Raw genomic sequence first — 46,500 nt, forward strand, 5'->3', positions numbered from 1 at the left:
GAGCTCGACCGCCTTGGCTTCATCCACCGACAGGTTGCCATCGCCAATCGCCGCCAGGTCGATGCTCGGCAGGTCAGTATCCACTTCATAACCTTCGCTGTCGGTCGCGGTGGCGCTGTTGCCCGCCACGTCGGTGCTGGTCACGCTGGCATCGATGGTGCGGTCGCCATCGGCCGCCAGGTCGCTGCCCGCCACCAAGATGGTGAAGCGGCCATCGGCATCCACCGGACCGGTAAACGGTTTGCCGTTGACGGTCAGGGTGACGGTGTCCCCTGCCTTGAACTCGCCGCTCACGGTGCCGCTGACCGGGATCTGCTGACCCGCTTCGGCGGCGTTGATGACGTCGTCGGCGGTGATGTCGGCATCCAGGGTGATGGCCAGGTCAGGGGCCTTGCTATCAACACTGCCATCGTCGGTAGCGGTACCTGTGTTGCCAGCCGGATCGGTGATGCTGGCCGTCACCTCATAGCTGCCTTCGGCCAGCGGAGTAGTGACATCTACGCTGTAGCTGCCACCAGGTTGTACCGTGGCGGTCAATTTTTGCTGGTTACCATTGGCATCGGTCACGACCAGAGTGACCGTGCTGCCAGCAGGTGCATCCGTAGTACCCGTGATGGTCGGGGTGGTGTCATTGGTATTGTCAGGTGCATCAACAGTAATCACTGGAGCGGTTACATCCACACTGCCATCATCAGTTGCACTGCCGGTATTCCCCGCAGGATCGGTCACTGTGGCGGTGACGGTATAAGAACCCTCGGCCAGTGGGGTAACCACATCCACGGTGAAGGTGCCATTAGGTGTGACAATAGCGGTCAGGGTCTGCTGATTGCCGTTGACATCGGTCACCACCAGGGTCACCGTGCTGCCTGCAGGCGCATCCGTGGTTCCGGTCAGGGTCGGAGTGGTGTCATTGGTATTGTCTGGCGCTACCACGGAGATGGTTGGAGGCGTAAGGTCAAATACCTCATCTTCTCCAGCCGCATCCAGCGGTGGCTCGCCATTGGCGTTGTAGATAGTATCGAAGGTGGCTTCAGCAATGGTTGCGGAACCGGTACGGTCGATGGTGACAAAACCGCCGTTGCCACTGGCTCCGGCGACACCACCAACACCACCACCACCGGCAGCAGGTGCACCGCCTGCGGCGGAGGCTTCAAAGGCCTGGGTCGGGTCAGCGCCACCCAAAATGGCTTCTTGCAGGGCACTGATATCATCGGGTGTGCCTGCGGCACTGTTTTGCGCCAGCTGGGGAGCATCTTCCTCTTCGGCAGGCTCACTCTGCTCGCTGGCAGGTTGCACATTGAAAGACTGTCCGCCGCCCATGAAACTGGCGCCATCCGGCGACATGATCACCGCCCCTTTCGGCAGCACATCCCCTTCCACCAGCAACTTGCGGCTACCATCTGCAGCCACCTGATAAACTTGACCTTTGAGCTGGGTGACGGTTACGCCCTGTTCCAGAGTAACGGAATTGGTAATCATGTTCTCTCCTGAATCCTGATTTGCATGCAAAAAGCCACAGCCTACTCTGCACAGAGAGAGAGCAAATAACCAGTTCGAAAATTCGAAAGAATAGACTGATTTGAGGCTGGACCGTTCAGCCAGACAGAAGGGTGACGAGGGGATTACCGAAAAATAAAAACTAAAATTATCAATACATTACATTATCATGACAGGAGCATGACAAGGCATGCTCCTGTCAGAATTAACCCTATGCACCGGCCCAGAGGATGATGGCCAGCAGTTGCGGCGAGATGATCCGCAAGAACATCACCAGCGGGTAGACAGTGGCATAGGAGAGCGCACTGGCACCACTGGTCGGGTGCATGGCGTTGGCAAAGGCCAATGCGGGAGGATCCGTCATGGAGCCAGCCAGCAAGCCACAGAGGGTGAGATAGTTCATCTTGCCATAGAGACGCGCCAGCACCCCGACCACCAGCAAGGGGATCAGGGTAATCGCTGCCCCATATAGCATCCAGGAGGGGCCATCACCGTTGATCAGGGTATCAACAAAGCCGGCCCCTGACTTGAAGCCAACCACCGCCAGAAACAGCACGATCCCGATCTCCCGCAACGCCAGGTTGGCGCTGGGGGGCATGAACCAGTAGAGCTTGCCGATGCTGCCGATCCGCGACAGGATCAGCGCCACCACCAGCGGCCCCCCCGCCAGACCCAATTTGAGAGCGGCCGGGAATCCGGGCAGGTAGAAGGGGATGGAGCCGAGCAATACGCCGAGGCCAATCCCGATAAATACCGGCAACATCTGCACCTGTTGCAGTTTTTGCTGCACGTTGCCGACCACATTGGTCACGGCCTCGATGGCATCGAGACGACCTACTAGGTTGAGGATGTCACCAAACTGCAGACTGGTCTGGCTGGTCGGTACCAGCTCGATACCGGCCCGGTTGAGGCGCGAGATCACCACGTCATAGCGCTGTTTGATGTCAAGATCGCGGATCTTCTTGCCCAGCACCTGCTCGTTGGTCACCACGACCCGCTCCACCCTCAGGTCGGTACCGCGAGTCGATAGGGAGGTGTCGACCTCTTCACCCAGCACCAGCAACACCTTGTGCAGTGCATGGCGCTCACCAACCAGGTGCAGCAGGTCGCCCAGCTCGATACGGGAATCAGGGCGCGGCACCATCAGCTCGTCGCCACGCTTGAGGCGTGAGCAGATGACATCAGACTCGTCGAGACTCGGGATCTCGCTCAGCATCAAGCCATGCATGTTGGGGTTGCGTACCGCGATGTTGATGGTCTGCAAGCTCTCCTTGGTTTTACCTGTCTGCAACTCGAACTGGGCGGCTTCATCGTCGATCTTGATGCGAAAGAAGACCCTGACCAGCCACATGGTGAGCAAAATGCCGCAGATGCCGAATGGATAGGCCACTGCGTATCCCATCCCCATCAGCCCGGTTGAACCATGGGGAGCTCCCAGCTCCGCCAGGATCTGCTGACCCGCACCAAGAGATGGGGTATTGGTCACGGCACCGGAGAAGACCCCGAGGATCACCGGTAGCGGCACATCAAACAGTTGATGAAGTGCCGCCGCAACGATGCACCCCAGGATAACCAGCAAAGCAGCAAAGGCATTGAGCTTGAGTCCGGAGCTGCGCAATGACGAGAAAAAACCGGGGCCGACCTGAATGCCGATGGTATAGACAAACAGGATCAGGCCAAACTCTTGAATAAAATGGAGTGTTTGCTCATCGAGCGCCAGCTCTGACACCCCGGCAAAGTGACCCACTATGATGCCGCCGAACAGCACCCCACCGATCCCTAACCCAACGCCATAGACTCGCCAGTTTCCAAGCCAGAGTCCCAGCACTGCCACCAGCGACAACATGCTGATGGAAAGCGCGATTTCACTCATTTCGTGCATCCTTTGCGAATTGAACTGGCCCTAGCTTGTCAGCAAACGCTGATGCCAACTGTGTGATACCGCACGAATTTATCCTTTTACGCGCTAAAAATACCAATTAAGGGCTAGTTGCAAGACGTTAGGCGACGTAGCCGTAAATGGCCATAAAGTGACAAACGCTGCCACCCAGCACAAAGAGATGCCAGATGGCGTGGTTATAGGGGATCTGCTTGGCCACATAGAAGATGACCCCGAGGCTGTAGATAAGGCCGCCAAGCCCGAGCAGCAGCAGCCCCTCACCGGCCAGATGGATATAGAGCTGGTAGATGACCACCAGCGACAACCAGCCCAACATCAGGTAGGTAAAGAGCGACAACTTCTTGAAGCGGTTGATAAATACCAACTTGAACACCACGCCAGCCAGCGCCAGGGCCCAGATCACCACCATCAACCCCTTTGCCAGCGGCGTGTCGAGTGCAACCAGCAGGAAGGGAGTATAAGTACCGGCAATCAGCAGATAGATGGCACAGTGATCAAACACCTTGCACCAGCGTCTGGCCCGCCCTTCCGCCATGCTGTGGTAGAGGGTCGAGGCAAGATAGAGTAGCACCAGACTGCCGCCATAAAGGCTGTAGCTCACCAGCGCCTGCGTACCCTGCCCCCATCCCTTGATGAGCAACAGCACCAGCCCGACAATCCCCAGCAACAATCCCGCACCGTGACTCAGCCGGTTTGCCAGCTCCTCCCGGGGGGAGTAATCCATCACACCACTCATAACATCGACTCCACAATAACTGTGGCTCACTCTACCCAGCGCCATTTCGGAGTACAAGTGTTCGCTTAAAAAATGGAGTGGCTGTCACCCGCCCCCCTTTGGTGTATGCTCTGCCGCCGATGCCCGACAGAAGCGGCATAGACACCAACACCGGTGACCTGGTCTGGAGAACCTGATGACGTTGACTGAGCTGTTTACACAAGCGGATCCCGCCTTTGGCGAGGCGATGAACACCTTGCTGGAGAGCTTCCACCACTCCGACGACAGTCAGGCTATCTACCAGCGCGACCAGTTCACCCACCAGCTCGCTCAATCCCGAATGCCTGCGGTCGGTCTCTCCATCGATGAGTATCTGGCGCGGCTGGCCACCCTGGTACCCGGCGCATCCCATCTCACCTCGCCACGCTACATGGGTCATATGACAGCACCATTGCCGGCCTTCACTGCCGAGCTGTCGCGCCTGCTGGTGATGCTCAACCAGAATCCGATGAAGATGGAGTCCTCCCGACTGCTCAGCTTTCTGGAGCGGGAGGTGCTGGCCAAGCTGCACCGCCTCATCTATGGCAGGGACGATGCTTTCTACGGCGAGCAGATGCATGCCAAGGATGCCGCCCTCGGCGTCATGACCAGCGGCGGCACCATCGCCAACGTCACGGCGCTGTGGCTAGCCCGCAACCGTGCCTGCGGCGACAACCTGTTCGCCCTCTATGAGCAGGGCTATCGCGGCGCCGTCATTCTGGGCTCCCGGCTGATGCACTACTCCTTCGACAAGGGGATGGATCTGTTGGGACTGGGCGCCCGCAGCGTCTGGCGCCTCGAGACCGACGAACAGAACCGGCTCAGTCTGGCCGCGCTGGAGCAGGCGCTGATCCAGAGCAAAGAGCAAAAATTGAAAGTACTGGCGCTGGTCGGCGTGGCGGGCAGCACAGACTTTGGCTCCATCGATCCCCTGCCGGAGCTGGCGGCCATCGCCGAACGCGAGCAGATCCACTTCCACGTGGATGCTGCCTGGGGTGGCCCGACCCTCTTCTCCCCCCGCTATCAAACCCTGCTGGCCGGGATCGAGCGAGCCGATACCGTCACCCTGGATGGCCACAAACAACTGCTGGTGCCGCTCGGTACCGGCATGCTGCTTTGCCGCCAGCCAGACCTGATGATGGCGGTCAAGCGGGAGGCCCCTTACGCCATCCGTGCCACCTCGTTCGATCAGGGTCGCTTTACCCTGGAGGGCACCCGCCCGGCCAACGCCCTCTATCTGGATGCCGCCTTCCAGCTGTTCGGCCAGCAGGGCTATGCCGACCTGCTCGAGGCCAACTACGACCGAGCCAGACTGATGGCCGAGCTTATCACCAGCAATCCGGCCTTCGAGTTGATGTCTGCTCCGGTGATGAACCTGCTCTCCTACCGCTGCATCCCGCCCCATCTACAGGGCAAGCTGCTGGACGAGACGGCCAACGAACAGATCAATGCCTTCAACGTGGCGCTGCAAAAAGCCCAGCGCGCCGAAGGGCACAGCTTTGTCTCCCGTACCCAGCGGGCGGTGGTACGCTACGGTGCCCAACCGCTCACCCTGCTGCGCGCCGTGCTGCTCAACCCGCTTATCGAAGAGCGCCATATCCGCGACCTGCTGGCCGATCAGCAGCGACTGGGGATCTCGATTGCACGCCAACTGTTTGGCGACAGCGCGGAACCGGCGTAAAAATGAGCGGTCTTATTCATTTGCCGTTGTCTGCTGTACAGGTAGACTGGGCGAAATTTGCAGGCCATCTTTGAGGACTAGGCGCCAACAATGAAGCAATTTATTGAATTTATTCCACTTATCGTTTTCTTTGCGGTCTACAAGTTCTACGACATCTATATGGCCACCGGCGCACTGGTGGTGGTCACCGGTCTGCAGCTCGCCTATAGCTGGATCCGCTATCGCAAAGTCGAGAAGATGCAGCTATTCACCTTCCTGCTGGTTGGCTTCTTCGGCGGCCTCACTGTCTTCTTCCACGATGACACCTTTATCAAGTGGAAAGTGACCGTCATCAACGTGCTGTTCGCACTGGGCCTGCTCATCAGCCGCTACGGCTTTGGCAAGAATCTGATCAAACAGATGTTGGCCAAGGAGCTGCAAGCCCCCGATGCAGTCTGGGACAAGGTCAATCTCGGCTGGGTCGGCTTCTTTACCGTCTGTGGCCTGCTCAACCTCTACGTGGCGTTCAACCTGCCGCAAGAGATGTGGGTCAACTTCAAGGTATTCGGCCTGCTGGGGATGACGCTGGTCTTTACCCTGCTGAGCGGCGTCTATCTCTATCGCCATATCCCTGCCGAGCAGTTGTCCCAGCAAAAAGACGAACCCAAAAAGTAACCCTCATCAGAAAAGGATTGTCTCATGTGGTATCTCATCTACTCCGAAGATGTCCCCGATAGCCTGCCACTGCGCAAGCAAGTTCGCCCTGCCCATCTGGCTCGCCTGCAAGCCCTGCAGGATGAAGGGCGCCTGCTGACCGCCGGCCCCAACCCGGCTATCGATGCAGAGGATCCGGCCGATGCAGGCTTTACCGGCAGCACCGTCATCGCCGAGTTTGCCTCGCTGGCTGACGCCAAAGACTGGGCCGATGCCGATCCCTATGTGGCAGCTGGCGTCTATGCCAAAGTGACCATCAAGCCGTTCAAGAAAGTCTTTTAAAACTGCGTCAAATACAAAGAGGCCGGAACGGATGTACAACCCGCTCCGGCCTCTTTTTATTGCGCGATGCTCAGCGCACCAACAAGGTCACGCTCTGGCGACAAACCAGGGATTGAGGATATCGGGGTTGTTGTAGGCAAGGGGTGAGCCATCGAGCTGGGTGACGCTGCCACCCGCCCCCTCCAGCACCGCCTGTGCAGCGCCGGTATCCCACTCGCAGGTAGGTGCGAGGCGCGGATAGAGCTCGGCGCCCCCCTCGGCAATGATGCAGAACTTCAGCGAACTGCCCATGGAAACCAGCTCGATCTCGCCAAAAGGAGCCAAGAAATCGAGGGTTTCCTGCGACAGGTGGTTGCGACTGCCCACCACTCGCCACGCCTCGCCTTCACGATGAGGCCGGGTCTGGATAGGCTCGCGCTTGCCATCGGCGATGCGCCAGGCACCGAGACCCTTTCCGCCATACCAGAGCTTGTCCAGCACAGGGGCATAGACCAGCCCCCAGCGCGGCGCCCCCCCTTCAATCAGCGCGATATTGACGGTGAACTCGCCGTTGCGGGAGACAAACTCCTTGGTGCCGTCGAGGGGATCCACCAGCCAGTAGCGGGACCAGCCGTGGCGTGCAGCCATCACCTCGGGCCCTGACTCCTCCGACAATACGGGAATATCCGGAGTCAGCCGCGCCAACCCCTGAACGATCACCTCATGAGCACCCTTGTCGGCCGCGGTCAGCGGACTCTCGTCGCTCTTGTACTCCACCGCGAAGGGCTGGCTGTAGATAGCCATGATGGCCGCTCCCGCCGCGCGAGCGACAGGTTCAAGTTCGGTGATATCGGGGTGGTACAGGGGGTGATCCATAACAATCTCGTCCAATTCACAGGGTCAACCAGTGTAACCCTTTTGACATCAACTGCTTATAGCCGATTGTGCTGGGTTATTACAGCTCTATAGCCGCCAACCCATTGCCCTTGCTTGAACAGGGCCAGAAATAATAAAGGACGCCGTGGCGTCCCTTGTTATTTTTGGCAGACTTCATCAGGCCGCCTGTCTGGTGGGTCAGATCCCCTGACGGGCTTCCTGCATCAGCAGGCGCATATCGCTCACAGCCTTGGCCAGACCATCAAAGGCGGCGCGGCCGATGATGGCGTGGCCGATGTTGAGCTCATAGAGCTCGGGGATGGCGGCGATGGCCTTGACGTTGTGATAGTGCAGACCGTGGCCGGCATTGACCTTCAAGCCCTTGCCTGCGGCATAGGAGGCGCCGGCGGCGATACGCTTGAACTCGGCGTTGCGCTCGGCATCTGTGGTGGCATCGGCGTAACGGCCGGTATGGATCTCGATAAAGGGGGCACCACTCTCGGCAGCCGCATCGATCTGGATGGGATCGGCGTCGATAAAGAGGGATACCTGGGCACCCACAGCAGAGAGGCGGGCAACGGCGTCAATCACCTTGTCCAGCTGACCGGCCACGTCCAGACCGCCCTCGGTGGTCACCTCGGTGCGCTTCTCCGGCACCAGACAGACGAAGTGGGGCTTGATGCGGCAGGCGATGCCGATCATCTCTTCGGTCACCGCCATTTCCAGATTCATTCTGGTCTGGATAGTCTGACGCAGGATCTCCACATCGCGGTCGGTGATGTGGCGGCGATCTTCTCGCAGATGCACGGTAATGCCATCGGCCCCGGCCTGTTCGGCCACAAAGGCGGCCTGTACCGGATCCGGGTACTGGGTGCCACGGGCGTTGCGCAGAGTCGCGATATGGTCGATGTTCACACCCAGATAGATTTCACTCATTGAGAACTCCTTGAAAGGCTTCATCTGTTGACTGCGCGGTCAGCGAATCACACCGCGCCAATATCCGTATGTCTGTAATCTGTGTCAGCCTTGGATGCTGGCTTTGCGTTTTAAAAACAGCTCCCGGCTCTTTAACTGGCGTTTGCCCAGATAGGGTTGCAGTGCCAATCGGCTGAAACGTTTGGCCGCCTGCAGCAAGGGAGGGGTATCGAAACGTCCCTCGGCAAAGGCAAGCAGGTGGGCACCGAGAAACAGGGTACGGGGATCCGGCGCCCGCTCGCAAGCAACAAAGCCCAATTCACGCTCGAAGCCATAGAGCAAGGTCGGCTCGATGGGCGACTCGTCGTCCGCCGTGTATTCGAAATCGACCGCATAGCCGAGCGCCTGCAACAGCAGGAACTCAAAGCGACGCAGCGGCAGCTCCGGCGTCTCGCCATCGGCCAGCGCCATGATGGCACGGGCATAGGCGTCGAATACTTCGGGGAACGGGGTGTGCGCTTCCAGCAGGTAGTAAACCAGCTCGTTGAGATAGAGGCCGTAGAAGAGGCGATCGCCGCCGAGACGCAGGGAGTGATCCGGGCATTCGACCTGGGTGAGGTTCTTGAGATCCCCCTTGCCGCGCCAGGCGATGGTGAGCAGGGTAAAGGGTTGCAGCAGCCCCTTGAGAGGGGAGCGTGGCCCGCGAGAACCGCGAGCCACCAGAGTAAATCGGCCACTATCCTGGGTGAAGACCTCGACCAGCTGGCTGGTCTCCCGATAGGGCCGACTGTGGATGACGAAAGCCGGGGTCAGCAATCAGTCGTCGCCATACCCGAGGCTGCGCAGGGCGCGCTCATCATCAGCCCAGCCCGACTTGACCTTGACCCACAGCTCGAGGTGCACCTTGTTCTGGAACAGCCGCTCCATATCGAGGCGTGCTTCGGTGCCGATGGTCTTGATCTTCTCGCCCTTGTTGCCGATGACCATCTTCTTCTGGCCATCGCGCTCGACCAGGATCAGGCCGTGGATGTGGTAGAGGCCGTTCTCTTCCACCTTGAAGCGCTCGATCTCCACCGTCACCGAGTAGGGCAGCTCCTCACCGGTGAAGCGCATCAGCTTCTCGCGGATGATTTCGGAAGCCATAAAACGGGAGGAGCGGTCGGTCACGTAATCTTCCGGGAAGAAATGGACGTTTTCCGGCAGCAGATCCTTGGCCCACTCGCGGATCTTCTCCACGTTGGTGCCCTTTTCGGCACTGATGGGCAGAATATGGGCAAAGTTCATCTGTTGGCCCAGCCACTCGAGGTGGGGCAGCAGATCTTCTTTCTCTTTGACGTTGTCGATCTTGTTGACCGCCAGCACCACCGGGCACTTGAGATTGCGCAGCTTGCCCAGCACCATCTCGTCGTCTTTGGTCCAGTGGGTACCGTCGACCATGAACACCACCATGGCCACATCCCCCAGCGAACTGGTGGCGGCACGGTTCATCAGACGGTTGATGGCCCGTTTCTCTTCAATGTGCAGACCCGGGGTATCCACATAGATGGTCTGGTAGTTATCCTCGGTGTCGATCCCCAAAATCCGGTGACGGGTGGTCTGGGGCTTCTTCGAGGTGATGCTGACCTTCTGGCCAAGCAGCTTGTTAAGCAGGGTGGACTTGCCCACATTCGGGCGGCCCACGATGGCGACAAAGCCGCAGTAGGTGGTATCTGTCATGACAGTTTTTCCAATGCTTGCTGCGCCGCGGCCTGTTCGGCCTTGCGACGGCTGGTGCCGACCCCGACGAGGGGACCATCCAGACCTTCCACGTCACACTGGACGGTGAACTCCTGGTTGTGGGCCTCGCCCTTGACGTTGGTCACGGTGTAGGTCGGCAGGGATTTGCGGCTTCCCTGCAAAATTTCTTGCAGACGGGTCTTGGGATCTTTCTGCTCGATGCCCGGCTTGATCTCTTCCAGGCGGCTGGCATACCAGCTCAGCAACAGTGTCCGCACCGTCTCAAGATTGGTATCCAGATAGACGGCACCGATCACCGCCTCGACCGTGTCGGCCAGAATGGATTCGCGGCGAAAACCGCCGCTCTTGAGTTCGCCGGGACCGAGGATCAGGTGATCCCCGAGGTCAAACTCCCGGCCCAGTTCGGCCAGGGTCTTCTCGCGCACCAGGGTGGCGCGCATCCGGCTGAGATCCCCTTCCGCCGCTTGCGGGAAGCGGTGGAACAGATCGTCGGCAATCACCAGACTCAAAATCGAGTCACCCAGAAATTCCAGTCGTTCATTGTGACGAGAGCCGGCGCTGCGGTGAGTCAGCGCCCGGGTCAGCAGTTCCAGATCCGCAAAGACATGCCCGAGACGGGACTGCAGTCTGTTCATCTTGATATTCATTTACTTGATTCCGCCAATGCGGTTGAAGCGCACACCTGTCGGTACCCAACTTGGCAGCAGGGAGCCTTCTTCGCGCTCGAATTCAAAACTTATCCAGATAGCGACCGCCTTGCCGACCAGATTCTGCTCGGGCACAAAGCCCCAGAAGCGGCTGTCGGTGCTGTTGTCGCGGTTGTCGCCCATCACGAAATACTGGCCTTCCGGTACCACCCATTCGTCGGGGTAGGTGCCGGGCTGGCGATAGTAACGGCCAACCATGTCGGGCATCAGCGGATTGCGCAGGGTCTCGTGGGAGACATCGCCCAACTGCTCGGTATAGCGATCAAGGGGGATCCCCATCTGGGTAAATTCGCCTCTTTGTTCAAACTTGACGTCGAGCTTCTTGAAGCCCGGGCACGTTTTCCCTTCCTGCTCTTCGCACTTGGGCCGGATCATCAGCTCCTTGTTGCGATAGATGACCCGATCACCCGGCATGCCGACCACCCGCTTGATGTAGTCAACGCGCGGTTCAAGGGGATACTTGAACACCACCACGTCGCCACGCTTGGGCTCGCCAGTCTCGAGGAACTTGGTGTTGGTCACCGGGTCCCGCAGACCATAGGCAAATTTTTCCACCAGGATGAAGTCGCCCACCAGCAGGGTGGGCATCATGGAACCTGACGGGATCTGGAACGGTTCAAAAATGAACGAACGCAGGATCAGCACAAAGGTGATGACCGGGAACACCCCGGCGGTCTGCTCAATCCAGACCGGCACGGGGGCGACCTTGGCCAGGGTCTTCTCATCCAGGTGGGCACCGCCATGGGCACGAGCCACAGCAATCTTGGCGGCGCGCTGCTTGGACCAAATCATCTTGTCCAGACACCAGATAACACCGGTGATCGCGCAGACCACCACCAGGATCAGGGAAAACGTGCTTGCCATCTATTAATCCTTTCCGACGTGGAGAATCGCGAGGAAGGCTTCCTGCGGCACGTCGACACGGCCGAGAGACTTCATCCGCTTCTTACCTTCTTTCTGCTTGTTCAGCAGTTTCTTCTTACGACTCACGTCACCACCGTAACACTTGGCGGTTACGTCTTTACGCAGTGCCTTGACGGTGCTGCGTGCGATGATCTGGTTGCCGATGGCCGCCTGAATGGCGATATCGAACATCTGGCGCGGGATCAGCTCGCGCATCTTCTCCACCACCTGACGACCGCGATACTGGGCGTTGTCCTTGTGGGTGATGATGGCCAGGGCATCGACGCGCTCACCGTTGATCATGATGTCCAGACGGACCATGTCGGAGGTTTCGAAACGCTTGAAGCCGTAATCCAGCGAGGCGTAACCGCGACTGGTGGATTTCAGACGATCGAAGAAGTCGAGCACCACTTCCGCCATCGGGATTTCATAGGTCAGCGCCACCTGCTTGCCGTGGTAGACCATGTTGGTCTGCACGCCACGCTTCTCGATACAGAGGGTGATCACGTTGCCCATGTACTCCTGCGGCAGCAAGATATGACACTCGGCGATCGGCTCGCGCATCTCCTTGATGCTGGTGATGGCGGGCATCTGGGCCGGGCTGTCGATGTGGATGGTGGAGCCGTCGGTCAGCTCGATCTCGTACACTACGGTCGGCGCCGTAGTGATCAGATCCAGATCGTATTCACGCTCCAGACGCTCCTGAATGATCTCCATGTGCAGCATGCCGAGGAAGCCACAACGGAAGCCGAAGCCCAGCGCCGTGGAGCTCTCCGGTTCGAAGAACAGGGAGGCATCGTTCAGGGAGAGCTTGTCGAGGGCGTCACGGAACGACTCGTAGTCATCGCTGGAGATGGGGAACAGACCCGCATAAACCTGCGGCTTCACCTTCTTGAAGCCAGCCAGCGCCTTGTCGGCACCATTCTTGGCCTGAGTCAGGGTATCGCCCACCGGCGCGCCGTGGATGTCCTTGATACCGCAGACAACCCAACCTACCTCGCCGCAACCCAGACCCTGGGTATCCACCTGCTTGGGCGTGAAGATACCGATACGATCGACACCCCACACCTGACCGGTGCTCATCACCTTGATCTTGTCGTTCTTCTTCAGGGAACCGTTCTTGATCCGCACCAAAGAGACAACGCCCAAATAGGAGTCGAACCAGGAGTCGATGATCAGCGCCTGCAGCGGGGCATCCGGGTCACCTTCCGGTGCCGGGATCTTGGCGACGATCTCTTCCAGCACCAGATCAACACCCAGACCGGTCTTGGCGGAGCAGCGCACCGCATCGACTGCGTCGATACCGACGATGTCTTCGATCTCCTCGGCAACCCGCTCGGGTTCTGCGGCCGGCAGGTCAATCTTGTTCAGCACCGGCACCACTTCCAGATCCATTTCCATGGCGGTGTAGCAGTTGGCCAGAGTCTGTGCCTCAACCCCCTGGCCGGCATCCACCACCAGCAGCGCCCCTTCACAGGCCGCCAAAGAGCGGGAGACCTCGTAGGAGAAATCCACGTGGCCTGGGGTGTCGATAAAGTTCAGCTGGTAGGTGTTACCGTCTTGTGCCTGGTAGTTCAGGGTCACACTCTGTGCTTTGATGGTAATGCCGCGCTCGCGCTCCAGATCCATGGAGTCAAGCACCTGAGCCTGCATCTCGCGGTCGGACAAGCCACCGCAAGTCTGGATCAGACGGTCCGACAGGGTCGATTTACCGTGGTCGATGTGCGCAATAATCGAAAAGTTACGAATGTGTTTCATCGAGCAAGAGTCACTCAAAATTAGTTAAGGTCAGTTATGGAGGCGCGATTTTACTGGATAACCCGGCTGACGGCCATTCTTTAGTCGCCAGCGCCAGTGAAATAGCGCCTGTTCGGTCAGGGGAGGATGCGGACAGGGACGACAACGCCGAGCATCTGCGGGCCGTAACGCCCCTGATCCAGGCGGTTGGAAAAGTAACGAACCAGTAAAAAGCCCAGCACGCCCCCCAGCAGGCAGCAGAGAATGGTAATCCCCTCCCCGCCCGAGAGCAGCGGCGCCAGCCAGAGCTGCCCCAGCAAGGCGCCGGCCAACAGACAGAAAAGCGGCAGCACATAGACCAGCGCAGCCCCGCGCAGCAGACTCTCCTGCGGGATACCGAGCCTCACTTGCTGGCCAACCCGCACCTCGGCGGTCAGCCTGACTCGCAAGCGGGGGGCTTTCAGGGGAAACGCCTTGGCCACAGTGCCGGTACCGCAGTTGGATTGCTGCTGACAACCACTGCAGGCGGAGCGACGCTCGCACTCCACCCAGGCATGGTCACCCTCAATGGCCACCACGGTCGCCAGCTCTTCACTCATCTCATTCACGGCAACACCTCGTGCTCATGCAATGGCAGGATCTGAACACGACTCACAGCCAACGGCAAGCCGCACACTACTGTGAACCCAGAACATGGACTCACTGCACCGCTTCGTTGCGAGCCAGCGGCTGCACCGACTCGGCGATGCGTTTGGCTGTCTCGGCAGGCACTTCCCCAACCACGGTGATCTCGACCCCCACCTCGTTGACGTAGCTCACCAGCGAGGTCGCCCCCTGGCGGATCAGCTGCTGGCGCACCGCCTGCTTGGGATCGACCCGAGAGACGTAGACCGAGAGATCCACCAGGCCATCGGAGAGCATCATGTAATCCACCGGTACACTGGTGGTCACCAGCTGGTGCCGGTCTTGCGACAGCACCTTGAAGCCATCGGGCAACCAGGTGATCTGCCAGTTCAACTGCTGTTGCGGTGCAGGATAGGCATCCTCCAGCGCCAGCGCCGAGGGCTGCTTGCTGTTGGCCAGCTTTACCAGCCATGGGGACGGTTTTTGTTGCAATTGCAGATCCACCCCCAGCATCTGCTCCACCAGATTGCCCTCCCGCTCCACCATGTCGACTCGCAGCAACAGGTGACTACGTTCGTCAATCCAGAGCACAAAGCCATATTTGTCAGCTTCCTTGGGAACCAACCTGACGACTTGAGCGACCTCGCCGGCCACCCGACTACGGCCAGCAAGCACAGGATCATAACTCTCCAGCACCTGTGCCAACGGCATCTTCACCAGGGTCGACCAGATACCGGGAAAGCGGGCATCCTTCAGGGTGTAGGGATCATGGCTGTTTTCAAAGAAGGTGTACTCGTTCTGACGCTGGAGATACTCGATCGCCTTGCCATCGAGATAGCTGAGATGGGCTACCTCCTTGCCATCGATCACGGCATGGCTGATGCGGATCGGTTCAAGACGTCCCTGACGGGCCTTGACCATGGACAATTCGAAGTTCTGTTGCTGCACGGCACTCTGCATCTGCTGCAACAAGGCCTCGGCCGACTTATCGTCGGCCGAGGCCTTGGCACTGATCAGCAGGAGAGAGGCCAGTAAAATACGGCTGTACTGGCGCACGTTGATATCCCTGACGACTCGTTATTGTTGGTTCTGCCTGTCTTGCAACAGGCGTTGTTGCAACTGGTGGTCACGCAGGAAGGCGTTGATCCGCTCCCGCTGTTCCTGCATCTGCTGTTCGGTCAGACCTTGCTGACGGGCACGGGCACCATCCTGTTGCGGATAATGGACGCTCACAGGCGCCGCGCTGCCACCGATTGGAATGGTATTGAGCACCGGATTGGCCGGAACGCCATCCTGTCCCTGATAATGCTGCACTCCGAAGATAACAGCGGCGGCCACGGAGGCGGCAATGGCGTATTGCCCCAGTTGCTGACCGACACGGCGGAACAACGGAACCACATTGGCATCTGTCTTGACCGGCGCAACGGCAGGTTGCAGCACGGGAGCCGTCTCGACCGGCTTGGGTGCCAGTATGGTGGGCTCATCCTCCAGCGCAGCCATAATGCTGTCACTGAGATCCAGTTGCAGATTGACCGGCAGGTCACCCCGCATGGCATCGCCGATCAGGTGGTAACGACCCCAGGTATCTTGCAAGTCGGAGTCCATCTCCAGCTCGTTCAGTACCTCTGCGTCACTCAGGTCACCATCCATCAGGGCAGAGATTTGCTCTTTATTTGCCATAAGTTAACCCGTCTTTCCCCAGTTAATTCTCGATCAGAGGTTGCAGCTTTTTATCGATTGCTTCCCTCGCCCGGAAGATACGGGATCTGACCGTACCCACAGGGCAATCCATGATTTCGGCAATCTCTTCGTAGCTCAGCCCTTCCAGTTCGCGGAGGGTGATAGCTGTCCTCAGGTCTTCCGGCAATGCCTCTATGGCTGAAAACACGGTGCGTTTGATCTCGTCAGTCAGCGCCAGGTTTTCAGGGGTTGAGACCTCTTGCAAGGCTTCACCACCACCATAAGACTCCGCTTCGTCAGCCTCCACATCACTGCTGGGCGGCCTGCGCCCCTGGGAGGTGAGATAATTCTTCGCCGTGTTCACGGCAATTCGGTACAACCAGGTGTAAAAAGCACTTTCGCCACGGAATGTCGGCAATGCACGGTAGGCTTTTATAAAGGCCTCTTGCGCCACATCGGGCACATCACCGGGATTGTTGACATACCTGGCAACCAGGTTGACCACCTTATGCTGGTATTTTTTTACCAACAGGTTGAAAGCTGCTTTATCGCCGCGCTGGACCCGTTCAACCAGCTGTTCGTCCAGTAGATTCTGGTCGCTCATCAGAGCCGTAAAACCCCCATCAGGTTATCGTTTTTCTTTTCCGGCCCTTCCTAAGCGCACAAGTTCAGACAGGGAGAATCAGAGAAAGTTCGCTTCAATTGAAAAAAATGTGATGCAGGCTGCATCCTCGCCCTCGCTTGGGCTACCATGGTGCCAGTTCTTAATCCAGGCCAATGATACTTATGAAAGCAAGTGTTGAATACCTTTGCGATGTACTGATCATTGGCAGCGGTGCCGCTGGTTTGTCCCTCGCGTTGCGATTGGCAGACCACGCCAAAGTCCTGGTTCTGAGCAAGGGGCCCATCAGTGAAGGGGCCACTTTCTATGCGCAAGGAGGCATCGCTGCCGTTTTCGACGAAACCGACAGCATCGAATCCCACGTGAGCGACACGCTCAACGCGGGCGCCGGGTTGTGTGACCCGGCCGTGGTGGAGTTCACCGCCCGCCACGCCCGCGAGTCCATCCAGTGGCTCATTCAGCAAGGGGTCCCCTTCGATCAGGAGGAGAACGCCGACGGCGAGTCCCAGTACCACCTCACCCGGGAAGGGGGCCACAGCCATCGCCGCATCTTCCACGCGGCAGATGCCACCGGCAAGGCGGTGCAGCTCACCCTGATCGATCAGGTTCGTGCCCACCCCAATATCCAGTTGATGGAGCGCTTCAACGCGGTCGACCTCATCACCACCCGCAAGCTCAACCTGCCGGGCAACAAGGTGCTGGGCGCCTACGTCTGGAACCGCAACGCCGAGCAGGTCGAGGTGATCCGCGCCCGCTTCGTGGCACTGGCCACCGGCGGTGCTTCCAAGGTCTACCAGTACACCTCCAACCCCGATGTGAGCTCTGGCGATGGCATCGCCATGGCGTGGCGGGCCGGCTGCCGGGTGGCGAACCTGGAGTTCAACCAGTTCCACCCCACCAGCCTGTTCCACCCGGATGATCCCAACTTCCTGCTGACCGAAGCACTGCGTGGCGAGGGGGCCTATCTGCGCCGCCCGGACGGCAGCCGCTTTATGCCGGAGTTTGACGAGCGGGCTGAGCTGGCGCCGCGGGATATCGTCGCCCGCGCCATCGACCACGAGATGAAGCGGCTCGGGGCGGATTGCATGTATCTGGATATCAGCCACAAACCGGCCGATTTCATCATCAAGCACTTCCCGACCATTTATGAGCGCTGCCTTGCGGTCGGTATCGACATCACCAAGGAACCGATGCCCATCGTCCCAGCCGCCCACTACACCTGTGGCGGAGTGATGATCGACAGCAACGGCCAGACCGATATTCCCGGCCTCTACGCCATCGGTGAAGTGACCTACACCGGGCTGCACGGTGCCAACCGCATGGCCTCCAACTCCCTGCTGGAATGCGTGGTCTATGCCCATCAGGCGGGGGCCGACATTCTGGCCAAGCTGCCGATGAGTGTGGAGCCGCCGCGCCTGCCGGTATGGGACGAGAGCAAAGTGGAAGATTCCGACGAACTGGTGGTGATCCAGCACAACTGGCACGAGCTGCGGTTGATGATGTGGGACTACGTGGGGATAGTACGTACCAACAAGCGCCTGGCCCGCGCCAAGCGCCGCATCGACCTGCTCAAGCAGGAGGTGCAGGAGTACTACGCCAACTTCCGCGTCTCCAACAACCTGCTGGAGCTGCGCAACCTGCTGCAGGTGGCCGAGCTTATCGTCAACTGCGCCCTGCAGCGCAAGGAGTCCCGCGGCCTGCACTACAACCTGGATCATCCGGATATGCTGCCGGACTCCAAGCCGACCGTACTGACCCCGGAGCGGGATTGATCCCCGCTCCTGCCATACCAATGACCCCGCCTCGGCGGGGTCACTTGTTTTCAACCGCTTTTCAGCCACAAAAAGAGTGTCGCCAGCCACATGGCAACAGCTTATCGCGATAAATCAGCGCATGGTCATCACGGAAAGCAGGCGTCAGCGCCGGGACGGCAGAAAGTGGATGGCTCGCGCCAGCAGGCGGTAATGTTCGGGGGGAAGGGCGTCGGAGAAGAGCCACAGTTGCCGTGGCGACGCCGATTCAGAGCCTTCCGGCTCGGGGCAAAGCGCCAGCCTGAGCACGCCGGGCAAAATACGGCTTTTCTTGCCGAGCTGATAGCGGCAACCTTGCCACTGTAGCCACTGACCATCCCAGACAAGCTCGAACGGGGGCTCGGCGAGGGAGCGCCAGCTCAACCAGAGCGCCGCCAGCCAGACGGGCAGCAACAGCGCCCACTGCCAACCGGCAATCAGGCCAGCCACCGGCCAGAGCAGCAACAGAAAGAGGGCCACCAGCAAACATTGCTGATGGCGGGAGGGGTGAACCGTCATGATCACCCGCTCCACGGTATTACCCCTGGCGGTCGTGGCGCGCCTGATTGCGCTCCAGGATCATCGGGATCATGGCGGCAAATGCGGGATCGGCAGGTACACCATGACCCATGCACCATTTGAACAGATCCGGATCGTCGCTCGCCAGCAGGCGGATAAAGGTCTGCTGATCGGCTTCGCTCAGGGAGTCGAACTCGTGTTCGAAAAAGGGCATAAAGATCACATCCAGCTCGAGCATACCGCGACGGCAGGCCCACTTCAGGCGGGATTTTTCAACTGGGCTCAACATGGCACTCTCCTTACAAAGACCGGGGGATGGTACCAGCTGGATTTTCCGGCTGACAAACATTAGTTACGTCTTTACCATGCAGCTCACATACTTTCTCTCTGGAATACCATCGTGAGCCTGCAACCACCTGTTTTTCCTGCCGAGCCGACCCGCTTCCCCCTGACCAAGCTGGCCATCACCCGTATCAGCGGCCAGGATCGCGCCAAATATCTGCAAGGTCAGGTCACCTGTGATGTCAACGCCCTGCAACCGGGGCAACAGACCCCGGGTGGCCACTGTGATCCCAAGGGCAAGCTGTGGAGCAATTTCCGCCTGCTCTGCCTCGACGACAGTCTGCTGCTGCTGACCAGCCCCTCTGTACTGGAGCGTCAGTTGCCGGAGCTGAAGAAATTTGCCGTCTTCTCCAAGGTCGAGATCGCCGCCGATGAGCGTCACGCCACCGGGATCGCCGGTACGGGCAGCGATGGCTGGATCTCTGCCCAGTTCGGCCTTGAGCAGAGCGGTCTGATCGACGGCGGCATGGCGGTGAAGATTGAACAGGATCGCTGGCTGCTGGTGAGCAATCAGCAAGCCGACGCCCTGCCGCAAGGTGACGAGTCACTCTGGTGGGGGCTCGAGATCAAGGCGGGCCTGCCACACATGGAAGCGGTGCATCAAGGGGAGTTCATCCCGCAGATGCTCAACCTGCAGGCACTGGACGGCATCAGCTTCAACAAGGGCTGCTACATGGGGCAAGAGACGGTGGCCCGCGCCAAGTATCGCGGCGCCAACAACCGCGCCCTGTTCCTGCTGGCGGGCACTACCGGCGAGCAGGTCGCCAGCGGCGATACCCTTGAGCTGCAACTGGGTGACAACTGGCGCCGCAGCGGCATGGTGCTCAACGCCTGGCAACAGGCCGGGCAGGTGTGGCTCACCGCCGTACTGCCGAAAGATACCGAGGCTGACGCCCAATTCCGCCTCAAGCAGGACGAAGGCTCCCGCCTCACCCTGCAACCCCTGCCTTACGCCCTGACCGAGTAAGGTCGGCTAGCGAGGCACCCGCGCCAGCAGTGCCTCCTTCAGCCAGCGCCCCGCCTGCCCCAGCGGGCGGGCGCGATGCCACTGCAGCTCCAGCGCCAGCGCGTGGCTGGCGATAAAGTCCGGCTCCAGCACCACAACTTCACCCCGCTTCAGCGGTTGATGCAGCAGAAATTCCGGAATGGCGGACCAGCCAAGGCCCCGCTTGACCAGCTCCAGCACCCCGAGATCCCCCTCGACCCACCACACCTGAGCCGAGATGCGAAAACGCTGACGCTCGCTCCCTTCCCGTCGGCCGGTCACCATCAGCTGGCGTGCCCCCTGCAGATCGACCTCCCGCAGCGGCTGCTTGCGGGCCAGCGGATGATCCGGTGACACCACCAGCGGCATGGTCACCTCCCCCAGCGAACGGGCGACAATCTCCCGCTGGGGATGCACCTTCTGATAACTGATGCCGAGCTGGGCCCGGCCGGTCACCAGCATCTCGGTCACATCCTCCATCAGCGGGAAGAGCAGCTCCAGCTCCACGGTCGGGTAACGAGTGGCGAACTCCTCCAGCAGGGTGCCGAGCCAGGGGAGGTGGGAGTCATCATCGATGGCCAGAGTGAGGCGCGTCTCCACCCCGGCCGCCAGCTCCCCAGCAATGGACTGCAACCGTTCACTCTGCGCCAGCAGGATCCCCGCCTCCTGCACCATGCGGGCCCCCGCCTCCGTCAGTTGCGGATAGCGGCCGCTGCGGTCAAACAGGGTGAGCGCCAGATCGATCTCCAGATTGGCGATGGCGCTGCTCACCACCGACTGCGCCTTGCCCAGCTTGCGGGCGGCAGCGGAAAACGAGCCGGTTTCGGCGGCCGCCAGCAAGATCCTCAGTTGTTCCAGTGATGGTGTCATCTTATGGCCCTCCGGCAAGCTCTCTCATCCATCTATTTTAGCGATGGATACCAACATGAATCTATCGCTAAAGTTCTATAGATTAACCTGCAATTCGTGAATGAACCTGATTGAGAGAGTGACTTATGCGTACCCGTAACGATCGCCTGCGCCATGCCATTGGCTTTGAATTCATTGGCCTGCTGATTGCCGCCCCGCTGGCCAGCTGGGTTACCGGGGTCGGGCTCAACCATATGGGCCCGCTGGCACTGTTCTTCTCGGTGCTGGCCACCGTCTGGAACTACATCTACAACATCGGGGTCGACAAGCTGCTGCTCAAATATCAGGGCCATACCCACAAAACCCTGTGGCAACGGGTGCTGCATACCTTCGGCTTTGAGGGCGGTCTGCTGATCGTCGCGCTGCCGGTCATGTCCTGGTGGCTGAGCGTCAGCCTGCTGGAGGCGCTGGTGCTGGATCTGGGCTTCGTCGTCTTCTACCTGATCTATGCCTTCGTCTACAACTGGGGCTATGACAAGGTGTTCCCCATCCCCCGCGAAGTGCCGCACGGCATGCCACAAGAGGCGCGCTAAGGCACGAACCAGTTGGATTGAAACCGAGAAGTGAAGGTCAACAAGGGAAGGCAACAAAAGAAACGACACGGCCCCATCATGGCAGACATGATGGGGCCGCAAGAGGGCTCAGCGCTGGCAGGCCGGCTGATTCAGAGGTAAGGATTCAGGCCTGCCCGTCGCTCAAGCCTGGGCCTTGAGCTCTTCGCCGCTCTCGTCAGTTGCGACAGCCTCTTCAGGCTGCGCCTGAGCGGCCTGCAGCGCTTCCAGCTCGCTCTGATAATCGCTCAGGATCTGCTGGGCAACCGCCATATCTCCCTTGTGTTTGCGCTCGAACAGATGGTGCTGCACCACGCCGTTGAGATACTCCACCGTGATGGGCTGCTCCAGGGTGGCCATCAGCTCCTCTTTCTCCAGCTCGGCATTGATTTCATCGGCGGTCGTGCGCAGCAGCCCGGCCAATTGAACCAACATGCGGCGCTCACCTTCGCGCAGCAGGCTCAACATGCGGTTTCTCTGCTGCTCATTCTGTTGGGTCATACATTTCCTTACGTCAATTGGGAACAAGCCCGCTCATTCTGCCCTGTCCCCATGACAGCGTCTATCTCATGCCCCCCACAAATTTTTGGCGCTGGCTCACAAATGGCTACAGATGCTATTTGAAGCGCCTCTGGGGTATAGTAGCCGCTGATTTTCGGGCGCTTTTTTCACCTTCATCCGCAGACAGGGATGAGACGGCAAGGGCGCCTGCCCGGTTTACCCCAACGAGGTGAAGATCCGCTTTATGACCGACGCCATTGTGGTGCTCTGCACCTGCCCAGATCAAACCAGTGCCGACCTTCTCTGCGAACAGCTGCTGAACCAGCGGCTGGCCGCCTGCATCAATCAACTGCCGGGCGTCACCTCCGTCTATCGTTGGCAAGGCAAGGTGGAGCGCGCCACCGAGATCCAGCTCATCATCAAATCCCGTCAGTCGCGCTTTGCCGAGCTGCAGGCATGTATTCAAGCCAATCACCCCTATGAGGTGCCCGAGCTGCTGGCCCTGCCGGTGAGCGCCGGACTACCCGCCTATCTCGACTGGCTCAATGGGGAGACCTCATGACATTCAACCGCTTGCTCTCTCCCCTGTTGCTGCTCTGTGCCCTGCTGATGACAGCGGTGGGCAGCGCCCCTGCCCACGCCAGCGGCGCCGATCTGCTCAGCTCGCTGGGCATTGAGGCCAATGCCAAACCCAAATTTTTGCAGGTCGATGAGGCCTTTCAGATCGAGAGCGAACAGCGTGGCGATCAGTTGCTGCTGACCCTTCACATCGCCGACGCCTACTACCTCTATCGCCATAGCCTGCGCTTCAAGGGGAACAACCTCACCTTCAGCGAGCCGCCCCTGCCAGAAGGCACCGAGCACGAGGATGACTTCTTCGGCAAGACCCGGGTCTACTACCAGCAGGTGAGCATCGCGGTGCCGCTAAAGGAGGTGGGGGAAAATGCCACCCTGCGGGTGCGCTATCAGGGCTGTACCGACGGCCTCTGCTATCCGCCAACTGACAAGCTGATCGATGTGGCCCCGCTGGTCACGGCAACCACAGCGTCCACTGCTGAAACGGCACAAAGCGTCGCACCGGTTAGCCAGCAGGATCAGCTGGCCGCCGCCCTCGGCCATCAGGGGTTCTGGCTCAGCATCGTCGCCTTCTTCGCGCTGGGGCTGGGGCTCGCCTTCACCCCCTGCGTCTTCCCCATGTATCCCATTCTGACCGGCATCATCGCCGGTGCCGGCCATCGCCTCTCCACCAGTCGCGCCTTCCTGCTCTCCTTTGTCTATGTGCAGGGGATGGCGGTCACCTACACCCTGCTGGGGCTGGTAGTGGCCTCGGCAGGGCTGAAATTCCAGGCGGCGCTGCAACACCCCTATGTGCTGATCGGCCTCTCGGTGATGTTCGTGCTGCTGGCCCTCTCCATGTTCGGACTCTATACCCTGCAACTGCCGAGCAGTTTGCAAACCCGGCTCTCCGGCCTCTCCAACCGCCAGCAGGGGGGCTCAGTAGTCGGGGTCGCTATCATGGGAATGATCTCCGGGCTGGTCTGCTCACCCTGCACCACGGCGCCGCTCTCGGGGGCACTGATCTACGTGGCCCAGAGCGGCAATCTCTGGCTCGGCGGGGCGGCGCTCTATGCGCTCTCACTGGGGATGGGTCTGCCGCTGCTGCTGCTCGGCACCTCGGGTGGCAAGCTGCTGCCCAAGGCGGGCGCCTGGATGGATGTGATCAAGCAGCTGTTTGGCTTCGCCCTGCTGGCAGTGCCGATCCTGCTGCTGTCACGGCTCTGGAGCGATCAGATTGCTACTCTCGCCTGGCTCGGCTGGGGGCTGCTGCTGTGCGGCTACCTCTATCATCACAACCAGCACCAGCCCCACTCGGTGGCCAAAAGCGTGCGTGGCTTCGTGCTGTTGCTGGCGATGATCAGCGCCGTGGTAGTGGGCAAGGATCTGCTGCAACCAGCCCCCCCTGCTGCCGCCACGGCGGATGCCAGTCAAACGGCGCCGCAGTTTATCCGCATCAAGACGCTGGATGATCTCAAGGTGCAGCTGGCCGCCGCCCGCGGCAAGCCGGTGCTGCTCGACATCTACGCCGACTGGTGCGTCGCCTGCAAGGAGTTCGAGCACAAGACCTTCAGCGATCCCACGGTGAGGGAGCGCTTCGGCCAGATGGTGCTGCTGCAGGCGGATGTTACCGCCAACGACGATGCCGATATCGAGCTGCTCAACGGCCTCAATGTGCTGGGGCTGCCGACCCTCATCTTCTTCGACCGCGAGGGCAAGGAGCTGACAGGGCAGCGGGTCACCGGCTTTATGGGGCCTATCCCCTTTGCCAAACATCTCGAGATGGTAAGTGATGCACACTGAGTTGCGTCGGCTGCAGACAAGCGATGCACCTGCCTTGCAGCGGCTGTTCGAGCAGGCCCCCTCCTATCAGGCGGCGGTGAGCAATGACCCTCTCTCTGCACAGGCAGGAGAAGAGGAACTTGTCGCCTGCCCACCCGGCCTGCCTCTCTCCGACAAACATCTCATCGGCCGCTGGGAGCAGGGAGAACTCACCGCTGTCATTGATCTGCTGCGCGGCTACCCCAATCCAGACACCGCCTATCTGGGTCTGTTACTGGTGGGGAAACCCTGGCAAGGGAGTGGCCGTGGTCAGTCGCTCTATCTTCACGCCTGCACGATGGCAAGCTCATGGGGGGCTACCCGGCTTCGCCTGTCAGTGATTGCCAGCAATGAGAGTGCTCTATCCTTCTGGCTGCGCAGAGGCTTCATCGAGTGCTATCGCCGCGAGCTGGCTGGTTATCGGGCCGAGGCCATCGTGCTGGAACGTTCACTGGAACCGTGAGCCGAGGTTTGCCGCCGCGCATTCGCGTGGCACAATCGCCCCTCTCGTTTTGCACTTGTCCGGAGTTTTGATGAAAAAGTGGTTCATCCCCCTGCTAGCCCTCTGGCTTTATGGCTGCAGTGCAGGGCCCGGTGAAGAGGATATCCGCCAGCAGGTCACCGCCAAGCTACTGGCCGAGACAGACGCCAACCTGTTCGATATCAGCGACTTCACCATCCTCGGCAAGGAGGAGCGGATGGAGGGGGTCTATCTGGTCAAGGTGAGTTACCAGCTCCACTTCAAGCAGGGGCTCGATCAGTTGCAGGTGTTGCACGACGAGGATCTGGTCTACGACCGGGTTGGCCCCTTCCAGCAGGAGATGGGGCTGATGGAGCTCGAGCGCAAATATGGCGAGTTCGAGGCGGGCCAGGTGCTGCCGCAAGAGGCCGAGGTGTGGATGATGAAGGGCGAACAGGGCTGGCGACTGGCTGAACCGGCGCAATAAAGGGCTGCCCGCCCCTTACTCTCTGCAAGCTCGGCAACGGCAGCTCTGCCGTGGTTGACCAGCTCAGACCAGGGTATCGACCCGATACCCTTTTCGCTCTGCGGGTTCACCCGGCAACTTGCTGACCAACCCCGACAGCACATCCTTGAGGGTGATCCCGCTATCTGCCGCACCGCTGCTCTCCAGCAGCTTGGTCAGCTGGCTCTGCAAGGGGTCAATCGCGTCGTTCTGCCCCCCTTGGCTGCTCTCTTTGTCCTTCCCGCCTGGTTGATCCAGCGTCTCCAGCAGGCGCTCCAGATCCCGCTTGAGCGGGTTCTCGCTGCTGTCATCGATGGCGAGTTTGCGCTGTTCCTGCTCTTGCCGCTGTTGTTGCTGCAATGCCAGCTGTTGCTCCTGCTGCTGTTGCAGGGAGCCCATCATGGTGTTGATGAACGCTTCCAGCGAATCTCTGATTGAGATGCTGCTCCCGCTGCTATCCTCCCCTTTCGGCGACAACCCGAGCTCATCCAGCACGGCGCCAAGATCGCGCACCAGGCTGTCACTGCCCGTTGATGGCGACGATGCGGCCCTCTCCGATGCCTGCACGGCGGGAGAACCCTGCCGTTGCGCCAGCGGGCTGAGCCCGCCTGACGCGACCACATTTATCTCCATCTTGGCCCTCCTCTCCCCGTCCTCAGCTCTTTCTCGGCAAGTATTCCGGCAAGCAGACACACCCTCGTCCCCTTGGCAGATAACCGCTCTCACACCTAAAAGATAGCGCCAACCGGACGAGATTGGCGCGAATGCATCTTTTGGTCTATCAGGCGGAACGATAGTGCCAACCCGCTATAAACAAGGGCTGGCAAGGGGGCTTAGTTCAGCCATCACTGCGCTGGCTGACAATGGGGGTCAGAAGATATCCTTCATCCGGTGCCACAACATTCCCAGTGCCAGCAGCGGGGAGCGCAGCGCCGGGCCGCCGGGGAAGGTGATATGGGGCACGCTGGCGAAGAGATCGAAACCCCGGCTCTCGCCGCGGATCGCCTCGGCCACCAGCTTGCCCGCCATATGGGTGGCGTTGAGGCCGTGACCCGAATAGGCCTGGGCGTAGAGTACGTTGGGGTATTCCTTCAAGCGGCCAATCTGCGGCAAACGGTTGGCGCCGATCCCGATCATCCCGCCCCACTGAAACTCGATGGCGGTGCCAGCCAGCTCGGGGAAGACTCGCAGCATCTTGGGCAGCATAAAGGCCTTGATATCCTTCGGGTCTCGCCCCGAATAGTTGCAGGCGCCGCCAAACAGCAGACGGCCATCGGCAGAGAGGCGGTAGTAGTCGAGCGCCACATTTTGATCGCACACCGCCATGTTTTGCGGCAGCAAGCGCTGGCGCAAGCGGCGATCCAGTACCTCGGTGGCGAGAATGTAGGAGCCCGCAGGCAGCACCCGCCCTCCCAGCTCCGGATTTAGGTCGTTGAGATAGGCGTTGCAGCCGATCACCAGATAATCGGCGGTGACCCGGCCATGAGCCGTGGTCACCTCTACCTGCTTGCCGTAATCGATATGGGTCACTCTGGAATGTTCAAACAGGGAAACCCCGAGGCTGGCTGCGGCGCGCGCCTCGCCGAGCGCCAGATTGAGGGGATGGAGATGGCCGGAGCCCATGTCGATGAGGCCGCCGATATAGCGATCCGACCCCACCACGGTATGGATATCTTCCCGCGGGACCAGCCTGAGTTCGTGCTCATAGCCCAGACTCGCCAGATGGTCGAGATCTTCCTCGAAGCCGGCCAGATGGCGCTGACGGGTGGCCAGATCACAGTAACCCCAGGTGAGATCGCACTCGATATTGAAACGCTCGACCCGCTCGCGCACCAGCTGCACCGCCTCCAGCCCCATCAGGTCGAGCTCGCGCACCCCATCCTCACCAATCCAGCGGGCAAACTGGCTGGTATCGTGGCCGATACCGCGAATAAGCTGGCCGCCGTTGCGCCCGGAGGCGCCCCAGCCGATGCGGTTGGCCTCCAGCAAGGCGACCTTGTAACCGGCATCAGCCAGATTGATGGCGGTATTGAGACCGGTAAAGCCGCCGCCGATGATGCAGACGTCAGCCTTGTGCTCCCCCTCCAGCTCGGGCCACTGTTGCGGGTCGTTGCGGGTGGCCGCGTAGTAGGAGGCGACGTGCTCCTGATATCCGTTGTGCTTTCCTGCCTGCATGTTCAGCATCCTGCCTTGGTTGCAAATTGTTTAATAAAATAAGCAAAGTTGTTTCGATAATACCCAGTTCCTCCTCCACTCACCAACCGGTGCGGATCACAGAAATGCAAAAGGCGCCCCGAAGGGCGCCTTTTCATGCAATCAAGGTGCTGTAACGAATTACAGTACGTCGATGGCGTTCAGGTCGGAGAATGCTTTCTCCAGACGAGCGATCATGGAAGTCTGACCTTCACGCAGCCATACGCGCGGATCGTAGTACTTCTTGTTCGGCTTGTCGGCGCCTTCCGGGTTGCCCAGCTGGCCTTGCAGGTAAGCTTCGTTCTTCTTGTAGAAGTTCAGCAGACCTTCCCAGGTTGCCCACTGGGTGTCGGTGTCGATGTTCATCTTCACTACGCCGTAGGAGATGGACTCGCGGATCTCTTCCAGAGTGGAACCTGAACCACCGTGGAATACGAAGTCCAGAGACTTGGCTGGAACGCCAAACTTCTCGGAAACGTACTTCTGGGAAGCGTCCAGGATGGACGGGGTCAGCTTGACGTTACCCGGCTTGTATACACCGTGTACGTTGCCGAAGGAGGCAGCGATGGTGAAACGCGGGCTGATCTTGGACAGACGCTCGTAAGCGTAAGCAACATCTTCCGGCTGGGTGTACAGAGCAGACTGATCCATGTGGCTGTTGTCGACGCCGTCTTCTTCGCCACCGGTGCAACCCAGTTCCAGCTCCAGAGTCATGTTCATCTTGGCCATGCGGGTCAGGTACTCGCAGCAGATGTCGATGTTCTCTTCCAGAGACTCTTCGGACAGATCCAGCATGTGGGAGGAGAACAGCGGCTTGCCGGTTTCAGCAAAGTGCTTCTCGCCCGCTTCCAGCAGACCGTCGATCCACGGCAGCAGCTTCTTGGCAGCGTGGTCGGTGTGCAGGATTACCGGCACGCCGTAGGCTTCGGCAACAGCGTGAACGTGCTTGGCACCAGAGATGGCACCCAGGATGGCAGCTTTCTGACCTTCCAGCTTCAGACCCTTACCGGCAGTGAACACGGCACCACCGTTGGAGAACTGAACGATAACCGGCGCTTTAACCTTGGCGGCAGCTTCCAGTACGGCGTTAACGGAGTCGGTACCAACGCAGTTTACGGCCGGCAGAGCAAAGCCGTTCTCTTTAGCGATGGCGAACACTTTCTGAACGTCATCACCAGTGATCACGCCGGGTTTTACGAAGTCGAAAATTTTCTTAGACATGTTTAATCGTCCTGTCTCGTATGCCGTTAATAAAAAATGGGGGGTTCATCATGAACCGGCACAGCGGGCACATGATAAACGAAACGGGAGGCTTTTGCCCCCCGTTCCGGGTCAATTAGGCTTTGGCGCGCTGTTCCAGAATCGCAACAGCCGGCAGTACCTTGCCTTCTACGAACTCCAGGAAGGCGCCGCCGCCAGTGGAGATGTAGGAGACTTTGTCAGCGATGCCGAACTTGTCGATAGCAGCCAGGGTGTCACCACCGCCAGCGATGGAGAAGGCCGGAGAAGCAGCGATGGCTTCAGCGATAACCTTGGTGCCTTCAGCGAACTGGTCGAACTCGAACACACCAACCGGGCCGTTCCACAGGATGGTCTTGGCGTTCATGATGATGTCAGCCAGAGCCTTGGCAGAATCCGGGCCGATGTCGAAGATCATGTCGCCGTCGGTCACATCGTTAACAGACTTGATGGTGGCCGGAGTGGACTCGGAGAACTCGGCACCTACAACCACGTCGGTGGTCACAGGAATGTTGGTCTCGGCAGCCAGTTTCTTGGCGGTGTCGATCAGGTCGTGCTCGCACAGGGACTTGCCGACGTTGTGACCGGCAGCAGCGATGAAGGTGTTGGCGATGCCACCACCGACAACCAGCTGGTCAGCGATTTTGGAGAGGGATTCCAGAACGGTCAGCTTGGTGGAGACCTTGGAGCCGCCAACGATGGCAACCATCGGGCGCTCGGGCTTCAGCATGGCTTTGCCCAAGGCTTCCAGTTCACCCGCCAGCAGCGGACCAGCACAGGCGACCGGAGCGAACTGTGCAACACCGTAGGTGGAACCTTCGGCGCGGTGAGCAGTACCGAACGCATCCATTACAAAGACGTCACACAGGGCGGCGTATTTTTTGGCCAGCTCTTCGGTGTTCTTCTTCTCGCCTTTGTTGAAGCGGCAGTTTTCCAGCACAACCAGCTCACCGGCAGCGACTTCTACGCCATCCAGGTAATCCTTGGCCAGGCGAACCGGGCAGGACAGAGCGTCTTTCAGATAGTTGACAACCGGCAGCAGAGAGAACTCTTCGTTGTACTCGCCTTCGGTCGGACGACCCAGGTGGGAAGTGATCATCAGCTTGGCGCCCTTTTCCAGAGCCAGCTTGATGGTCGGCAGGGTAGCGACGATACGTGCATCGGAGGTGACCTTGCCGTCTTTTACCGGCACGTTCAGGTCAGCACGGATCAGAACGCGTTTGCCCGCCAGATCCAGGTCAGTCATCTTGATAACAGACATATTCAGTCCTCTATATTTTCCAGGTAATGTTAAAAACAGTAACCTTTCGCCCGGGGCAGGCTCAGCCTGCAACCATCATGGCCCGGGTGGTATCCAGCATCCGGTTTGCGAAGCCCCATTCGTTATCGCACCACATCAACATCTTGACGAGGTTGGCATCGCTCACTCGGGTCTGGGTACCATCAATGATGCATGAGTGCGCATCATGATTGAAGTCTACGGAGACCAGCGGTTCTTCCGTGTAATCCAGAATACCGTGTAATGTACCTCTGGATGCCCGTTGCAGGGCTTGATTTACGTCACTAACTGTCACTTTTTTACGAACAGTAATACTCAGATCCATCGCTGTTACATTGATGGTCGGCACCCGCACCGCGATCGCCTCGAACTTGCCGGCGAAGTGGGGCAGGATACGCTCCAGCCCCTTTGCCAGCTTGGTATCCACCGGAATGATGGACTGACTGGCAGCGCGGGTTCGGCGCAAGTCACTGTGGTAGGCATCGATGACTTGCTGATCATGCATGGCCGAATGAATTGTCGTAATAGTACCACAATTTATCTCGAATTCTCGATGCAATGTTTCAATCACCGGTACCACGCAGTTGGTGGTACAGGAGGCGTTGGAGACGATCCGCTCCGCTCCGGTGAGGGTATGATGGTTGACCCCGTAGACCACGGTGGCATCCACATCGGCATCCGCAGGGTGGGAGAAGAGCACCTTGCCCGCCCCCGCCGCCAGATGCAGCTCGGCATCGGCCCGCGAGCCGAATACCCCGGTGCAATCGAGCACCACATCCACCCCCAGCGCCCGCCACGGCAGCTTTGACGGATCCCGCTCGGCAAACAGAGAGATGAGATCCTCCCCCACCAGCATGCTGTTACCCGCCAGTTGCACCGGATGGTGGAAGCGACCGTGACTGGTATCGTAACGGGTCAGGTGCACCATGGCCTCGGGGGCCGCCAGCTCGTTGATGGCGACGATCTTGATGGTCTTGTCGCGCCCGCTCTCGTAGAGGGCTCGCAGTACATTGCGGCCGATCCGTCCGTAACCGTTGATGGCAATCTTGATCATCTGGCAGCCAGTTCCTTACCACAGATTTGCTAGCGCAGGGGCTAGAGAAAAGAGCAGCCGACCGGCTGCCCGGGCCCGGCTCACGACAGCAGGGCATCCTTGAATTCACCGCGGGCCAGCAGGGCCGCCCCGAACACCCCGGCACTGTCACCCAGGGCTGGAGCAATAATGGGGGCACTGAAACGGGGATTAAAGAGGAAGGGCAAAATAGTCTGCCGTCCCACGCTGTAGAGGCTCTGCACGTTACCAACCCCGCCACCGATGACGATCACATCCGGGTCGAGAATGTTGACCACGTTGGCCAGCGCCTGACCAAACAGCAGATGCAGCCGGTCGATGGTGAGCTTGGCCACATGATCGTGAGCCGTGGCGGCCGCGATTTGGGCGAGCGAGAGGTGGCGCTTGGCCTTGGCCTCGTACCAGGCCTCCAGCGCCGGACCGCTGATCAGCGTCTCGACGCAGCCGCGCTTGCCGCAGTAGCACTCGGGGCCATCAGGGGAAAGCACATTGTGGCCCCACTCACCGGCGATGCCGTGATGACCATTGAGAATGCGGCCGTTGATGACGATGCCGGAGCCGACCCCGGTGCCCATGATGATGCCGAACACCACTTTCGCATCGGGATGGTGCTGGCGCACTGCGCCGAGATGGGTTTCTGCCAGCGCGAAGCAGTTGGCGTCGTTGGCGATCAGCACCGGCACGCCCAGCTTGCGCTCCAGATCATCCTTGAACGGCTTGCCGTTGAGCTCGGTGGTGTTGCAGTTCTTCATCAGACCGGTCTGCGGATCCCGCGCCCCCGGCGTGCCCATGCCGATGACGGTCGGGCGTTGACCAATCTTCGCGGCGCACTCAGCTACCAGCTTGGCGATCTGGCCGATCATGTGCTCATAACCGCCAGCCCGCTCGGTGGGGATGCGGTGGCGCAGCAGCACCTCGTCACCATCCAGCACCACGCATTCACACTTGGTACCGCCAAGATCGATACCCCAATCCAGTGACTTGCTGCTCATCTTGCCTCCTGCACTGGCGCCACGTTCTCGTCGTTGCAGCGCCTATTTCAATGTAAAACGGGGCCTGACGGCCCCGGATTTCAAACAAACTCTTCTTCTCTCGCCCCGGCTAGCGACCGTGGTACTGGGCAGAGAGCTCGTGTACCGCGTTGACGAACACGCCGGCGTGTTCCGGGTTCACATCCTGATGGATGCCGTGGCCGAGGTTGAATACGTGGCCATTGCCGTGACCGAAACCGGCCAGAATGGAGGCGACCTCTTCACGGATGCGGGCCGGAGTAGCGTAGAGCATGGAGGGATCCATGTTGCCCTGCAGCGCCACCTTGTCGCCGACCCGGCGCTTGGCGTCGGCAATGTCGGTGGTCCAGTCAAGACCCAACGCATCGCAACCGGTGGCGGCGATCTGCTCCAGCCACTGACCACCGTTCTTGGTGAACAAGGTGACCGGCACGCGGCGACCGTCGTGCTCGCGGATCAGGCCATCAACAATCTTGTGCATGTACTGCAGGGAGAAGTCGCGGTAATCGCGCGGGGTGAGCACGCCGCCCCAGGTGTCGAACACCATGACAGCCTGTGCACCCGCCTTGATCTGGGCGTTGAGGTAGGCAATCACGCTGTCGGCCAGCTTGTCGAGCAGCAGGTGCAGGGTTTGCGGCTCTGCGTACATCATCTGCTTGATCTTGGTGAATGCCTTGGAGCTGCCCCCCTCCACCATGTAGGTGGCCAGGGTCCATGGGCTGCCGGAGAAGCCGATCAGCGGCACTTCGCCCTTGAGCTCGCGGCGGATGGTGCGCACCGCGTTCATCACATAGCCCAGCTCATCTTCCGGATCCGGAATGGGCAGCGCCTGCACGTCGGCCATGGAGGTGATCGGACGCTCGAAACGCGGGCCTTCACCCTGCTCGAAGTAGAGACCCAGCCCCATGGCATCGGGCACGGTCAGGATGTCGGAGAAGAGGATGGCGGCATCGAGCGGGTAGCGGCGCAGCGGCTGCAGGGTGACTTCACAGGCCAGCTCGGCATTGCGGCACAGGGACATGAAATCCCCCGCCTGGGCGCGAGTCGCCTTGTATTCCGGCAGATAGCGGCCAGCCTGGCGCATCATCCATACCGGGGTCATGTCCACGTCCTGACGCAGCAAAGCGCGCAGGTATCGATCGTTCTTCAGCTCTTTCATCCCAGTTCCTGAGTTCGTATCACGCATAAAATGGCGGCCATAATACCACTTTGCCCACCGGATCGGACTGCCCAAAACGTGGCAAATGGGCGCGCGGTTGCAAAGATGTGAAGGGGCGCAAACCAGAGCGCCCCGTTTTTAAAATGAAGTGCAAAAAGATTGGCGAAAAGATAAGCGCTTCGTTACCCCTCGCCCGCCAGCGAACGCTCGATCAGCCGCCGGGCGATGGTGCCGTGGGGCGGCAAACGCGGCAGCCGGTCGGCGGTAAAGAAATCGGCAGCCACCAGTTCGTCATCCTGCACCCGGATTTCGCCGCTCTCGTAGTCGGCGGTAAAGCCCATCATCAGGCTGTGGGGGAAGGGCCAGGGCTGGCTCGCCACATAGCGCACATTGCGCACCCGGATGCCGCTCTCCTCGAACACCTCCCGTGCCACGCACTGCTCGAGATTCTCCCCCGCCTCCACAAACCCGGCCAGTACGGTATACATGGGATCATCCGCCTGATAGTGACGGCGATGGGCCGCCAAGAGGATCTCCGGCCCCTTGCGCACCGCCACGATAATGCAGGGGGAGATACGCGGATAGGCCGTGTGGCCGAGGTGGCACACCTGCGCCCACTCCCCCGCCTTCGGGGTCATGGGGGCGCCGCACTCGCCGCAGAAACGGTGGGTGCGGCGGAAAGTGACGAGCTGCCAGGCACGGCCCGCGAGACGAAACCCCTCTTCATCCCCCGCTACCATCAACTGGCGCAGGGGGGCCATCATAGTCGTGTCGGCCTCAGCCCCCAGATCGAGCAGATAGCAGGGCAGCCCCTGCCACTCATCAAAACGCTCGAAACGGGCACCGGCCAGCGCTGCGGGCAGGCACGCTTTACTTCCCTGTGGCACCTCTCCCTGCTGATCGAGCAGTACCAGATGATCGCCCCCCAGCACGAACCAGCGGGCTTGTTCGGTTAATGACATCAGATAAACACTCTCGTTAAAACAAAACCCTGACCACGGCTGGCCGACCAAGGGGCAAACGCCGCACGAATGGCTCCCATCTTACGACCAGCACGGGTCGCTGACGACCCCGCCGTGGCCGATTGTCCCATTCGTAAAAAACGGATGGTGCAAATAAAGAGGCCGCCCGAAGGCGGCCCGTTGTTATCCGGTATCCCGTATCCGGCCACTATCGACGCGGCTCAGGCATCGCCCATCGCCAGCAGGGAGGCGTTGCCCCCCACCGCAGTGGTGTTGATGGTGCGGGTCTTTTCGGTGACGAAGCGGCTCAGGTAGTGGGGGCCGCCCGCCTTGGGGCCGGTGCCGGAGAGCCCCTGCCCGCCGAACGGCTGCACCCCGACCATGGCGCCGATCTGGTTGCGGTTGATGTAGACGTTGCCCACGTTGATGCGGCTCGCCAGCTCCTCGGCGTGGGATTCGTTGCGGCTGTGGATCCCGAGCGTCAGGCCATAACCGGTACCGTTGATGTCGCTGATCACCTTGTCCAGATCCCGGGTGGCGTAGCGCACCACGTGCAGGATGGGGCCGAACTGCTCCTTGGCCAGCTCCCGGATGGAGCCGATCTCCAGTGCGGTCGGCTGGACGAAGTGCCCTTCCATGGTCGCGGCAGGCATCGGCGCCTGCGCAATCAGGCGAGCGCGCGACATCATGTAGGCGAGGTGAGCATCGAGACCGGCCTTGGCCTCGGCATCGATGACCGGGCCGACGTCGGTGTTGTGCTCGGCCGGGTTGCCCACTTTGAGCTCCTGCATGGCGCCGGTGAGGATCTCCAGTACCCGCTCGGCGATCTCCTCCTGCAGGTAGAGCACCCGCAGGGCCGAACAGCGCTGACCGGCGCTCTGGAAGGCGGCGCTCACCACGTCGCGCACCACCTGCTCCGGCAGGGCTGTGGAGTCAACGATCATGGCGTTCTGACCGCCGGTCTCGGCGATAAGCGGCAGGATGGCGCCATCGCGCTGGGCCAGGGTCATGTTGATGAGCTTGGCGGTCTCGGTGGAGCCGGTGAAGCAGACGCCGCCGATGCGCGGATCCGCCGTCAGCTTGGCGCCGACGGTGGCGCCGTCACCGGGCAGCAGTTGCAGCACCTCGCCCGGAATACCGGCCTGATGGGCCAGAGTCACCGCCAGATGGGCGATAAGGCCGGTCTGCTCGGCAGGCTTGGCGATGACGGTGTTGCCGGTAGCCAGCGCAGCTGCGATTTGCCCGAGGAAAATCGCCAGCGGGAAGTTCCACGGGCTGATGCAGACAAAGACACCACGCCCCTGCAGGAACAGCTCGTTCTGCTCGCCGGTGTAGCCGGGCAGCAGGGTCGCCTGCCCCATCAGGCTGCGGGCCTGCACCGCGTAGTAGCGGCAGAAATCCACCGCTTCACGCACCTCGTCGATGCCATCTTGCAGCAGCTTGCCCGCCTCGCGGGTACAGAGGGAGACAAACTGCTCGCGGTTCGCTTCCAGCAGATCTGCCAGCTTCTCCAGCGCGGCGGCCCGCTCGCTCACCGGGGTTTCGCGCCAGCGCGGGAAGGCAGCGTGGGCAGATGCCAAGGCCTGCTCCACCGCCTGCTCGTCGGCCCAGTGGATCTTGCCGACGGTGAGGCTCACATCCTGCGGGCTCAGCACGGTTCGTGCCTCGCTGCGCTTGAGGGTCTCGCCATCGACGATGGGGCCGGCCAGCCACTGCTTGCTCTCCAGCTCTTTCAAGCGGGCGAAGAAAGGGCGCTGGATGGAGAGGATGTTCATGTTGACGCCGCTGGAGTTCTTGCGGTCGGTGAAGAGGTTCACCGGCTGGGGAATACGGTCGTTGGCAAAGCCGGAGTAGCGCTTGAGGGTGCGCAGCGGGTGCTCGGCCAGCGAGTCCACCGGGGTGTTGGGATCCACCAGCTTGTGAACGAAGGAGGTGTTGGCCCCGTTCTCCAGCAGGCGTCGCACCAGATAGGGCAACAAGTCCTTGTGCGCGCCGACCGGCGCATAGATGCGGCAGTGCAGGCCGGGATTGTCGTTCAGCACCGCGTTGTGCAGCTCCTCCCCCATGCCGTGCAGACGCTGGAATTCAAACTGGCGATCGCCAGCCATCTCCAGAATGCTAACCACGGTATTGGCATTGTGGGTGGCAAACTGGGGGGCGATAAAGCCGCGGGTCGGCTCGCTCAGCAGGTAGCGGGCGCAGGCGAGGTAGGAGATATCGGTGCCCGCCTTGCGGGTAAAGAGCGGGTAGCCGGGCAGGCCCGCCTGCTGGGCATATTTCAGTTCGCTGTCCCAGTAGGCGCCTTTTACCAGTCGCACCGGAATGAGGTCACCCTGCTCGCGGGCCAGCGCGGTGAGCCAGCAGAGTACCGGCAGGGCGCGCTTGGAGTAGGCCTGCACTACCATGCCGAGCTTACCCCAGCCACGGTTGGCATCGGAGCGGTAGAGCTGCTCGAACAGATCCAGCGACAGCTCGAGGCGGTCCATCTCCTCGGCGTCGATGCTGATGGCCACATCCTTGTCGCGGGCCAGACGCACCAGCCCCACCAGCCGCTCGCACATCTCGCCGAGCACCCGTTCGCGGTTGGCCACGTCATAGCGTGGATGGAGTGCCGAGAGCTTGATGGAGATGGAGGGGGCCGGGCCGCCGTCGCTGATCCGCTCGTTGCCGACCGCCTCGATGGCGTTGCGGTAATCGGTCAGATACTTGTCGGCATCCTGCATGGTCAGTGCCGACTCACCCAGCATGTCGTAGGTGTGGGTGTAACCCAGCTCGCGGGATTTGCGGCTCGCCTTGAGCGCCTCTTTCATGTCGCGCCCCAGCACGAACTGCTTGCCCATGATCTTCATGGCGGCGTACATGGCGGAGCGCACCACCGGCTCGCCCAGCTTGTTGACCATGCGCCCCAGCAGGTTGGCCGGGTTGCCGTCGAGCTTCTTGTCCAGCTTGATGATCTTGCCGGTCAGCATCAGCCCCCAGGTGGAGGCGTTGACCAGAGTAGAGTCGCTCTTGCGGAAATGGGAGGACCAGTTGGCGCCGGAGAGCTTGTCCTTGATCAGGGCGTCGGCGGTCTCGGCATCGGGAATGCGCAGCAGCGCCTCGGCCAGACACATCAGGATGATCCCCTCCTGGGTATCGAGGCTGTACTCCTGCAGGAAGGCGTCGATACCGTCACCGGAGCCGCTCTCCTTGCGCACCTTGGTCACCAGAGTACGGGCACGCTGGGTCACCTGCTCCAGCGAGGCGCCATCCCCCGGCAGCATGGCCGACAGTTCGGCCAGATAGGCATTTTCATCCACCACGTAGTTTTGGGTGATGGCTTCGCGCAGGGCGGCCAGATCGGAGGGGATATAGTCAGCGGCAAGCACTTGAGTAGCTTTGAACATATGGGGTCTTCCTGTACGCCCTAGGGCTGATATCGACAAAGGCGGACGCGCCGCCGAAACGCCGATAATGTATACAATATTGCACCCTATATGAAATGAATTTGTTGCCAATCTTTAACAAAGATCGCTCATTCCCCCCATGAACTCCCTTTTGAAGCCAATACGCCAGCAAGCGTGAGGGTCATCTGACTTCATTTTGTATACGATCTGCCACCACCCTGTCGCAAAGCAGTCACGCATTCCGTCCAATAGTGGATGTCTCCAATGCGCCCCAAAAAAGAAGGGCCGCCACGGCGACCCTTCTCAGCAATTCATTCAGCCAGATGCTGTCAGTTCATCCAGCGATCGCCGCGGCTGCGACGACGGGGCAGCATCGGCAGCAGGATGCCAAGCAGAATACCGGCCCCCACCATGGCACCACCACGGATAAACCAGTCCATCTGCATGTCGTGCTCCTGGTTGTCGTAGCTCTGGGTCAGGGCATCATTCTGCTCTTTGAGATTGCTCATCTCCTCACCCTGACTGACCAGCTGAGCCTTGAGGGCGGCGATCTCCTTGCTCTGGGCAGCGATCTGACCATCCTTCTCGGTGAAGCGTTTCTCGTTGTCACCGTTGAGGTTCTGCAGGCGATCTTTAAGCTCATCGCGCTCTTTTTCCACCTGGGGCAGACGCTCGCGCAGGCTGATCTGGCTCTGCAGTTCGCTGTTCTTGATCCACCCCTCGCGGCCGCGACCGTCCACCACCTGGGTGAAACCGGCCTCGCTGTTCACCGCCTTTACCTCCAGCGGTTCACCAGCCTTGACGCTGCCAAGGATCCGGTACTGGGTACCCGGGCCATTGTGGATATAGGTAAAGATGTTGTCTGAAACATAACGGGTATCGGCCAGTGCCTGTTGGGCACACAAGCAGATCAAAATCCCGAGAAGGGCGCGCATGGTCGATCGGTTCTCTTTTTCTGGTGTGGACAAGAGGTTGAATGTTAAGCCGCCAGCAGGCTAAAGGACAAGCAAAGAAAAAGCAGCTCCCCCCGGATATAAAGCGCGGAGTTGCGAGTCACCTCGCAACTTGCCCGCCCTTGGCCTCACTTGTTTTTCAGCTCCCGCACCTCGCTGCGCAGGGCGCGGATCTCTCGCAGCAACTCCTCTTGCTGGTTGTTGTAGTGATGACGCCACTTGTCGGTCTCGCTCTCCTTGGCAGGCTGCAAAAAGATGCTGGCCATAAAACCGCTTATGGCACCAAACAGACCGACCCCGAACAGGATCAGCAGGCTGGCGACAAAACGCCCCTCCTCGGTCTTGGGTACCAGATCGCCATAGCCCACGGTCGACAGGGTCACCAGCGTCCACCAGAAGGCGTCATAGGGGGTCTCAATCTGGCTGCCGGGCTGGCCCGACTCAATCCAGTACATGACGCCGGAGCCCAATCCCAGCAGCAGGACGAAGAGGAAGAGGATGCCGGAGAGGGTGGTCTCGTTGCGCTCGCGACGGAACATGGCCCAGAGATCCGGGTGCTCCTTGAACAGTTGATAGACCCGCCACAACTGGAGCAGTCGGGCCCAACGCAGCTGCTCCACCATCGGCAGACTACCCGGCAGATAGAACCAGTTTGCCTTGAAGTAGGCTTTGCGGTCTGGAGCACGGATCCAGCCATAAGCAAAATGCGCGAGGAAGAAGTAGCAGATCAGACTGTCCAGGTCATAGAAGAGCTGCAGGGTCTGGGGAGTCAGGGTTTCGTGGCCCCACCAGCGGGCCGTCACCAGCAGAACCGAGACAATCGACAGAAATGCCATCAGCAGATCCATCGCCCGTAGATGAGTTAAGTGATGTCGCATACATTTTCCAACTTTAAGCACAGTGCGAATTAATAAAAGAGAAGATAATGCCGATAGCCTTGAGGGCAAAGGAAAAGCGATATTCAAAGGAGATTTTACGATGCAGTTGAACCTGCTGGAGAAGCGGATGAGCAACATTCGGCTGGTGCCGAAAGTGGTGTTGCTGATGGTGGTGAGTACCATTTTGCTACTGACCAAACTCTGGTTTGATACCAACAATCTGGAGACCACCCTGCTCAGCGAGGGGCTTGATCCGGACAAAGCCAACGCCATTGCCGACCGCCTGCTCTGGAGCGGCCTGATGGAGACCACCATCATGGGGCTGCTGTTCGTGATCCTGCTGATGACCGGTTCCCGCCTGATGGTCAAGCAGGTGCACTATCTGGTGGATCTGCTGGAGCGCTTCGCCAAGCGGGATCTCAGTCACAAGGTGTTGCTCAAATCTCGGGATGAATTCGGTGACATCGCCAAGGCGGTCTCCCACTCGCAGGAGAACCTCAAAGCAGTGTTTAACAACCAGCGCGCCGCCTGCAAGGAGCTCAACGACATCGCCTCTCAGGTCACCCTCTGCATGGAGGAGGCCAACGAAGCGATCAACGAAGAGTTCACCCAGATCGAACAGCTGGCGAGCGCCATGAGCCAGATGGTCGGCGCCATTCGCGAAGTGGCTGCCCATGCGGATCAGGCCTCTCACGCCACCGCCGAAACCAGCCAGCTGGCAGAAGCGGGGAGCCGCTGCGTCGCCGATACCGTCAGCACCATCGACACCCTCTCCGACAACATCCAGCGCTCCGCCACCGTGGTCAATCAGGTGGAGCAAGGGGTCGAGCGCATTGGATCTGTGGTCGACACCATTCGCGGCATCTCGGAGCAGACCAACCTGCTGGCACTTAACGCGGCCATCGAGGCGGCCCGCGCCGGTGAAGCGGGTCGTGGCTTTGCCGTGGTGGCCTCCGAAGTGCGCGAGCTGGCCAACCGGGCTCAAGCTGCCACCGTCGAAATTCAGAAGATGATCGAACAACTGCAGGGCAATGCCGGTCAGGCCGCCGAACTGATGGCCCAGAGCGTGCGCCAGGCCGACAAGGGGGTGGAACAGGTGACCCAGGCCGGAACCCAGCTCGCCACCATAGTGCAGCGGGTACAAGGTGTCGCCGACATGAACCGCCACATCGCAGCCGCCTCCGAGCAGCAGAGCTCGGTCGCCGAAGAGATGCGCGGCAATCTGGAACAGGTCAAGCAGATCGCCGAAGGCTCCGTCGTGGTGCTGCGCGAGCTGCAAGAGGCCTCCGAGCTGGTCGAACAGCACAGCAAGGAGCTCGACAGCCAGATCCACTCCTTCAAGCTCGCCTGACTGCTCGCCCTGGTCGGGCATGACCGCGTTGTGCCCTGCCGCCGCTCCCGACCATAAAAAAATCCGAAACCAGTGGTTTCGGATTTTTGCTATTCAGCATATGGCAGAGCGAGGTTATCCCCTCGCCTGCCACCTCGGCAGCACTTACTCGGCAGCCATGCGGGCTTCGATGTAAGCCAGTGCGCGGTCGATACGAGCGAGAACACGCTCTTTACCTACCAACGCCATTACCGCGTCGATAGCAGGAGACTGACCCAGACCGGTGACGGCTACGCGCAGCGGCATACCAACCTTGCCCATACCCTGACCCAGTTCGGCGGCGGTCGCTTCAATCAGCTCGTGCAGCGCTTCGGTGGTCCAGCTATCCAGTGCAGCCAGCTTGGTTTTGGCCAAGGTGAGCGGCTCGGCAGCGACGCCACGCAGGTGCTTCTTGGCGGCCGCCTCGTCAATGGCTTCGTACTCTTCGAACAGATAGCGGCTCTGGGCAGCCATCTCAACCAGGGTGTTGCAGCGCTCGGCCAGCAGGGTGACAACCTCGGCCAGCGCCGGGCCATTGCTGGTGTCGATCTTCTGGTTTTCCATGTGCCATGCCAGATGCTTGGCCACATAAGCAGGATCCAGGCTGCGCATGTAGTGGTTGTTCAGCCACAGCAGCTTGTCGGTATTGAAGGCAGAGGCGGACTTGGAGATGGCATCCAGGCTGAACAGCTTGATCATCTCTTCCAGGCTGAAGATCTCCTGATCGCCGTGGGACCAGCCCAGACGTACCAGATAGTTCAGCAGCGCTTCCGGCAGGTAGCCGTCGTCGCGGTACTGCATCACAGAAACGGCACCGTGGCGCTTGGAGAGCTTGGCACCGTCGTCACCCAGGATCATGGAGACGTGGGCAAACTCCGGCACCGGCGCGTTCAGCGCCTTGTAGATGTTGATCTGGCGCGGGGTGTTGTTGATGTGGTCTTCACCACGCACCACGTGGGTGATCTCCATATCCCAGTCATCGACTACAACACAGAAGTTGTAGGTCGGCGCGCCGTCGGTACGGCGGATGATCAGATCGTCTAGCTCGGTGTTGGCGAACTCGATGCGGCCACGGACGTGGTCATCGAACACCACGGAACCTTCGGTCGGGTTGCGGAAGCGGATCACGTGCGGCGCATCGGCAGGGTGATCGTGGGCGTGGTCGCGGCACTTGCCGTCGTAACGGGGCTTCTCGCCGTTGGCCATCTGGCCTTCGCGCAGTGCTTCCAGACGCTCTTTGGAGCAGTAGCACTTGTAGGCGCGGCCATCGGCCAGCATCTCGTCGATCAGACCGTTGTAGCGATCGAAGCGCTTGGTCTGGTAGTAGGGGCCCTCATCCCAGTTCAGCTCCAGCCATTCCATGCCCTCAATGATGGCGTCGATCGCCTCCTGAGTGGAACGTTCCAGATCGGTATCCTCAATACGCAGCACGAACTCACCGCCCTGGTTCTTTGCAAACAACCAAGAATAGAGTGCGGTACGGGCACCGCCGACATGCAAAAAGCCGGTCGGGCTGGGAGCAAAACGGGTTTTGACTTTCATCTTTAAGCCTTGTGTAGAGGGCCTTGGGCCAATTCGTTAAAAAAAACCGTCGCATTTTAGCACCGACAATCACGGATGGGAAAACCATGACGCCATTGCGGGCTAAAGTAGGGGGGTAAATCTGTCGCCATTTGCATCTGTAGCCCGATATTTGAAGAGGATCGCAAAACAGAAGCCCCGTTTCCGATTTGCTATGCACAATGCTGGAGAGCTGCCTCCTCCGGTCGATACCCAAATAACGCTCACCACACTTCTCACGAACAAGGAAGAGACGATGCAGTTCCGTTCTATCCAGAATCGCATTCTAGTGATGGCCGGGATCGCCATGACCGCAGCCCTGGTCATCCTGATCCTGCTCAACCAATACTCCGGCCAACAGACCCAACAACTGACCATCAGCTCCAGCCGTGAAGCGCTGCAACAGGAGGCATGGCAGAAGGTCAGCGCCAATGCCCGCGCCGAGGCGGCCACCATCACCCAACTGCTGCAAAAAGGGCTCTCCTACACCCAGCAGATGGCCAGCGCCCTCGCCCTGCAACAACAGGGCAAACTGCCGCTGGATCGCCAGCAGGCCACCGACCTGCTCAAGGCACAATTGGCGTTGGAGCCCCAGCTCTATGGCGCCTTTGCCGGCTTCGAGCCCAACGGTTTCGACGGTCAGGATGCCAGCTTTGCTGGCCAGAGTGCGCTGGGCAGTGACGACAAAGGGCGCTTCGTGCCCTACTTCTATCGCGACAAAGATCAAATCGGTACCGATCTGCTGCTCTCCATCGAAAAAACCGACCCGGACGAATTCGGCAATCCCGCCAACGACTACTACGCCTGCCCGAAACGGGAAGGGCGCTCTTGTCTGATCGATCCCTTCAAGGTGGATATCAACGGTCAGCAGGTGCTGGTGAGCACTATCACCACCCCCATCATGGTGGATGGTCAGTTCAAGGGGATCGCCGCGCTGGATCTGGCGGTGGACTCCATCAGCCGTCAGGCCAAGAGCCTCAACAGCAACATCTATGACGGCAAGGGCGAAACCCTGATCGTCAGCGCCGCCGGTGTCATCACCGGCACCAGCGGTGATGCCAGCCTGCTCGGTAGCAGCGCAAGTAAGGTGCTGGGCGACCAGTGGCAGCAGTACCTGAAACCGGAAGTTCAGCGTCAGGAGCTGGACGACTCATTCCGTATTTCCGTCCCCATCATGGTGCCGGGAATGAGCCGCAACTGGGCCATCATCGTCACCCTGCCCTACAAGGTGGTACTGGCGGGGGCCGATCAGCTGGAGAGCCAGCTCAATGAGATGAACCGGGCCGCAGTGACCCAGCAATTGGTGGGCGCCGTTATCGTACTGGTGCTGGCGCTGGCCACCATGCTGGTGATTGCCCGCAGCATCACTGGCCCCATCCGTCAGATGGTCAGCCTGGTGGATGACATCGCCGATGGGGAAGGGGATCTCACCAAGCGCCTCGCAACCCGATCTGTCGACGAGCTGGGGGATCTCGCCAAGGGGATCAACCGCTTTATCGACAAGCTGCAAGGGCTGCTCGGGGATGTGCTCAAGACTGCCAGCGAGGTGAACCGTTATGCCGGTGATACCGACCGCATCGCCGGTCAGACCGACAACAACCTGCAGCACCATCAGGCGGAAATGGAGCAGATGCTGACCGCGGTGCAGGAGATGTCCTACGTCAGTCAGGAGGTCGCCACCCACGCCAACAACACCGCCGACTCGGCCAAACAGGCGCAAGGCGCAGCCGATCAGGGCAAGGAGCGCTTCCAGCAGGTGATCCAGTCGATGCACAAGGTCGCAGCAGAAGCCGGCAAAGGGGCCGAAGTGGTGGAAGGGCTGGCCCACGACAGCGCCCAGATCACCAGCATCCTCACCGTCATTCAGGGGATTGCCGATCAGACCAACCTGCTGGCCCTCAACGCCGCCATCGAGGCTGCACGGGCTGGCGAACAAGGCCGCGGCTTTGCGGTGGTGGCCGACGAGGTGCGCAAACTGGCAGGCAATACCCAGCAGGCGGTGCAGAATACCCAGGAGTTGATCGAGAAGATCCGCCTCAGCTCCACCAATGCAGTCAACGCCATCACCCAGAGCCAGCAGTTGACCCATCAGGCAGTGAGCGAAGCGGATCTGGCGGAAGAGGCGCTCGGCAGCATCTACCAGGCCATCTCCACCATCAACGACATGACCTATCAGATCGCCTCCGCCGCCGAAGAGCAGAGCTCGGTCTCAGAAACCGTCTCCGGCAACCTGTCAAAAACCAACGCACTGGCCAACGACATTGCTCAGGATGCGACCGAAACGGCCAAAGCCAGTCAGGCATTGCGTCAGGCGGCCGACAAATTGCAGCAATTACTGGGTCAATTTCGTCTCAGCTGATAATTTTCCGCCTCAGGACTCTCCCCCTCGGGGGCGAGTCCGTTTACCATAGGCGGCGAATTTGCCTGATGGCAGGCAATGTAGTGAGAGGTAAATGCCGTGCCCACCCCGGACCGTCGCCCACGAGGCCATAACAGACGAGCCCAGCAGCGTCGCCAAGACGAATCACAAGGATCCCTGCTCCATCGCATCAATGCCGCGACCCTGTCCCTGCGCCAACGTTTTGGCCAAGGGATGAGCAACCTCGGTCAACGCCGCCAGGATGCCAAAGCAGGCAAATTCAAGCTGTCCAGCCCGCTGCCCCGCAAAAACACCATAGGTCTGCTGATCCTGATCCCGCTCTGGTTGCTGGTGCTGGCCTGGGAGCCGGCACCATCCGCCCCCAAAGCCGCCCCTTCCGGCTCGCTGGAAGTGCCGCTGGCCGTGCCTGCTCAAGCTCTAACTGTCGGTAATGGCGCGGCAGGCAGTGCCCCCGCGGCAGCCAAGCCGGTCGAAGAGAAGGTCAACGGTACCTGGCTGCAACACGATGTGCAGGCGGGTGAGACCCTCTACTCCATCTGGCGTAAATTCGAGTTACCCGGTGCCGAGTTGAGCCGCCTGATCGCCATCGAGGGGCCGGATCGCCCCCTGACCCGCCTGCAATCGGGCCGCTCTATCTTCATCTTGGTGGACGACACCCGCCGCATCCAGCGGGTGGAGATCCGCTCCTACGGTCAGGCGGTTTACCGCTACGACCGGCAGGGCGAAGGGTTCGCCCTCAAGGAATAACAACACGGGAGGCGCTGGCCTCCCGTTTTTTTTCAGTCAAATATCTTCAAATAAGCTACTGACTTCACAATATTTTTAGCTTGTTCAAAAAACGAAAGGGGTCAAATTGACAAGGATCGGCGCTAACGTACAATCGTTTGTGCTTTAGACAGGGATTGTTCTACGTGCTACTGGGACAAAGAGACGTGGTCAGTCATGAGCCAACCCCTGCTTGCAAGGCAAATGCAGCCCAGCACGGGCTTAGTTTCATTTTGTTATTGATAGGATTTAGCACATGTCTGACATTCGCACCGGCCAAGTAAAATGGTTCAACGAAACCAAGGGTTTTGGCTTTATTGAACAATCCCAGGGTCCGGACGTATTCGTTCACTTCTCCTCCATCCAGAGCACCGGTTTCAAAACCCTGGCTGAAGGTCAAAAAGTCCAGTTCACTGTGACCCAGGGCAAAAAAGGCCCTCAGGCTGAGAACGTTACTCTGGTCTAAGCCCGCGCCAGTGAATCATGCAGGAGGAGCCAAGGCCCCTCCTCTTTTTTGCCCGCAATTCTTCCTGCCAACCACCTTTCCCTCGTAAAACCCGCACAATGAACCCGTACCACCTTCCTGTTCGCAGAAGGCGGCGGAGACTCGCTGAGTAAACGCCAGATACGACAAAGCATCGCAACGCGATGTGAAGGGCAATTCAGAGGGATTATGAAAACTTCGAAGAGAGATTGGAGCGGGAAACGAGACTCGAACTCGCGACCCCGACCTTGGCAAGGTCGTGCTCTACCAACTGAGCTATTCCCGC

The 46,500-nt window shown here is 60.0% G+C and carries 44 protein-coding genes and 1 tRNA gene; 14 read left to right on the forward strand and 31 right to left on the reverse strand.

The genetic code is table 11. The features are described 5' to 3' along the window. The 3 genes from G5168_RS19275 to trhA all read right to left on the reverse strand — a co-directional run. On the reverse strand, positions 1-1,479 hold a 1,479-nt coding region (locus tag G5168_RS19275), incomplete at its 3' end, for a retention module-containing protein (RefSeq protein ID WP_421231745.1). Between the two features lie 229 nt (positions 1,480-1,708). Next, positions 1,709-3,370 carry a putative transporter gene (locus tag G5168_RS19280; protein ID WP_216952965.1) on the reverse strand — a complete coding sequence of 554 codons (1,662 nt, stop codon included), beginning with the start codon at positions 3,368-3,370 and terminating at the stop codon, positions 1,709-1,711. A 127-nt stretch (positions 3,371-3,497) separates the two neighbouring features. Next, positions 3,498-4,133 (reverse strand): PAQR family membrane homeostasis protein TrhA, encoded by a 636-nt coding sequence (gene trhA / locus G5168_RS19285; RefSeq protein WP_005335337.1) that lies wholly within the window; start codon positions 4,131-4,133, stop codon positions 3,498-3,500. 175 nt (positions 4,134-4,308) lie between these two features. Between trhA and G5168_RS19290 the strand changes: the two genes are divergently transcribed. The 3 genes from G5168_RS19290 to G5168_RS19300 all read left to right on the forward strand — a co-directional run bounded on the left by G5168_RS19290 (position 4,309) and on the right by G5168_RS19300 (position 6,807). Next, on the forward strand, positions 4,309-5,832 hold the full coding sequence (locus G5168_RS19290) for an aminotransferase class V-fold PLP-dependent enzyme (protein ID WP_421210072.1): 1,524 nt from the start codon (positions 4,309-4,311) through the stop codon (positions 5,830-5,832). Positions 5,833-5,922: 90 nt separating this feature from the next. Next, positions 5,923-6,486, forward strand: coding sequence for a septation protein A (locus tag G5168_RS19295; protein ID WP_005354349.1), 564 nt, complete (start codon positions 5,923-5,925; stop codon positions 6,484-6,486). A gap of 24 nt (positions 6,487-6,510) precedes the next feature. Further along, a complete protein-coding gene (locus G5168_RS19300; protein ID WP_227342015.1) occupies positions 6,511-6,807 on the forward strand; it encodes a YciI family protein in 297 nt (98 codons plus the stop codon). Positions 6,808-6,894: 87 nt separating this feature from the next. Here G5168_RS19300 and cysQ read toward each other — a convergent pair whose 3' ends face one another. The 11 genes from cysQ to rpoE form a co-directional block, all read right to left on the reverse strand. Beyond that, a complete protein-coding gene (gene cysQ / locus G5168_RS19305; RefSeq protein WP_408082986.1) occupies positions 6,895-7,662 on the reverse strand; it encodes a 3'(2'),5'-bisphosphate nucleotidase CysQ in 768 nt (255 codons plus the stop codon). A gap of 198 nt (positions 7,663-7,860) precedes the next feature. Beyond that, on the reverse strand, positions 7,861-8,598 hold the full coding sequence (gene pdxJ, locus G5168_RS19310) for a pyridoxine 5'-phosphate synthase (RefSeq protein WP_421252595.1): 738 nt from the start codon (positions 8,596-8,598) through the stop codon (positions 7,861-7,863). An 84-nt stretch (positions 8,599-8,682) separates the two neighbouring features. Beyond that, positions 8,683-9,393: a DNA repair protein RecO gene (gene recO / locus G5168_RS19315; protein ID WP_041210624.1), complete on the reverse strand. Its 711-nt coding sequence runs from the start codon at positions 9,391-9,393 to the stop codon at positions 8,683-8,685. After that, entirely contained in the window at positions 9,394-10,293 is a 900-nt protein-coding gene (gene era, locus G5168_RS19320; RefSeq protein ID WP_005335393.1) for a GTPase Era, read from the reverse strand. It lies immediately after the preceding gene. Continuing rightward, the gene (gene rnc / locus G5168_RS19325) at positions 10,290-10,961 is read right to left on the reverse strand and encodes a ribonuclease III (protein WP_005335394.1); all 672 of its coding nucleotides are present in this window, start codon (positions 10,959-10,961) and stop codon (positions 10,290-10,292) included. The genes era and rnc overlap by 4 nt, the downstream gene beginning before the upstream one ends. Then, positions 10,962-11,885: a signal peptidase I gene (gene lepB / locus G5168_RS19330; protein ID WP_005335395.1), complete on the reverse strand. Its 924-nt coding sequence runs from the start codon at positions 11,883-11,885 to the stop codon at positions 10,962-10,964. Between the two features lie 3 nt (positions 11,886-11,888). After that, complete coding sequence (gene lepA / locus G5168_RS19335; protein ID WP_005335396.1) at positions 11,889-13,682, reverse strand: translation elongation factor 4; 1,794 nt, start codon at positions 13,680-13,682, stop codon at positions 11,889-11,891. A gap of 116 nt (positions 13,683-13,798) precedes the next feature. Further along, entirely contained in the window at positions 13,799-14,260 is a 462-nt protein-coding gene (locus G5168_RS19340; RefSeq protein ID WP_040068038.1) for a SoxR reducing system RseC family protein, read from the reverse strand. A 100-nt stretch (positions 14,261-14,360) separates the two neighbouring features. Continuing rightward, complete coding sequence (locus G5168_RS19345) at positions 14,361-15,341, reverse strand: MucB/RseB C-terminal domain-containing protein (protein ID WP_216980206.1); 981 nt, start codon at positions 15,339-15,341, stop codon at positions 14,361-14,363. 21 nt (positions 15,342-15,362) lie between these two features. Next, positions 15,363-15,965: an RseA family anti-sigma factor gene (locus G5168_RS19350; protein WP_227342014.1), complete on the reverse strand. Its 603-nt coding sequence runs from the start codon at positions 15,963-15,965 to the stop codon at positions 15,363-15,365. Between the two features lie 22 nt (positions 15,966-15,987). Continuing rightward, on the reverse strand, positions 15,988-16,569 hold the full coding sequence (gene rpoE, locus G5168_RS19355) for an RNA polymerase sigma factor RpoE (protein ID WP_005335411.1): 582 nt from the start codon (positions 16,567-16,569) through the stop codon (positions 15,988-15,990). A gap of 182 nt (positions 16,570-16,751) precedes the next feature. Here rpoE and nadB point away from each other — a divergent pair, with 182 nt between their 5' ends. Next, complete coding sequence (nadB, locus tag G5168_RS19360) at positions 16,752-18,359, forward strand: L-aspartate oxidase (RefSeq protein WP_201934018.1); 1,608 nt, start codon at positions 16,752-16,754, stop codon at positions 18,357-18,359. 144 nt (positions 18,360-18,503) lie between these two features. On the opposite strand, the gene G5168_RS19365 is transcribed toward nadB, so the two are convergent. Next, complete coding sequence (locus G5168_RS19365) at positions 18,504-18,896, reverse strand: protein YgfX (RefSeq protein WP_421252603.1); 393 nt, start codon at positions 18,894-18,896, stop codon at positions 18,504-18,506. A gap of 19 nt (positions 18,897-18,915) precedes the next feature. Continuing rightward, entirely contained in the window at positions 18,916-19,185 is a 270-nt protein-coding gene (locus G5168_RS19370) for a succinate dehydrogenase assembly factor 2 (protein ID WP_005335417.1), read from the reverse strand. A 111-nt stretch (positions 19,186-19,296) separates the two neighbouring features. Here G5168_RS19370 and ygfZ point away from each other — a divergent pair, with 111 nt between their 5' ends. Further along, positions 19,297-20,205 carry a tRNA-modifying protein YgfZ gene (gene ygfZ / locus G5168_RS19375; protein WP_421252596.1) on the forward strand — a complete coding sequence of 303 codons (909 nt, stop codon included), beginning with the start codon at positions 19,297-19,299 and terminating at the stop codon, positions 20,203-20,205. 6 nt (positions 20,206-20,211) lie between these two features. Here the strand turns inward: ygfZ and G5168_RS19380 are convergent, their stop codons facing one another. Continuing rightward, positions 20,212-21,093, reverse strand: a complete 882-nt coding sequence (locus tag G5168_RS19380) for a LysR family transcriptional regulator (protein WP_042080104.1) — start codon at positions 21,091-21,093, stop codon at positions 20,212-20,214. A gap of 125 nt (positions 21,094-21,218) precedes the next feature. Between G5168_RS19380 and G5168_RS19385 the strand changes: the two genes are divergently transcribed. After that, complete coding sequence (locus tag G5168_RS19385; protein ID WP_047436069.1) at positions 21,219-21,665, forward strand: PACE efflux transporter; 447 nt, start codon at positions 21,219-21,221, stop codon at positions 21,663-21,665. A 162-nt stretch (positions 21,666-21,827) separates the two neighbouring features. On the opposite strand, the gene G5168_RS19390 is transcribed toward G5168_RS19385, so the two are convergent. Next, on the reverse strand, positions 21,828-22,184 hold the full coding sequence (locus G5168_RS19390; RefSeq protein WP_069529227.1) for a hypothetical protein: 357 nt from the start codon (positions 22,182-22,184) through the stop codon (positions 21,828-21,830). A gap of 244 nt (positions 22,185-22,428) precedes the next feature. Between G5168_RS19390 and cutA the strand changes: the two genes are divergently transcribed. From cutA to G5168_RS19410, 4 genes are all read left to right on the forward strand, one after another. After that, positions 22,429-22,746, forward strand: coding sequence for a divalent-cation tolerance protein CutA (gene cutA / locus G5168_RS19395; RefSeq protein ID WP_069556185.1), 318 nt, complete (start codon positions 22,429-22,431; stop codon positions 22,744-22,746). Continuing rightward, positions 22,743-24,542, forward strand: a complete 1,800-nt coding sequence (locus G5168_RS19400) for a protein-disulfide reductase DsbD (RefSeq protein WP_421252597.1) — start codon at positions 22,743-22,745, stop codon at positions 24,540-24,542. The genes cutA and G5168_RS19400 overlap by 4 nt, the downstream gene beginning before the upstream one ends. Beyond that, positions 24,532-25,023: a GNAT family N-acetyltransferase gene (locus G5168_RS19405; protein ID WP_421252598.1), complete on the forward strand. Its 492-nt coding sequence runs from the start codon at positions 24,532-24,534 to the stop codon at positions 25,021-25,023. Before G5168_RS19400 ends, G5168_RS19405 begins: the two co-directional genes overlap by 11 nt. Positions 25,024-25,093: 70 nt before the next feature. Next, complete coding sequence (locus G5168_RS19410) at positions 25,094-25,507, forward strand: hypothetical protein (protein WP_159157563.1); 414 nt, start codon at positions 25,094-25,096, stop codon at positions 25,505-25,507. A gap of 63 nt (positions 25,508-25,570) precedes the next feature. Here the strand turns inward: G5168_RS19410 and G5168_RS19415 are convergent, their stop codons facing one another. The 11 genes from G5168_RS19415 to G5168_RS19465 form a co-directional block, all read right to left on the reverse strand. Beyond that, entirely contained in the window at positions 25,571-26,158 is a 588-nt protein-coding gene (locus G5168_RS19415; protein ID WP_421252599.1) for a hypothetical protein, read from the reverse strand. 237 nt (positions 26,159-26,395) lie between these two features. Then, positions 26,396-27,700: an NAD(P)/FAD-dependent oxidoreductase gene (locus G5168_RS19420; RefSeq protein WP_421252600.1), complete on the reverse strand. Its 1,305-nt coding sequence runs from the start codon at positions 27,698-27,700 to the stop codon at positions 26,396-26,398. A gap of 159 nt (positions 27,701-27,859) precedes the next feature. Further along, entirely contained in the window at positions 27,860-28,939 is a 1,080-nt protein-coding gene (fbaA, locus tag G5168_RS19425; RefSeq protein ID WP_005340963.1) for a class II fructose-bisphosphate aldolase, read from the reverse strand. A 115-nt stretch (positions 28,940-29,054) separates the two neighbouring features. Then, positions 29,055-30,218 carry a phosphoglycerate kinase gene (locus G5168_RS19430; protein WP_139461850.1) on the reverse strand — a complete coding sequence of 388 codons (1,164 nt, stop codon included), beginning with the start codon at positions 30,216-30,218 and terminating at the stop codon, positions 29,055-29,057. 61 nt (positions 30,219-30,279) lie between these two features. Next, positions 30,280-31,290: an erythrose-4-phosphate dehydrogenase gene (gene epd / locus G5168_RS19435; protein ID WP_124928631.1), complete on the reverse strand. Its 1,011-nt coding sequence runs from the start codon at positions 31,288-31,290 to the stop codon at positions 30,280-30,282. Between the two features lie 80 nt (positions 31,291-31,370). Then, positions 31,371-32,300, reverse strand: a complete 930-nt coding sequence (locus G5168_RS19440; protein ID WP_421252601.1) for an ROK family protein — start codon at positions 32,298-32,300, stop codon at positions 31,371-31,373. Between the two features lie 109 nt (positions 32,301-32,409). After that, positions 32,410-33,477 carry a uroporphyrinogen decarboxylase gene (hemE, locus tag G5168_RS19445; protein WP_005335440.1) on the reverse strand — a complete coding sequence of 356 codons (1,068 nt, stop codon included), beginning with the start codon at positions 33,475-33,477 and terminating at the stop codon, positions 32,410-32,412. Between the two features lie 182 nt (positions 33,478-33,659). Further along, entirely contained in the window at positions 33,660-34,439 is a 780-nt protein-coding gene (gene nudC, locus G5168_RS19450; protein ID WP_421173172.1) for an NAD(+) diphosphatase, read from the reverse strand. 221 nt (positions 34,440-34,660) lie between these two features. Further along, positions 34,661-37,825: a bifunctional proline dehydrogenase/L-glutamate gamma-semialdehyde dehydrogenase PutA gene (gene putA / locus G5168_RS19455; protein ID WP_421173173.1), complete on the reverse strand. Its 3,165-nt coding sequence runs from the start codon at positions 37,823-37,825 to the stop codon at positions 34,661-34,663. Positions 37,826-38,154: 329 nt separating this feature from the next. Further along, the gene (locus G5168_RS19460; protein ID WP_005335443.1) at positions 38,155-38,760 is read right to left on the reverse strand and encodes a TIGR04211 family SH3 domain-containing protein; all 606 of its coding nucleotides are present in this window, start codon (positions 38,758-38,760) and stop codon (positions 38,155-38,157) included. Positions 38,761-38,906: 146 nt separating this feature from the next. Next, a complete protein-coding gene (locus tag G5168_RS19465; RefSeq protein ID WP_266135366.1) occupies positions 38,907-39,656 on the reverse strand; it encodes a potassium channel family protein in 750 nt (249 codons plus the stop codon). A gap of 100 nt (positions 39,657-39,756) precedes the next feature. Here G5168_RS19465 and G5168_RS19470 point away from each other — a divergent pair, with 100 nt between their 5' ends. Continuing rightward, positions 39,757-41,007 (forward strand): methyl-accepting chemotaxis protein, encoded by a 1,251-nt coding sequence (locus G5168_RS19470; protein WP_421252602.1) that lies wholly within the window; start codon positions 39,757-39,759, stop codon positions 41,005-41,007. 144 nt (positions 41,008-41,151) lie between these two features. Here G5168_RS19470 and gltX read toward each other — a convergent pair whose 3' ends face one another. Next, complete coding sequence (gltX, locus tag G5168_RS19475; RefSeq protein WP_206876676.1) at positions 41,152-42,567, reverse strand: glutamate--tRNA ligase; 1,416 nt, start codon at positions 42,565-42,567, stop codon at positions 41,152-41,154. A 274-nt stretch (positions 42,568-42,841) separates the two neighbouring features. Between gltX and G5168_RS19480 the strand changes: the two genes are divergently transcribed. The 3 genes from G5168_RS19480 to G5168_RS19490 all read left to right on the forward strand — a co-directional run bounded on the left by G5168_RS19480 (position 42,842) and on the right by G5168_RS19490 (position 46,196). Further along, entirely contained in the window at positions 42,842-44,944 is a 2,103-nt protein-coding gene (locus G5168_RS19480) for a methyl-accepting chemotaxis protein (protein ID WP_227342005.1), read from the forward strand. 99 nt (positions 44,945-45,043) lie between these two features. Next, on the forward strand, positions 45,044-45,712 hold the full coding sequence (locus G5168_RS19485) for a LysM-like peptidoglycan-binding domain-containing protein (RefSeq protein ID WP_103250429.1): 669 nt from the start codon (positions 45,044-45,046) through the stop codon (positions 45,710-45,712). Between the two features lie 274 nt (positions 45,713-45,986). Further along, complete coding sequence (locus tag G5168_RS19490; RefSeq protein ID WP_005338972.1) at positions 45,987-46,196, forward strand: cold-shock protein; 210 nt, start codon at positions 45,987-45,989, stop codon at positions 46,194-46,196. 228 nt (positions 46,197-46,424) lie between these two features. On the opposite strand, the gene G5168_RS19495 is transcribed toward G5168_RS19490, so the two are convergent. Beyond that, positions 46,425-46,500 (reverse strand) — tRNA-Gly (locus tag G5168_RS19495).

Origin of the sequence: Aeromonas sp. 600724 (assembly GCF_049175135.1) — a bacterium.
GTDB classification, from domain to species: domain Bacteria; phylum Pseudomonadota; class Gammaproteobacteria; order Enterobacterales; family Aeromonadaceae; genus Aeromonas; species Aeromonas veronii_A.

Bases quoted from the DNA above. Each gene is read 5' to 3' on its own strand.
- trhA (WP_005335337.1), bottom strand. From the start codon at position 4,133: ATGAGTGGTGTGATGGATTACTCCCCCCGGGAGGAGCTGGCAAACCGG.
- G5168_RS19465 (WP_266135366.1), bottom strand. From the start codon at position 39,656: ATGCGACATCACTTAACTCATCTACGGGCGATGGATCTGCTGATGGCA.
- G5168_RS19370 (WP_005335417.1), bottom strand. From the start codon at position 19,185: ATGTTGAGCCCAGTTGAAAAATCCCGCCTGAAGTGGGCCTGCCGTCGC.
- G5168_RS19350 (WP_227342014.1), bottom strand. From the start codon at position 15,965: ATGGCAAATAAAGAGCAAATCTCTGCCCTGATGGATGGTGACCTGAGT.
- putA (WP_421173173.1), bottom strand. From the start codon at position 37,825: ATGTTCAAAGCTACTCAAGTGCTTGCCGCTGACTATATCCCCTCCGAT.
- G5168_RS19430 (WP_139461850.1), bottom strand. From the start codon at position 30,218: ATGTCTGTTATCAAGATGACTGACCTGGATCTGGCGGGCAAACGCGTT.
- nudC (WP_421173172.1), bottom strand. From the start codon at position 34,439: ATGTCATTAACCGAACAAGCCCGCTGGTTCGTGCTGGGGGGCGATCAT.
- G5168_RS19295 (WP_005354349.1), top strand. From the start codon at position 5,923: ATGAAGCAATTTATTGAATTTATTCCACTTATCGTTTTCTTTGCGGTC.
- epd (WP_124928631.1), bottom strand. From the start codon at position 31,290: ATGATCAAGATTGCCATCAACGGTTACGGACGGATCGGCCGCAATGTA.
- G5168_RS19340 (WP_040068038.1), bottom strand. From the start codon at position 14,260: ATGAGTGAAGAGCTGGCGACCGTGGTGGCCATTGAGGGTGACCATGCC.
- G5168_RS19400 (WP_421252597.1), top strand. From the start codon at position 22,743: ATGACATTCAACCGCTTGCTCTCTCCCCTGTTGCTGCTCTGTGCCCTG.
- pdxJ (WP_421252595.1), bottom strand. From the start codon at position 8,598: ATGAGTGAAATCTATCTGGGTGTGAACATCGACCATATCGCGACTCTG.
- gltX (WP_206876676.1), bottom strand. From the start codon at position 42,567: ATGAAAGTCAAAACCCGTTTTGCTCCCAGCCCGACCGGCTTTTTGCAT.
- G5168_RS19365 (WP_421252603.1), bottom strand. From the start codon at position 18,896: ATGACGGTTCACCCCTCCCGCCATCAGCAATGTTTGCTGGTGGCCCTC.
- G5168_RS19405 (WP_421252598.1), top strand. From the start codon at position 24,532: ATGCACACTGAGTTGCGTCGGCTGCAGACAAGCGATGCACCTGCCTTG.
- rnc (WP_005335394.1), bottom strand. From the start codon at position 10,961: ATGAATATCAAGATGAACAGACTGCAGTCCCGTCTCGGGCATGTCTTT.
- G5168_RS19410 (WP_159157563.1), top strand. From the start codon at position 25,094: ATGAAAAAGTGGTTCATCCCCCTGCTAGCCCTCTGGCTTTATGGCTGC.
- G5168_RS19460 (WP_005335443.1), bottom strand. From the start codon at position 38,760: ATGCGCGCCCTTCTCGGGATTTTGATCTGCTTGTGTGCCCAACAGGCA.
- G5168_RS19470 (WP_421252602.1), top strand. From the start codon at position 39,757: ATGCAGTTGAACCTGCTGGAGAAGCGGATGAGCAACATTCGGCTGGTG.
- G5168_RS19385 (WP_047436069.1), top strand. From the start codon at position 21,219: ATGCGTACCCGTAACGATCGCCTGCGCCATGCCATTGGCTTTGAATTC.
- G5168_RS19280 (WP_216952965.1), bottom strand. From the start codon at position 3,370: ATGAGTGAAATCGCGCTTTCCATCAGCATGTTGTCGCTGGTGGCAGTG.
- G5168_RS19300 (WP_227342015.1), top strand. From the start codon at position 6,511: ATGTGGTATCTCATCTACTCCGAAGATGTCCCCGATAGCCTGCCACTG.
- G5168_RS19415 (WP_421252599.1), bottom strand. From the start codon at position 26,158: ATGGAGATAAATGTGGTCGCGTCAGGCGGGCTCAGCCCGCTGGCGCAA.
- lepA (WP_005335396.1), bottom strand. From the start codon at position 13,682: ATGAAACACATTCGTAACTTTTCGATTATTGCGCACATCGACCACGGT.
- fbaA (WP_005340963.1), bottom strand. From the start codon at position 28,939: ATGTCTAAGAAAATTTTCGACTTCGTAAAACCCGGCGTGATCACTGGT.
- era (WP_005335393.1), bottom strand. From the start codon at position 10,293: ATGACAGATACCACCTACTGCGGCTTTGTCGCCATCGTGGGCCGCCCG.
- G5168_RS19380 (WP_042080104.1), bottom strand. From the start codon at position 21,093: ATGACACCATCACTGGAACAACTGAGGATCTTGCTGGCGGCCGCCGAA.
- lepB (WP_005335395.1), bottom strand. From the start codon at position 11,885: ATGGCAAGCACGTTTTCCCTGATCCTGGTGGTGGTCTGCGCGATCACC.
- hemE (WP_005335440.1), bottom strand. From the start codon at position 33,477: ATGAAAGAGCTGAAGAACGATCGATACCTGCGCGCTTTGCTGCGTCAG.
- cysQ (WP_408082986.1), bottom strand. From the start codon at position 7,662: ATGGATCACCCCCTGTACCACCCCGATATCACCGAACTTGAACCTGTC.
- G5168_RS19290 (WP_421210072.1), top strand. From the start codon at position 4,309: ATGACGTTGACTGAGCTGTTTACACAAGCGGATCCCGCCTTTGGCGAG.
- G5168_RS19420 (WP_421252600.1), bottom strand. From the start codon at position 27,700: ATGCAGGCAGGAAAGCACAACGGATATCAGGAGCACGTCGCCTCCTAC.
- G5168_RS19480 (WP_227342005.1), top strand. From the start codon at position 42,842: ATGCAGTTCCGTTCTATCCAGAATCGCATTCTAGTGATGGCCGGGATC.
- G5168_RS19490 (WP_005338972.1), top strand. From the start codon at position 45,987: ATGTCTGACATTCGCACCGGCCAAGTAAAATGGTTCAACGAAACCAAG.
- G5168_RS19390 (WP_069529227.1), bottom strand. From the start codon at position 22,184: ATGACCCAACAGAATGAGCAGCAGAGAAACCGCATGTTGAGCCTGCTG.
- rpoE (WP_005335411.1), bottom strand. From the start codon at position 16,569: ATGAGCGACCAGAATCTACTGGACGAACAGCTGGTTGAACGGGTCCAG.
- nadB (WP_201934018.1), top strand. From the start codon at position 16,752: ATGAAAGCAAGTGTTGAATACCTTTGCGATGTACTGATCATTGGCAGC.
- cutA (WP_069556185.1), top strand. From the start codon at position 22,429: ATGACCGACGCCATTGTGGTGCTCTGCACCTGCCCAGATCAAACCAGT.
- G5168_RS19440 (WP_421252601.1), bottom strand. From the start codon at position 32,300: ATGAGCAGCAAGTCACTGGATTGGGGTATCGATCTTGGCGGTACCAAG.